This is a genomic window from Paenibacillus tundrae (assembly GCF_030812775.1).
Classification (GTDB): Bacteria; Bacillota; Bacilli; order Paenibacillales; family Paenibacillaceae; genus Paenibacillus; species Paenibacillus tundrae_A.
In genome coordinates this window covers 1-57671 of sequence record NZ_JAUSTI010000026.1, presented here as the reverse complement: position 1 = coordinate 57671, position 57671 = coordinate 1, and the positions used below count along the sequence as shown (strand labels likewise).

Sequence of the window (57671 nt, the reverse complement as noted above, 5' to 3'; positions counted from 1 at the left end):
TTCTTCAGCTGTGAAGTTAGAGAAGATTTCTTGAGCTTCATAGGTACCGTAATAATCACCCACACCAGCATGATCACGACCAACAATAAAATGAGTACAACCGTAATTTTTACGCACCATAGCATGGAAAATTGCTTCACGTGGGCCTGCATATCTCATGGCCGCTGGAAACACACCTAGAAGTGCACGATCGGCCGGATAATAGTTCTCCAGCAACACCAAGTAGCTCTTCATGCGCACATTAGCTGGAACGTCATCAGACTTCGTTTCACCTACCAGCGGATTAAGGAACAAGGCATCTACGATCTCCATCGCGCTTTTCTGAATGTACTCATGTGCACGGTGAACTGGATTACGAGTTTGAAAGCCAACTACTGTTCTCCAGCCTTTCTCCTGAAAAGTTTTTCTGGTCTCAGCTGGATCGAAGTAAAATTGCTCAAACCTCGCTGGTTTAGGACGATTTAACACTTGAATTGGACCTCCCACATACGTTGCAGGTCGCTCCAGCAATTTTTTCACACCAGGATGCTCAGGATCATCTGTTTTGAACACTTGACGTGCTTCTTCGCCCTGATCCACCTTGTAAACACTCTGGACTTCCAGCAAGCCATAAGTGATTCCATCGTCTTGCCCCACCAAAGCCACCTTCTGTCCAATCTGGAGCTCAGCAGCCTGCTGATCGTCTACAGCAAGCGTGATCGGGATACTCCATACCGTACCATCTGCCAACCGCATACGTGATACAACAGAGAGATAATCCTCCTCATTCAAGAAACCCGTCAGTGGAGAAAATGCACCCACACCAATCAGATCCAGGTCAGAGATCGTCCATGTGTTAATACGCAGTGAAGGTAGAGCCTCACTTTCCCGCAGTAGTTGTTCCCGTTCTTCTCCTTGTACGACACGCTGTACTAGCGTACCTCCATGAGGCAGAATTGAAGTCATCTTGTCAGCTCCCTATTCAATATTAATTACAACAATGAAAAAGTATCACAGAAGTCAATTACTGGTTTGGTTACGGAAACCTCAAGGTTTGTTAATATCGAGCCATATGCTTATATAATTGTACCATTTATTGGTTATGCTTGTTTCTTACAATATGAAAATTATTTGTGCAGTCCACACTCAGTCTTGTCATTGCCCGACCAGCGTCCCGCACGCGGATCTTCTCCAGGCATGACTTGACGTGTGCAATACTCGCATCCGATACTCGGATAATTCTGATCATGTAGTGGGTTGTAAACGACGTTGTTTGCACGAATGTAGTCCCAGACATCTTCGGAAGTCCAGTGAGCAATCGGATTGAATTTCATAAGACCGAATTTTGCATCATACTCCACTTTCTTGGAGTTAGCACGAGTTGGTGCTTGATCTCGACGTATGCCTGTAATCCAAGCATCATACTGAGATAGTATACGTGTCAGAGGTTCTACCTTACGGATATTACAACAAGCATTAGGATCCGATTTCCACAACTCTGCTCCATGCACTGCCTCTTGCTCTTCAGGCGTAATTTTAGGTGATACGCGCACAAAATCTAAATTGTACTTTTCTTGCATAAGGTCCCGAGTTTCATACGTTTCTTTAAAATGAAAGTCCGTGTCCAAGTAGAACACATCCGTAGATGGACTAATCTTTTGCAGCATATCTACTAACACAACATCCTCCGCACCAAAGCTGCATGCAAATGTAATGTTGGGAAATGTGTCAACCGCATAACGAATAATATCTTCTGGGCTAGCAGATTCTAATTCCTCAGCTTTTGTCCGGGCAAGCTCCTCTTTTTCAAGCAAGTTCATTTTGTATTTCCCCCAATCAACAATTGTAAATCTAAAACCGACTAATCTAATATGAATTATGTTTAGTATAAATCTTTCTTAGGGGATGTCAATGCCTGCCATATGGTAAAAAAGAGCATACTTTGCTTCACTTTGACGTTATAAATGAGCCATCAATTAGTGATTCAGTTACCCTCTATCCCTGCTAAAAGGAATAGATGTGAATCAATACAGCGCACACTAAGCCAGTACATCACTTATGGTGATCGCCAGCAATCCTTTGCCCCTACTGGGTTTACAGACATTATAAGAGTGAAGATTATGCAGCTCTTTATGCCTATATTGTCTAACTGTAGTGGCAGATAAGTGCGCTTATACCTAGAACTTAGATCAGGGATTACTCAGAGATATGTAAGCGAGTTTTATTGAAACTATAAGAAAGACTGATGGATTGTTAGGCCGCTTCACTAGGTTATTGTGCTTATGAATTGAGATATTAAATACCTCAAGTTTTTCGTATGATCTAATCTGTCCGAAGGAATAGGTTCAGAACCAATAGGTTCAGAAGGAAATGAGACTCTATAATGAGCTATGTAGTTTCTATTCGTGTTCAGGGAAGGAAACAAGATGTGAAAGGTGTAAGAGGATAATTAAAAAACGAGACAGAGCTCAATTGTGAGAACCTGTACATTTGTCCTCAAGCCTCGAGGGAATGAAACAACCTGCATCAGAGAGTATTGGATCCGCATAGGCAGGCAGGGTGGTCATTTTAGATACAAAAAACCCCTGGCCAAGGCCAGAGGCTTGTAATACATATTAACGTTTGGAGAACTGAGGAGCGCGACGAGCGGCTTTGAGACCGTATTTTTTACGTTCTTTCATCCGTGGGTCACGAGTCAGGAATCCTGCTTTTTTCAGGGATGCACGGTACTCAGGATCTGCTTTCAACAGAGCACGAGAGATACCGTGACGGATAGCGCCGGCTTGACCGGAGATTCCGCCACCATGAGCGATAACCAAAACGTCATAGTTGCTGAGCGTTTCTGTCAAAGTCAGTGGTTGTTTTACGATCAGTTTGAGTGTTTCCAAACCGAAGTATTCATTAATATCACGTTTATTGATGACAATGCGTCCTTCACCCGGTACAAGGCGAACACGTGCTACCGAATGTTTACGACGACCTGTCCCATAGTATTGTACTTGTGCCATGAAACTGTCCTCCTTTTAATTAGCCGCGAAGTTCGTAAACTTCTGGTTTTTGTGCTGCATGTGGATGCTCAGTGCCTCTGTACGCTTTAAGTCTCAGCTTCATTTTCTCGCCCATGCGAGTTTTTGGAAGCATACCGCGAACAGCCAGTTCCAACATACGCTCAGGTTTGTTTTTAACCATCTCTTCAGCAGTAGTTACTTTCAAACCACCTGGGTGCATCGAGTGACGGTAGTATTTCTTACCTTGCATTTTTTTACCAGTCAATACGATTTTCTCAGCATTGATGATAACAACGAAATCGCCAGTGTCCACATGTGGAGTGAATTGTGGCTTATGTTTGCCGCGGATCAAAGCAGCTGCTTCGCTCGCCAAACGTCCGAGGGTTTTGCCTTCAGCATCAATGATGTGCCATTGGCGCTCAACTTCGTTAGGCTTCGCCATGTACGTAGTACGCATGAAAAGTTCCTCCTTAAAATGTTCAAAATCATCATTTTCATTTATCTTCGTTCATTAAGTTATAACTTTAGGTGTTGATGGATTAGTTGTTGCGATGTGAACCTCTTAATTGGGGCTGTGGGAAAGCCATTAAGAAAACACAACTTTTATATTACATGATAGGAGATTAAATCGCAAGTGTTAATTAAGCTTTTTACTCACCAAATTTAATCTTTTTTGTATTCAAGATCCCAGAGCATTAAACCACAGCTAACTGCAGTTGGTCCTGCAGCAGATCGATTACATGCAGCAATCATATTCGGTACATCAGAGGCTTTCCGTTTGCCCTCTCCGATCTCCAGCAGTGTACCTACAATGATACGAACCATATGCTGCAAGAAGCCGTTACCACTCACATAAATGTGAATGACACCTTGATCGCGCGGATGATCCCTACACATTGAACGGTCTACTTCCATCCATGCTTCGTATACCGAACGTACATGATTCTCTTTCTGAGACTTGCGTGAAGCAAAGGAAGTGAAATCATACGTACCTATAAAGTGACGCAGTCCCTCCTCCATGGCCGCAGTGTCCAGTTTGGCATGGTGATGATATTGCAGTCGTCTGTTGAAAACATCCGGAAATTGATTCGCATTAACAGTGTACCGATACGTTTTCTTTTTCGCTGCATAGCGAGAATGAAAATCCGCTGGCACTTCCAATGCATCAATAACGACAATATCCGATGGTAATCTGGAGTTGAGTGCAATACACCAACGCTCAATTGGAATCTGGGACGCTGTAGGAAAATTGAAGATTTGTCTGCGGGCGTGAACGCCTGCATCCGTTCGGCCTGAACCCGTAATTTTAACTGTCTCACCGGTTAATGCACGAATAGCATCTTCAAGATGGTCCTGAATGGTATTACCTCCCGGCTGTACTTGAAAGCCGTAATAGGCTGTTCCATCGTAAGTTACCGTCATACATAAGTTGCGCATCATAACCACACCTTTGTTCCATACTATACATATGCCTATCCCGAACAGCAAAAGAAGCCCCTTACGGAGCTTCAATTACAGCACGAATTCCGAATGAAGAGAAAAAAAGGGTTAACCCAGAATCGTTGACTCTGTCCCCTTTCCTCATCTCATCTGTTCTACGCGCGGTCTACCAGTTCCAAGTAAACCATTGGCGCTGCGTCACCACGACGAGGTCCCAGTTTCAGGATACGAGTGTATCCACCTGGACGCTCAGCGTAACGACCGGACAATTCGCTAAACAGTTTTTGGATTGCATCTTGCTCACCATCGATAGTTTCACGGCGAACATAAGCTGCCACTTGGCGACGGGCGTGAAGATCTCCCTTTTTCGCTTTAGTGATCAGTTTTTCAGCAATAGAGCGAACCTCTTTTGCTTTCGCTTCAGTTGTCTGAATGCGTTCATATAAGAACAGGTCGGTTACCAGGTCACGGAACAAAGCTTTACGCGCGCTGGAATTACGGCCCAACTTTTGGTATGCCATTGTTTTCCCTCCTTCACTTCAAGCACTCGGCTGTCTATTCTTCTGTACGGAGTCCCAAACCAAGCTCTTCAAGCTTCTCTTGAACTTCTTCCAAAGACTTACGTCCGAGGTTACGGACTTTCATCATGTCTTCTTCAGTTTTCGTAGTCAGCTCTTGTACGGTATTAATACCAGCACGTTTGAGGCAGTTGTAGGAACGAACAGAGAGATCCAGCTCTTCGATCGTCATTTCGAGTACTTTTTCTTTTTTGTCTTCTTCTTTTTCGACCATGATCTCTGCATCTTTCGCTTCGTCTGTAAGACCCACGAAGAGCATCAAGTGCTCGGTCAAAATTTTAGCGCCGAGGCTTACAGCCTCTTCAGGACGAATACTTCCGTCAGTCCAAACTTCCAACGTGAGCTTGTCATAGTTGGTCACTTGGCCGACACGCGTATTTTCCACAGCGTAGTTTACGCGGCTGATCGGGGTGAAGATGGAATCGACAGGGATGACGCCGATCGGCTGGTCATCGCGTTTATTCCGATCTGCCTGGACGTAGCCGCGACCGCGATTGGCAAAAATACGCATGTGAAGTCTCGAACCTGGTCCGAGCGTAGCAATGTGAAGATCCGGATTAAGGATTTCCACATCGGAGTCAGCACGGATATCTCCTGCCGTAATTGCTCCTTCGCCTTCAGCATCAATCTCGAGAACTTTCTCCTCGTCGGAATGAATCTTAAGCGACAAAGCTTTCAGGTTAAGAATAATCTCCGTTACATCTTCCATTACGCCAGGAACTGTAGCAAATTCATGCAGAACGCCATCGATTTGAACCGAAGACACTGCCGCACCCGGCAGTGAGGAAAGCAAGATTCGGCGAAGCGAGTTTCCAAGCGTCGTACCATATCCACGTTCCAGCGGTTCTACTACGAATTTCCCATAGGTGCCATCATCGTTGACGTCTACCGTCTCAATTTTCGGCTTTTCGATTTCAATCACTGCAATACCCCTCCTTCAAAACGTCGGTCCTCTATGAAACATTTACCTTCTCTTGCGAAAACATGCAGTACTATGCCTAAACAACCATTATTAGCAGATTGTGCCGGAAGTATACCACACGCAGGGGCAAATCTCATTAGACACGACGACGTTTTGGAGGACGGCATCCGTTATGCGGGACTGGAGTTACGTCTTTGATCAGGTTAACTTCAAGACCAGCAGCTTGCAAAGAGCGGATCGCTGCTTCACGGCCTGCGCCTGGTCCTTTAACCATAACCTCAACGGCTTTCATCCCATGTTCCATTGCAGCTTTGGCAGCAGTCTCAGCAGCCATTTGTGCAGCAAACGGAGTCGATTTACGGGAACCTCTGAATCCGAGGCCGCCGGAGCTTGCCCACGAAATTGCGTTTCCGTGAGGATCCGTAATAGTAACGATAGTGTTATTGAAAGTGGAACGGATATGTGCCACGCCAGATTCAATATTTTTACGGTCACGACGTTTAGTACGTACGACTTTTTTCGGTTTAGCCATTTTCTCTTATCCCCCCTTATTATTTCTTCTTGTTCGCTACTGTACGACGAGGACCTTTACGAGTACGAGCATTCGTTTTCGTACGTTGTCCACGAACAGGCAGACCACGACGATGACGAACTCCACGGTAACAACCGATCTCCGTCAAACGTTTAATATTCAAAGAGATTTCACGACGCAGGTCACCTTCAACTTTGACCTCTTTGTCGATACTTTCACGCAATTTGCTGACTTCATCTTCCGTCAAATCACGAACACGAGTGTTCTGATCGATGCCTGTAGAGCTCAGAATTTTCTGGGAAGTCGTTTTACCGATTCCGAAAATATAAGTCAAGGCGATCTCAACGCGCTTATCACGTGGCAAATCCACACCAGCTATACGTGCCATTTTACGCTACACCCCCTTCATTAACCTTGTTTTTGTTTGTGTTTCGGATTTTCACAGATAACCATTACATTCCCTTTGCGGCGAATGACTTTGCATTTTTCGCAAATCGGCTTGACCGAAGGTCTTACCTTCATGTGAATTACCTCCTCAAAGTTCTGCTTAGCAAAACTCTCTTCGTAAGCATTGACCTTGTTCTACTATTGTAAAACCGGCTTCGAAGCTTTCGCAAGTTTTGCCGGGCAAAACCCGCTTCATAAGCTTCACAGTTCATTGCAACTGTCTACTACTATTTACGGTAAGTTATACGACCTTTTGTTAGATCATAAGGCGATAACTGAACAACTACTTTGTCTCCAGTCAGGATACGGATAAAGTGCATCCGCAACTTTCCGGAAACGTGAGCGAGAATTTGATGACCGTTCTCAAGCTCAACCTTGAACGTTGCATTCGGTAGCGGTTCGAGAACCGTACCTTCCACTTCAATGACATCTTCCTTAGCCATTAGTCAGTCTCCTTTCTCTTCAGCTTGAATGTTGGTGGATTCCAGAAACGAATGCACCGCATAGCGGAGCTTTCCGTTTGTCACCCGACCACTCTCGTTTAAACTGTTTACGACCTCGCTGCTAATCATCGGTTGGAGCTCAAGATGAAGAATGTTCTTCTTCTTGGGTTGATCAAACTTACGTTTGTCTCCATCCGCAATATATACGAACCTCGCGTCCGCTATAGCAACAATTACTGCGGCTTGGTCCGCATTGCGGCCTTTACGGATCTTCACAAGTTGACCGAGCTGCGGATTAGACTGATTATTCATGCCTTATCACCTACGCATTCAGTTTTGTGAAAATTTCCATGCCATCTGGTGTAACTGCTACGGTGTGTTCAAAGTGGGCACATAACGATCCATCAACAGTTACGACAGTCCAGTTATCTTCCAACGTTTTTACATACCGTCTACCTACGTTAACCATCGGCTCTATGGCCAGCACCATGCCCGCTTTGAGCCGTGGTCCTCGATCAGGAAGACCATAGTTCGGAATCTGTGGCTCCTCATGCAGATTGGCTCCTATGCCGTGACCGACATATTCACGTACTACCGAAAAACCAGCATCCTCAATATATTTCTGAATCGCATGAGATATTGTAAACAAGCGAACGTCAGGTTTCACTTGCGCCAGACCTGCGTACAATGAAGCCTCCGTAACGTCTAGGAGACGACGGGCTTCTTCAGAAATACGGCCAACTGGATAAGTCCAGGCTGAATCTCCGTGATACCCTTGGTACTGCGCGCCGATGTCAAACGTAACAATATCGCCCTCGTTCAACTTGCGTTTGCCGGGAAATCCATGCACCAACTCTTCATTCACTGAAGCGCACACACTGGCAGGGAAACCGTTATAACCTTTGAAAGACGGCACAGCTCCTTGACTGCGGATAAATTGTTCGGCCATATGGTCAAGTTCTCCAGTCGTAATACCGGGTGAGATATGTTCTGCTAAGAGGCGATGAGTTTCCGCTACGATTCTCCCTGCTTCTCGCATCAAACCCAGTTCCGTTTCTGACTTACCAATGATCATTCAATTAACCTCTCAGTAAGGACACGATTTGTTGAGAAACTTGATCGATATCCTGCTCTCCATCCATTTGACGAAGAAGAGCTTTGTTCTCATAAAACGTGAGGAGTGGTGCTGTTTTGTTGATATACTCGTCCAGACGCGTGCCTACGCTCTCTTCATTATCATCAGAGCGTTGGTACAACTCTCCGCCGCATTTATCACAAATACCTTCCTGCTTAGGCGGATTGAATACGACATGATACGTGGCTCCACAGTTTTTACAAAGCCGACGACCCGTTAAACGAGCCAACAGTTTGTTGCGATCCACTTTCAGGTTAATCACATGATCAAGACCTGAATTCAGTCGATCCAGAATGCCATCGAGCGCTTCTGCTTGAGACAAGGTTCTTGGAAAACCATCCAAGAGAAACCCTTCTCTGCAGTCCTGCTGCTGCAATCGTTCTTCAACGATGCCGATTGTAACATCATCTGGTACAAGCAATCCTTGATCCATATATTCCTTGGCTTTCAAACCAATGGGAGTTCCCTGTTTGATCGCAAGGCGAAATGCATCGCCTGTTGAAATATGGGGAATACCGAACTCTTTCACGATGACTTCTGCTTGCGTTCCTTTTCCTGCCCCCGGAGGGCCCATGAATAGGATGTTCACGTTATGTCACTCCCTCCAAGACTACCCTACATCAACAAACAGCACAATAGGTGCCGGCAAGTAAATCTTCACTCGACCGGTACCTATTGCCTATTTATTGATAAAACCTTTGTAGTGGCGTTTGATCAATTGGCTTTCGATTTGCTTCATCGTATCCAGCGCAACACCGATAACGATCAGGAGGGATGTTCCTCCAATTTGCGCTGATTGAGGCAAACCAGAAAGTGCCCCTAAGAATACAGGCAGAACGGAAATGACTGCCAAGAAGATGGCTCCGGCCATTGTCAAACGAGTCATGACACGGGTCAGATATTTCTCGGTTGCTTTACCCGGGCGGATGCCTGGGATGTAACCGCCGTTCTTTTTCATATTATCAGCCATCTGCTGAGGATTCATCTGTACGAAAGTATAGAAGAATGTGAAACCGAAGATCATCACGACATACAACAACATACCAAGAGGTTTGTGTGTAGTCAGATTCTGACCGATCCACTGTGCCCATACGCGATCTGCCCAGAAGTTGGCGATAATCGTTGGGAACATCAACAGCGATGATGCGAAGATGACAGGGATAACACCTGCTGCATTAATTTTCAGCGGGATGTGTGTATTCTGTCCACCGTACATTTTGTTACCTACGACACGTTTAGCGTACTGTACAGGAATTTTCCGAATCGCCTGCTGAATGTAAATGACACCAATGATGATCAGCACAATTACAATTGCGATGATTACACCCTTGAGAATGTTCATGAACAATTGATCAGGTTGGATAAAGTCGGATTCGATCGTTTGTTTGATAATGTTAGGCACCGTTGATAGGATACCCGCGAAGATCAAAATCGAAATCCCGTTTCCTATGCCCTTCTCGGTGATCTGCTCACCAAGCCACATCAGGAATGAAGTACCGGCCGTAAGTACAATCGCAATCAAGATATAATCTGCAAAAGTTGCATTAGGAATCATGTCAGTATTGTACAAGCGATTGAATCCGATCGACGTACCAAACGCTTGAACCAATGCCAACCCTACCGTTAAGTAACGGGTCAACTGTGCAGATTTCTTCTTACCTTGTTCACCTTGCTTTGCCCACTCCGCTAATTTAGGTATAACGTCCATGGAAAGCAACTGTACTATGATAGACGCAGTGATGTAAGGTACGATTCCGAGTGCAAATATCGAGAACTGGAACAGTGCTCCACCCGAAAACGTATTGAGAAGTCCAAAAACTTCTTTACCCGCAGAATTTGTCGCTTCGAACACATCTTTGTTGACACCGGGAACGGGAACAAAGGAGCCGATGCGGTAAATGATCAGTACAAAAAGGGTAAATAATACCCTTTTGCGCAGATCCTCAACCCGCCAGATATTCTTTAGGGTCTTGAACATTAAATCACCTCGGTTGTACCGCCGGCAGCTTCAATTTTCTCCACCGCAGATTGAGAAAACTTATTAGCTTTAACAGTCAGCTTCACAGTGACTTCACCGTTACCCAGGATTTTGATTCCGGATTTAGCGTTTTTAACTACGCCGTTCGTCATCAAGAATTCTGGAGTTACTTCAGTACCCGCTGCAAAACTGTTCAGGTCTTCAATATTCACAACTGCAAATTCTTTGCGAGTTGGGTTTACGAAACCACGTTTTGGCAATCGACGATACAATGGATTTTGTCCACCTTCGAAGCCTGGACGAACACCACCGCCAGAGCGAGAGTTTTGTCCTTTGTGACCGCGACCTGATGTTTTACCTGTACCACTACTTGGACCGCGACCAACACGCTTACGCTCTTTACGAGATCCAGGAGATGGAGAAAGCTCATGTAACTTCATCGTTCGTTGCACCTCCTTAAAGATTTGTGGGATTAACCCGTTATTAAGCTTCTACTTCTTTTACAGCTACCAAGTGGCTTACTTTGTTAATCATACCACGGATGGCAGGATTATCGTTTTGAACCACTTTGCTGTTGATTTTGCGCAATCCCAATGTTTTCACAGTTGTTCTTTGCGTCTCCGGACGTCCGATCAAGCTACGGACGAGGGTAATTTCTAATTTAGCCATGAGAATTCCCTCCTAACCCAGAAGCTCTTCGACGGATTTTCCGCGCAGTTTAGCCACGTCTTCAGCACGCTTCAAACGGGACAAACCTTCCAAAGTCGCATTGACCATGTTCATGGAATTCGAAGAACCCAGAGATTTTGTCAAAATGTCACCCACACCAGCAAGTTCGAGAACCGCACGTACAGGACCACCAGCGATAACACCAGTACCTTCAGATGCTGGTTTCAACAGCACGCGTCCTGCGCCGAACTTACCTGTTACCAAGTGAGGAATCGATGTTCCTACGAGTGGAACGTGTACAAGGTTTTTCTTAGCGTCTTCAATACCTTTGCGAATTGCATCAGGTACTTCGCCCGCTTTACCGATACCAGCTCCAACCCAGCCGTTGCCGTCGCCGACTACAACTAGTGCGCTAAAGCTGAAACGGCGTCCGCCTTTTACTACTTTAGCTACGCGATTAATATTTACAACTCTTTCAGTCAGTTCCAAAGTATTCGGATCTACACGCAAGTCGTTAACCTCCTTTTGAAAAATATCTTAAAACTCAAGTCCTGCTTCACGAGCCGCTTCAGCCAATGCTGCGATACGACCATGGTACAGATAACCACTACGGTCAAATACGATGTTGGAAACACCTTTGTCTTTCGCACGTTTAGCAACGAGTTCGCCAACTTTACGAGCTGATTCAACAGATGCACCATTTTGAATGCCGCTGCTCAATTCTTTGTCTACGGTAGACGCGGAAGCGATTGTTACACCAGCTACATCATCGATGATTTGAGCATACATATGTTTACCAGAACGGAATACGTTCAAACGTGGACGTGCTGCCGTTCCTTGGATTTTCTTACGAACACGAAGGTGTCTTTTCAGACGAGCCTTATTTTTATCTGGTTTCGTAATCATCTCAGGGATTCACTCCTTTCAGGTTACCTCGCTGGCTTCAAAGCAGAAGCCACGGGGTATATTAGAAACACACGAAGCAAGCAAGCCGAAAGCCGCGCAAAGGCGGTAAGAGAAATCTTATTTCTTCTTACCGGCTTTACCTTCCTTACGGATGATACGCTCGCCTTCATATTTAATACCTTTACCTTTGTATGGCTCAGGTTCACGAACGGAACGGATTTTAGCAGCGTAAGCTCCTACGCGCTCTTTGTCGATTCCGCGAACGATGATTTTCGTATTCGAAGGAACTTCGAATTCGATTCCCGCTTCCGGTGTAATTTCAACCGGGTGAGAGTATCCAACGTTCAGAACGATTTTATCTCCGGATTTGCTTGCACGATATCCGACCCCAACCAGCTCCAGAGATTTTGCGAATCCTTCAGTAACGCCGCTCACCATGTTGTTTACAACGCTACGCGTTGTGCCGTGCAAAGAACGGTGAGTTTTGTTATCGGAAGGACGCACAACTGTAATTTCGTTGTTCTCAACTGTTACCTTCATATCTTTATGAAGTTCACGAGTCAGAGTTCCTTTTGGTCCTTTTACCGTAATAACGGTGTTGTCCAGTGTGATGTCCACACCACTTGGTACTGTAATTGGTTTGCGACCAATACGAGACATATGTTGCACCTCCTATCTTGTGACGTTATATTACCAAACGTAGCAGACTACTTCGCCGCCGGATTTTGATTGACGAGCTTCTTTGTCCGTCATGATACCTTTGGATGTTGAGATGATCGCGATTCCCAGGCCACCAAGTACACGAGGTACTTCGTTGCTTTTCGTGTAAACACGAAGACCAGGTTTACTGATTCTTTTCAGACCAGTGATAACGCGCTCGTTATTTTGACCGTATTTCAGGAAAACACGGATAATCCCTTGTTTGTTATCATCGATAACTTCAGCATCACGGATGAAACCTTCACGCTTCAGAATATCGGCGATTTGTTTTTTCATTGTCGAAGCAGGCATTTCTACTGTTTCGTGGCGAACAGTGTTCGCGTTACGAATACGAGTAAGCATATCTGCAATTGGATCAGACATAGTCATTGTGAGTTAACCTCCTTCCCGTTCAGGACTTTTTACCAGCTTGCTTTTTTCACGCCAGGGATCTGGCCTTTATAAGCTAATTCACGGAAGCAAATTCTGCAAATTTTGAACTTCTGCAGTACCGAATGTGGACGTCCGCAACGCTCACAGCGTGTATAAGCACGTACTTTAAACTTTGGTGTACGTTGTTGTTTAACTTTCATCGAAGTTTTTGCCACTTAGCCTGACACCTCCTAAATAATTTCGGAGAAAAGGGAGTCTTTCCAGACACCCGGAAACGTTATGCCAACATTATTTAACGAAAGGCATTCCCAGTTGCGTGAGCAACTCACGGGACTCTTCGTCTGTTTTCGCCGTTGTTACGATGACAATATCCATACCGCGGACTTTGTCTACTTTATCATATTCGATCTCTGGGAAGATCAATTGCTCTTTAAGACCCAGTGTATAGTTACCACGACCATCAAAAGCTTTGCTTGAAACACCGCGGAAGTCGCGGACACGTGGAAGTGTTACGTTAAGCAATTTATCGAGGAAGTAATACATACGCTCGCCGCGCAATGTCACTTTCACACCGATAGGCATGTTCTCACGCAGTTTGAAACCTGCGATAGATTTTTTAGCACGAGTGATTACAGGTTTTTGACCTGCGATCAGTTGCAAATCGTTTACTGCGGAATCCAACACTTTGGAGTTTTGGACAGCGTCGCCCACACCCATGTTGATAACGATTTTCTCGATTTTCGGCACTTGCATTACCGTTGTATAGTTAAACTTCTGCATCAAAGCAGGAGCGATTTCTTGCAGGTAACGTTCTTTCATTCTTGATGCCATGAATCATAGCCCTCCTTTCTCATTCGGTTCAATTAGTCGATAATTTCTCCGGAACGTTTAGCAACGCGCACTTTCTTTCCGTTATCCAACACTTTGTAACCAACACGGGTTACATTTCCGCTCTTCGGATCGATGTGCATTACGTTTGAAACGTGAATCGGAGCTTCCTTCTCGATAATGCCGCCTTGCGGATTTTGCTGGTTAGGCTTCTGGTGTTTTTTCACCATGTTAACACCTTCCACAAGGACGCGGTTCTCACGAGGATAAGCAGCGATGACACGGCCTTTTTTACCTTTGTCTTTACCGCTGATCACCATAACCGTATCTTCCTTTTTAACGTGAAGTTTGTTGTTATGGGATTCCAGAACTTTTTTCACTCTTGGCATTTCGTACACCTCCTGTTTCTAACATCACGAGATTAAGCTTTAGATAACTTCTGGAGCCAAGGAAACGATTTTCATGAAATCTTTGTCGCGAAGTTCACGAGCAACAGGTCCGAAAATACGTGTTCCACGAGGGCTTCTGTCGTCTTTGACAACAACCGCTGCATTTTCATCAAAACCGATGTAGGAACCGTCTTTACGACGTATAGAACGTTTAGTACGAACGACAACCGCTCTAACTACATCACCTTTTTTGACAACGCCGCCTGGTGTTGCTTGTTTTACAGAACAAACGATCAAGTCACCGATTTGAGCTGTACGACGTCCAGTACCGCCTAGTACGCGGATACACATCAATTCCTTCGCGCCGGAGTTGTCAGCTACAGTCAAACGTGTAAATGGTTGGATCATTTAGAATTCCTCCTTTCAGCTATGCTGTATATGCATTAGATGATAACCGCTTTTTCTACGACTTCAGTAAGTCTCCAGCGTTTATCTTTCGAAAGCGGACGAGTCTCCATGATTTTCACCGTGTCACCGATTTTCGCAGTGTTTTCTTCGTCATGCGCTTTGAACTTTTTAGTAACCTTAATGCGCTTATGGTACAATTTGTGGTTTTTGTAGGTTTCTACAGCAACAACAATCGTTTTATCCATTTTATCACTGACTACTTTACCAGTTTGCACTTTACGTGCGTTACGTTCTTCGCTCATTGTTGGCCTCCTTCCTGATTACGGACGGATTATATATCCGACCCTAATTAACCGATTCCCAATTCTCTTTCACGGATAATGGTTTTAGCACGAGCTATTTCTTTCCGCACATCACGGATTCGAGTCGGGTTATCCAGCTGACCGGTAGCGAGTTGAAAGCGGAGGTTAAAGAGTTCTTCTTTAAATCCGGCAATCTTTTGCTCGATTTCAGCAGAGGTTAGGTTGCGAAATTCACTAGCTTTCATTTGCTTCACCACCCAATTCTTCACGTTTCACGAACTTCGTTTTGATTGGCAGTTTGTGAGCGGCAAGACGCATTGCTTCGCGTGCAATCTCCTCCGGTACACCAGCAAGTTCAAACATGATCTTACCTGGTTTCACTACTGCAACCCATTTTTCTACGTTACCTTTACCGCTACCCATCCGAACCTCGAGAGGCTTTTGAGTGATTGGCTTGTCAGGGAAGATCTTAATCCAGACTTTACCACCACGTTTGATGTAACGAGTCATCGCAATACGAGCCGCTTCGATTTGACGGTTCGTAATCCAAGCCGGTTCCGTAGCTTGCAGACCGTATTCGCCAAAGTTCAGCGTAGTTCCGCCTTTAGCTTGGCCTTTCATATGTCCGCGTTGTTGCTTACGGTGTTTTACACGTTTTGGTACCAACATGATTAGTTGCCTCCTTCCTTAGCAGCTTGTTTCTTAGCCGTAGGAAGAACCTCTCCACGATAGATCCATACTTTTACGCCGATACGTCCGTAAGTAGTATGAGCCTCTGCTGTACCATAGTCAATGTCAGCACGCAGTGTGTGCAGTGGAACAGTTCCTTCGCTGTAGCCTTCAGAACGTGCAATCTCAGCTCCGCCAAGACGTCCGCCTACTTGAGTTTTAATACCTTTTGCGCCAGAACGCATAGTTCTTTGAATAGCTTGTTTCAGAGCACGACGGAAAGAAACACGACGTTCCAATTGTTGTGCAATGCTTTCTGCTACCAGGACTGCATCCAGGTCTTGGTTCTTAATTTCAGAGATGTTAATGTGTACTTTTTTACCGCCAGCAATTTTCGTAATTTGGTTACGAAGATTTTCTACTTCAGATCCACCTTTACCGATTACCATACCTGGTTTCGCAGTGTGAATCGTTACGTTTACGCGGTTAGCCGCTCTCTCGATCTCAACACGAGACATAGCGGAGTCTTTCAATTTATTTTTCAGGAATTCACGAATTTTCACGTCTTCCATCAAAAGATCACCGAAGTCTTTGCCTGCATACCACTTAGATTCCCAGTCACGGATAACTCCGACACGGAGTCCGACTGGATTTACCTTTTGGCCCACACGTTTCCCCTCCTTTTACTTTTCAGATACCACCAAAGTGATGTGGCTAGTACGTTTGTTAATACGACTTGCACGTCCCATTGCACGAGGGCGGAAACGTTTCATTGTCGGTCCTTGGTTCACGTAAGCTTGCGAGATAACCAAGTTATTAACATCCAAAGAATAATTATGTTCCGCGTTCGCAATAGCGGAGTTGAGCAACTTCTCAACGATTGGAGAAGCAGATTTCGGAGTGTGACGGAGAATGGCAACCGCCTCACCTACTTGCTTGCCGCGAATCAAGTCAACAACGAGTTGAACTTTACGAGGAGCAATCCGGATAAACTTAGCATGTGCTTTTGCTTCCATTGTGTAACCTCCTCTCAAACATTAAAGATGTTCATTTATCTTCTTGTTTTCTTATCATCATCAGTATGGCCTTTGTACGTACGGGTTGGAGCGAACTCACCCAGTTTGTGTCCGACCATGTCCTCAGTTACATACACTGGCACGTGCTTACGACCGTCGTAAACGCCAAATGTGTGTCCGATGAATTGTGGGAAAATTGTAGAGCGACGGGACCAGGTTTTGATAACGTTCTTTTTACCTGACGCTTCCATCTCTTCTACCTTCTTGAGCATGTAGCCATCAATGAATGGCCCTTTTTTCAAACTGCGACTCATGTGGAGATCCTCCCTTCAAACGTAGCTATTATGCATCCGCAGATGCCTCACGAAGTCATGCACAGTGTGTATTACTTCGTGCGGCGGCGAATGATGTATTTATCAGAAGCTTTATTTTTCTTACGCGTTTTGAAACCAAGAGTAGGTTTACCCCATGGTGACATTGGCGATTTACGTCCGATTGGAGCACGACCTTCACCACCACCGTGAGGGTGATCGTTAGGGTTCATTACCACACCACGAACTTCAGGACGTTGTCCCAACCAACGGCTACGACCGGCTTTACCGATTTTGATGAGCTCGTGGTCTTGGTTACCAACGGATCCGATTGTCGCACGGCAAACTTTAAGAATACGACGAACTTCTCCGGAAGAGAGACGAACGGAAACGTATTTTTCTTCTTTACCAAGCAACTGAGCTTCTGTACCAGCAGCACGAACCAATTGTCCGCCTTTACCTGGTTTCAACTCGATGTTGTGGATAACGGTACCTACTGGAATGTTTTCGAGTGGCAACGCGTTACCAATTTTGATGTCTGATTCAGGTCCGGAGAACACTTGATCTCCAACTTTCAAACCTTTAGGAGCGATGATGTAACGTTTCTCACCATCAGCATAGTGAATCAGAGCGATGTTAGATGTACGGTTCGGGTCATACTCAATTGTAGCAACGCGGCCCGGTATTCCATCTTTAGTACGTTTGAAGTCAATGATACGGTATTTACGTTTGTGTCCACCACCATGGTGACGAACTGTAATTTTACCTTGGTTGTTGCGGCCTGCTTGTTTGCTAAGCGGGGCAAGCAACGATTTCTCCGGCTTATCTGTGGTGATTTCCTCAAATGTAGAAACGGACATGTTCCGTCTTGCCGGGGATGTTGGTTTATACTTTTTGATTGGCACTGGGTTTCCCTCCTTACTTCAACAATTTCAATTATACAGTTTCAAAGAACTCAAGCGTTTTGCTGTCTTGTGTCAGCGTTACAAACGCTTTTTTCCATTCGCTAGTATATCCGGAATAACGTCCGTACCGTTTCGGTTTAGCTGGAACACGAAGTGTGTTCACGTTTTTCACTTTTACGTTGAAAATAGCTTCTACCGCTTTTTTGATCTCGGTTTTGTTTGCACGGATATCGACTTCAAATACATATTTCAAGTCGTTCATCATGTCAGCAGTACGTTCCGTAATAATCGGACGTTTTACAATATCACGAGGATCCTTCATTACGCGAGCACCTCCTCTACCTTCTGAACTGCTTCTTTCGTAATGATCAGTTTGTCGTGCGCAAGCACGTCAAGAACATTAATGCCGTCAGCAGCTACGAATTTCACGCCTGGAATATTCCGTGCGGAAAGAGCTACATTATCATCATAGCTAGGTGCTACGATCAAAGCTTTGCGTCCTACTTTGAGGTTATTCAAAATAGCTGCAAATTCTTTAGTTTTAGGTGTGCTCAATGCGAGAGCATCCAAAACGATAATGTCATTGTCAAGCACTTTGGATGAAAGAGCTGATTTGATCGCCAAACGGCGAACTTTCTTAGGCAGTTTGTATGCATAGCTCCGTGGTGTCGGACCAAATACGATACCGCCGCCTTTCCATTGTGGAGAACGAATCGAACCTTGACGAGCGCGACCTGTACCTTTTTGTTTCCAAGGCTTACGTCCACCGCCACGTACTTCAGAACGTCCTTTTACTTTGTGGGTACCTTGACGAAGGGAAGCGCGTTGCATAAGAACTGCATCGTACAGAACGTGTTGATTCGGCTCAATTCCGAAAACCGCATCGTTCAATTCAACTTCACCTACTTGGCTACCATCTACATTGTAAACTGATACTTTTGGCATTTTGTGTTCCTCCTTTCTTCAGTGGTTATTTTTTCACCGTTTCTTTAACTTTAATGAGACTGTTTTTCGGTCCAGGAATGGAACCTTTCACGAGCAACACGTTACGCTCAGCGTCCACTTTAACTACTTCAAGACGTTGGATTGTAACTGTATCATGTCCCATGTGTCCTGGCAGGCGTTTGCCTTTAGGAACGCGGTTAGCTTGGATCGAACCCATCGAACCCGGGCCACGGTGATAACGAGAACCGTGTGACATAGGTCCAGTGCTTTGTCCCCAACGTTTGATTACGCCGGCAAAACCTTTACCTTTAGAAACACCCGTTACGTCAACGAATTCGCCTTCAGCGAAAATGTCAGCTTTAAGTTCTTGGCCAACTTCATATTCAGCGATGTTGATACCGCGAACTTCACGAACGTAGCGCTTAGGGGCAGTATTCGCTTTTTTAGCGTGACCTGCTTCTGGCTTGTTAGCATTTTTTTCTTTCTTATCGGAGTAACCGATTTGAATCGCTTCGTAGCCATCGTTCTCAATGTCTTTCTTTTGCAAAACAACACAAGGGCCTGCTTCGATAACCGTTACTGGAATAACGTTACCTTCAGGAGTAAATACTTGAGTCATTCCGAGTTTTTTTCCTAAGATTGCTTTCATGTTGACACCTCTTTTCCTCTATACATGGTCTTTGTTGTAGCTTGTATTACAATTTAATTTCGATATCTACACCGGACGGCAGATCCAAGCGCATCAAGGCATCCACAGTTTGTGGAGTCGGGTTAACGATGTCGATCAAACGCTTATGTGTGCGTTGTTCGAATTGCTCCCGAGAATCCTTGTACTTGTGCACCGCACGAAGAATAGTAATGATTTGTTTTTCAGTAGGAAGCGGAATCGGACCGGATACACCTGCACCCGAACGTTTTGCTGTTTCAACAATTTTCTCCGCGGATTGATCAAGAATTCTGTGGTCGTAAGCTTTCAAACGAATACGAATTTTTTGCTTTGCCATTTTAGTCCCTCCTTCTATCGCCCAATTTTTTATCGGACATACTCCGTGAAAATTTTCTAGCCACCGCCTCATGGCAAAGGGGCCGGGTGTGCCAGTAACCTCTCACATCATCGCAACGTCTCAGAACAACATTCATTATTATATAGAAAAAATGGGCGTATTGCAAGCATATTTAAAAAAAACATTTAAACTAATCTTTTCTGATGAAATGAGTTCGTTTATTGTAGGTGTTTTTCTTCTATATACAAGCTGCCTAACCTATTTTTCTACACTACATATGATGTTCAATTTTAATAGACGCAGGTTCCGAAACGATTACATAATAAAAGAGTTCTCTATCCGATGTCGGATAAAGAACTCTTCCGAAGCTTCGTTACAGTACAATGTTACTCGTTCCAGTACACTGTTGCATATGCTTTATTCAACGTAAAGCTGAATTATTTTTGAATAGATGCTACGGAACCGGCACCTACTGTACGTCCACCTTCACGAATGGAGAACTTAGTTCCTTCTTCAATCGCGATTGGGGAAATCAGGGAAACAGTAACCGTGATGTTGTCACCAGGCATTACCATTTCAGTACCTTCTGGCAAGTTGATGATACCAGTTACGTCAGTTGTACGGAAGTAGAACTGTGGACGGTATCCAGTGAAGAAAGGCTTGTGACGGCCACCCTCTTCTTTAGTCAAAACGTAGATTTGTGCAGTGAATTCTGTGTGTGGCTTAACAGAACCTGGCTTTGCCAATACTTGACCACGCTCGATTTGAGTACGGTCAACACCACGCAACAATGCACCGATGTTGTCACCCGCTTGAGCGGAATCCAACAATTTACGGAACATCTCAACGCCCGTAACAACGGATTTTTTAGTTTCTTCAGTGATACCAACGATCTCGATCTCTTCACCGACTTTAACAGTACCACGCTCTACACGACCAGTAGCAACTGTACCACGGCCAGTGATGGAGAATACGTCCTCGACAGGCATCAAGAAAGGCTTGTCAGTTTGACGCTCAGGAAGTGGGATATAAGTATCGATCTCTTTGAACATGTCAACGATCTTTTGAGCCCACTCACCAGTAGGGTTTTGCAGAGCTTCACGAGCAGATCCACGAGTGATTGGAGTGTCATCACCTGGGAACTCATATTCGTTAAGAAGGTCGCGAACTTCCATCTCAACCAATTCCAACAACTCTTCGTCTTCAACCATGTCACATTTGTTCAAGAATACAACAATGTAAGGTACGCCTACTTGACGGGAGAGCAAGATGTGCTCACGAGTTTGTGGCATTGGGCCGTCAGCTGCGGATACTACCAAGATAGCTCCGTCCATTTGTGCCGCGCCAGTGATCATGTTTTTAACATAGTCGGCGTGACCTGGGCAGTCTACGTGAGCATAGTGACGAGTGTCAGTTTCATACTCAACGTGTGCTGTAGAGATAGTGATACCGCGTTCGCGCTCTTCTGGAGCTTTGTCGATTTGGTCGAATGCTACAGCAGCACCACCGTAAGTTGTTGACAATACAGTTGTGATTGCAGCAGTCAGAGTTGTTTTACCGTGATCGACGTGACCGATAGTACCGATGTTAACGTGGGGTTTATTACGTTCGTATTTAGCCTTTGCCATTTGAACGTGGCCTCCTTAAAATTATAATTTATGTTTTCACTGAATGAAGTGCTCTGAAATGAATTCTTATGCACTTACATCCAGTGTGAGAAAACTACTCGGTGCCTTTTGTTTTGGCAACGATTTCTTCAGCGATGCTCTTAGGAACTTCTTCATAATGGGAGAGTTCCATGGAGAACACGCCGCGTCCTTGAGTACCAGAACGAAGAGTTGTAGAGTAACCAAACATTTCAGACAAAGGTACCTTAGCACGGATGATTTGAGCTCCACTACGGGAATCCATACCTTCGATGCGGCCACGACGGGAGTTCAACATTCCCATTACGTCACCCATGTACTCTTCTGGAACGGTTACTTCTACTTTCATGATTGGCTCAAGCAGAACTGGTTTACACTTGTCTTTCGCTGCTTTCAGCGCCATAGATCCGGCAATTTTAAATGCCATCTCGTTGGAATCGACATCATGGTAAGATCCGTCTACGATAGTAGCCTTAACGTCTACAAGCGGGAAGCCTGCAATAACGCCGTTTTTCATTTGCTCTTCAATCCCTGACAGTGCAGGTTGAATGTATTCTCTAGGCACGGAACCACCGACAATCTTACTTTCGAACTGACTGCCTGTACCCGGCTCGAGAGGTTCGAACTCAACCCATACGTGACCGTATTGACCACGACCACCGGATTGACGTACGAATTTACCTTCAACGCGCGCTGGAGCACGGAATGTTTCACGGTAAGCTACTTGTGGTTTACCCACAGTAGTTTCCACCTTGAACTCACGACGCATACGGTCGATGATGATGTCAAGGTGAAGCTCACCCATACCTGCCAAGATTGTTTGGCCTGTTTCTTCGTCAGTGTGAGCACGAAGAGTTGGATCCTCTTCTGTCAACTTACCGAGAGCAACACCCATTTTATCTTGGTCAGCTTTGGTTTTAGGTTCAACGGCGATTTCGATAACCGGATCAGGGAAGTTCATTGACTCCAAGATTACCGGGTTTTTCTCATCACATAGTGTATCACCTGTACCCGTATCTTTCAAACCTACTGCAGCTGCAATGTCACCGGAGTAAACTTCAGTGATCTCTTGACGGCTGTTCGCATGCATTTGAAGGATACGACCGATACGCTCACGTTTGTTTTTAGTTGCATTCAATACATAAGAACCGGATTGAAGAATACCGGAGTATACGCGGAAGAATGTCAATTTACCAACGTAAGGGTCAGTCATGATTTTGAAGGCCAATGCAGAGAATGGCTCTTCATCGGAAGACTTACGAACTGCCTCAGTTCCATCTTCAAGGAGACCCTTGATTGCTGGAACATCGATAGGAGCTGGCAAGTAATCGATAACAGCATCCAACATCAGTTGAACACCTTTGTTACGGTATGAGGAACCACAGATAACTGGGAAGATTTTAACTTCTACTACACCTTTACGGAGAGCGGCTTTGATCTCATCAACTGTGATCTCTTCGCCTTCCAGGTATTTCATAGTCAATTCTTCGTCAAGTTCTGCAACACGCTCAATCAATTCGTTGCGGAGTTCTTCAACTTGATCTGCAAATTCCGCAGGAATTTCGGTTTCTTCGATATCTTGTCCCAGGTCATCTTTGTACATATGAGCCTTTTGTCCAACGATATCAATGATACCTTTGAAATCATTTTCAGCGCCGATTGGAAGTTGAATCGCAACAGCGTTCGCTTGAAGGCGATCACGCATGTCAGATACAACGTTCAAGAAGTCAGCACCGATGATATCCATTTTGTTTACATATGCGATACGAGGTACGCCGTACTTATCAGCCTGTCTCCATACGGTTTCGGACTGAGGCTCAACGCCTTCTTTCGCACTGAATACACCAACTGCTCCGTCCAATACACGAAGGGAACGTTCAACTTCAACAGTGAAGTCAACGTGTCCCGGGGTATCAATGATATTAACGCGGTGGCCTTTCCAAGCAGCGGTAGTCGCAGCGGAAGTAATCGTAATTCCGCGCTCCTGTTCTTGCTCCATCCAGTCCATTGTCGCAGCGCCTTCGTGAACTTCACCGATTTTGTGCGTACGGCCTGTGTAGAACAAGATCCGCTCAGTTGTCGTGGTTTTACCCGCATCAATATGAGCCATGATCCCGATATTACGTGTATTTTTCAAGGAGAACTCTCTAGCCATGAAATGGGTCTCCCTTCAAAATTGAAGTTATTTTTTATGAACTGAATCCTACCAACGGTAGTGAGCAAACGCTTTGTTCGCTTCAGCCATTTTGTGCGTATCTTCACGTTTTTTAACGGAAGCGCCTGTGTTGTTGGAAGCATCGATGATCTCAGCCGCCAAACGCTCTTCCATCGTTTTCTCACCGCGGTTGCGGGAGTAGTTTACGAGCCAACGTAATCCCAGAGCAGTACGTCTCTCTGGTTTTACCTCGATTGGAACTTGGTAGTTGGCACCGCCGACACGACGAGCTTTAACTTCCAGGACTGGCATGATATTCTTGATAGCTGTCTCAAATACTTCCATTGGGTCATTACCCGTGCGTTCTTGGATCAACTTGAACGCATTATACAGAATGCTTTGAGCAACACCGCGTTTTCCGTCGAGCATGATGCGGTTGATCAAACGAGTAACCAACTTGGAGTTGTATACCGGATCTGGCAACACGTCTCTTTTTGTAACTGGACCTTTGCGTGGCATGGATATCCCCCTTTCTTTCTTGTTCAGCAGATCCTGTACCTTCCAGACCTAAGCCAGAAGGCTTCAGGATAATCTACTTATAATAGTTTAAGCTTTTTTAGCTTTTGGACGCTTAGCACCGTATTTAGAACGAGCTTGCATACGGTTGTTAACGCCTGCAGTATCGAGAGCTCCACGAACGATGTGATAACGAACCCCTGCAAGGTCTTTTACTTTACCTCCGCGGATCAATACCACACTGTGCTCTTGAAGGTTATGTCCGATTCCCGGGATATAAGCAGTTACCTCGAGACGGTTCGTCAAACGAACACGGGCATATTTACGAAGTGCAGAGTTCGGTTTACGTGGAGTCATTGTACCTACACGAGTGCAGACACCACGTTTTTGTGGGGCACTGATGTTAGTGGATTCACGTTTCAAAGCGTTGAATCCTTTTTGCAAAGCTGGTGATTTTGACTTATCAACTTTAGCTTGACGTCCTTTACGAACCAGTTGGTTAATAGTTGGCATGTGATTGCCACCCCCTTCCTCAATTATTCATGTTTCTTTATAAACCTCTTTTCGCTAAGTCCACAGACCCAGGCGGTTCATAAAAAGACAAATGAAAAGTTTTTGCCTTGGAGAATCACTTAAAGTTCTCGGACAAAAACGTTCCTTACCTTATGATTTTACGACTGCAGCCATTGCTGCCCCTACTCCAATCCCGCAAGCTTTGCCGAGATTTTTCATTGTGTCCACTTTCGTGCACTTCACATTATGTTGTTCACACAAAGCAATGATTTTGGAAGTAAGCTGCGGATCACTATCTTCAGCCACATAGACTTCGGAAGCCATACCTGTCTGAACCATCCGCGTGGTCTGTTTGGTACCTATCTTGACATGAGCATCTTGCAAGCCTTTTTCATTAGACATTGTTCATTCCTCCGAATAGGACTAAATACAATCATCTACTCACGCACCTTTGATATATTAGCATCTAGAACAAACATTGTCAATGCTATTACCAAAACATTTTATCAAAAGTTTACGTACACCAGGAACGTCCATCTGTATGAAACAGACGTCCGCTCACTGACGTACAAAACCTTCGATCCTCTTCAAAGGAAGAGCAATCTATTAATCAACCGAAACTGGCTCAAGTTCTTCTACCGAAGATTGACCATCTTCTGGCTCAGCAAATTTGATGCTGCGATAACGGTTCATACCGGTACCCGCAGGAATCAGTTTACCGATGATTACATTCTCTTTCAGACCGAGCAACTGATCGACTTTACCTTTGATCGCTGCATCTGTCAAGACACGTGTAGTTTCTTGGAACGAGGCCGCTGAGAGGAAAGAGTCTGTTTCCAAGGATGCTTTCGTGATACCGAGCAAGATTGGTTTTGCAACCGCTGGCTCTTTATCACTAAGAATCGCAATTTTGTTAGCTCTTTCGTACTCATGCATATCAACGAACGATCCTGGCAACAGCGTTGTATCTCCTGCATCCACGATACGGATCTTACGCAGCATTTGACGGATCATAACTTCCACGTGCTTATCATTAATTTCTACGCCTTGGTTACGATATACGCGCTGTACTTCCTGCAAAATGTAGTTTTGTACACCACGTATGCCTTTAATGCGCAGCATTTCTTTTGGATCGATAGAACCATCTGTCAATTCGTCACCCGCTTCAATTTCCATGCCTTCGCTTACGCGGACACGGGAACCGTAGGTAACAGCATATACTTTAGATTCTGCTTCACCTTGAATTTCAATTTCACGACGATCCTTCGCTTCACGAATCTCTTTAACCACACCATCAATCTCACTGATTGTTGCTTGACCCTTAGGATTACGAGCCTCAAACAACTCTTGGATACGCGGCAAACCTTGCGTGATATCGTCTCCGGCCACACCACCGGTATGGAATGTACGCATTGTAAGCTGTGTTCCTGGTTCACCAATGGATTGTGCTGCGATAATTCCAACTGCTTCACCGATCTCCACATGTTTACCCGTCGCCAAGTTACGACCGTAACACTTCTTGCAGACACCATGACGAGCACGGCAGCTGAGTACAGAGCGGATTTGCAATTTAGTTATGCCTGCTGCAATGATAGCCTCTGCTTTGTCAGAGTCAATCAATTCATTGCGACCTACAATAATTTCTTTCGTTTCCGGATGACGCAATGTCTCGAAGCAGTATCTGCCTTCAATACGGTCATAGAGATCTTCAATAACCTCTTTACCATCCTGGATACGACTTACCGTAAAGCCTTTATCTGTTCCACAATCATCCTCACGAACAATCACATCTTGTGCAACGTCTACGAGACGACGAGTCAGGTAACCTGAGTCCGCTGTACGTAACGCCGTATCGGCCAAACCTTTACGCGCACCGTGAGTTGAGATGAAGTACTCGAGTACCGTCAGACCTTCACGGAAGTTCGATTTGATTGGGAGTTCAATGATTCGACCAGACGGGTTGGCCATCAAACCACGCATACCGCCCAATTGAGTGATTTGCGATTTGTTACCCCGCGCTTTGGAATCAACCATCATCATAATGGAGTTATAACGGTCCATGGATTTCATCAAGATTTCAGTGATGTCATCTTTAGATTTTGACCAAATATCAATGATACGGTCATAGCGCTCTTCATTCGTAATCAAACCACGACGGTATTGATTCGTAACGATTTGTGCTTTTTCTTCAGACTGTCTAAGAATCTCGAATTTCTCATTAGGCACGATAACGTCCGACACGGCAACCGTAATACCGGCACGAGTGGAGTACGTGAATCCAAGTTGTTTGATTTTATCCAGAATAACCGCTGTTTCTGTTGTGTGATAAATCTCAAAGCAACGTGCAATGATGGAACCGAGGTATTCTTTACCAACACCACCTGCTTGAGGAGCATTCATGATCGCTTCTCTCAGGTCGACACCTTTCTCATATACAAATGAGTGATCCGCAGTACCTTGGTACAAGTTAGCACGAGTCGCGTCATTGATATACGGGAAGCTTGCCGGGAAGATTTCGTTAAAGATGATTTTGCCGATCGTTGTCAGCAACATGCCCTCTTGTTGCTCTTCCGTGAAGCTTGTTTTACCAAGCGCCTTAACTGGAATCGCTACGCGAGCATGCAGTCCAGCAGTACCACGTTGGTAAGCTGATACAGCCTCATTAACAGTACGCAGGATCATACCTGTGCCCTTTTCTTCCTTGTTGTCCATAGTGAGGTAGTAAGAACCAAGCACCATATCCTGGGAAGGAGTAACAACAGGTTTACCGTCTTTCGGGTTCAAAATGTTACCCGATGCAAGCATCAGGATACGCGCTTCCGCTTGAGCTTCAGCGGACAATGGAACGTGCACGGCCATTTGGTCACCGTCAAAGTCGGCGTTGTACGCCGTACATACTAGTGGGTGAAGACGAATTGCTTTACCTTCAACGAGAATCGGTTCAAATGCTTGAATACCGAGACGGTGAAGCGTAGGGGCACGGTTAAGTAGAACCGGATGCTCCTTAATTACTTCTTCAAGAACATCCCAAACTTCAGGACTTACACGCTCAACCTTACGTTTAGCGCTCTTGATGTTGTGGGCAAGCCCTTTATTTACAAGCTCTTTCATTACAAAAGGCTTGAACAATTCAAGTGCCATATCTTTTGGCAGACCACACTGATACATTTTCAGGTAAGGTCCAACAACGATAACGGAACGACCAGAATAGTCAACACGTTTACCGAGCAAGTTTTGACGGAAACGGCCTTGTTTACCTTTCAGCATGTGGCTGAGAGATTTCAAAGGACGGTTACCAGGACCTGTTACAGGGCGACCACGACGACCATTATCGATCAATGCGTCAACAGCTTCCTGCAGCATCCGTTTTTCATTTTGCACGATAATATCTGGCGCGCCCAAATCAAGCAGACGTTTCAGACGGTTGTTCCGGTTAATTACACGGCGGTACAAGTCATTCAGGTCAGACGTAGCGAAACGTCCACCATCCAGCTGTACCATAGGACGAAGTTCCGGCGGAATCACAGGAAGTACATCCATGATCATCCACTCCGGCTTATTGCCAGAGTTACGGAAGGCTTCGATAACTTCCAAACGTTTAATTGCACGGTTACGGCGTTGTCCTTGTGCAGTACGGAGCTCTTCTTTCAAGAAATCAAGCTCTTTATCTACATCAAGATCTTGAAGCAATTTTTTAACTGCTTCTGCACCCATACCAGCTTGGAAACCATATCCGTATTTTTCACGGTAGCTGCGGTATTCTTTCTCGGACAACAGCTGTTTTTTCTCCAGTGGAGTTTCTCCTGGATCAGTTACTACATATGATGCAAAATAAATAATCTCCTCGAGAGATCTTGGAGACATATCCAAAGCGAGACCCATACGGCTCGGAATACCTTTGAAGTACCAAATGTGTGATACCGGAGCAGCGAGCTCGATATGACCCATCCGTTCACGACGAACTTTCGCACGTGTTACTTCAACGCCACAACGATCACAGACAACGCCTTTATAACGGACGCGTTTGTATTTACCGCAATGACATTCCCAGTCCTTTGTAGGGCCAAAAATCTTTTCGCAGAACAGCCCTTCTTTTTCCGGTTTCAACGTACGATAGTTGATCGTTTCCGGTTTTTTCACTTCTCCGCGGGACCAAGAACGAATTTTTTCTGGGGAAGCAAGCCCGATCTTCATGTATTCGAAATTGTTGACGTCCAACAAGGAGCAACCCTCCTTAACCAAGTCCTGTATTCTAGGTTACGCCCCCTCCGGCCGAAGCCGGAGCAAGACGCGAGCCTGATGAAAAACGCCGGTCATCATGCGCCCGAAGCGGTTACTCCGCTCCGACCTCTGTACCCTCAAGGTTGAGGCTGAGCTTATCGCTCGCAGCGTCATCTTCATCGTCCATTTCTTTCATTTCAATCTCTTGCTCATCTTCACTCAAAATCTTAACGTCCATACCTAAGCTTTGCAGCTCTTTGATCAATACTTTGAATGACTCAGGAACACCTGGTTCCGGAACATTCTCACCTTTGACGATGGATTCATACGTTTTCACCCGACCAACAACATCATCGGACTTAACAGTCAAGATTTCTTGCAAGGTATAAGCTGCACCATAAGCCTCAAGCGCCCATACTTCCATCTCACCGAAACGTTGTCCACCGAATTGGGCTTTACCACCCAATGGCTGTTGCGTAACGAGAGAGTAAGGTCCTGTGGAACGGGCATGGATTTTATCATCAACCATGTGTGCCAGCTTGATCATATGCATGACACCAACGGTAACTTCACGTTCAAACTCTTCACCTGTACGACCATCATACAGGACAGTTTTACCATTACGTTGCATTCCTGCTTCTTCCATCGTATCGAAGACATCATACTCCTTCGCTCCATCGAATACAGGAGTTGCTACGTGGATCCCGAGCTGCATTGCTGCCATACCCAAGTGAACTTCCAGTACTTGACCGATGTTCATCCGGGAAGGTACGCCCAGTGGGTTAAGAACGATCTGAACAGGTGTACCATCCGGCAAGAAAGGCATATCTTCTTCCGGTAGGATACGAGCCACGACCCCTTTGTTACCGTGACGTCCGGCCATTTTATCACCCTCGGAGATTTTCCGTTTTTGGGCAATATACACACGAACGAGTTGGTTAACACCTGGAGGTAGCTCATCACCGTTCTCACGTGTGAACACTTTAACGTCTACTACGATTCCGTCTGTACCGTGAGGCACACGCAGGGAAGTATCACGTACTTCACGTGCTTTCTCACCGAAGATTGCGTGCAAGAGGCGTTCTTCAGCTGTTAGCTCAGTCACACCTTTTGGTGTTACTTTACCAACTAGAATGTCGCCAGCACTGATCTCAGCACCGATTCGGATGATACCACGCTCATCAAGGTTACGCAGTGCTTCTTCCCCAACGTTCGGGATATCACGTGTAATCTCTTCAGGTCCGAGCTTCGTATCACGCGCTTCTGACTCATATTCCTCGATATGGATGGATGTATACACATCTTCCTTAACGAGTTTTTCACTGAGCAAAATCGCATCCTCGTAGTTGTAACCTTCCCAAGTCATGAAGGCAACGACAACGTTACGTCCTAGAGCCAATTCACCCATTTCCGTTGAAGGACCATCTGCAAGGATGTCGCCAGCTTTGACAACAGCACCTCTTTTGACGATCGGACGTTGGTTAATGCATGTTCCTTGGTTCGAACGCATAAATTTGTGTAATTTATATTTAACAATATCGCCTTTGACTTCTTGGCCATCTACTTCTTCCAAACGACGGAGCCAGATCTCGTTCGCAGAAGAACGTTCGATAATCCCGTCATATTTGGAGACAATACATACACCAGAATCTTTTGCGGCTTTATGTTCCATACCTGTTCCGACAAGCGGAGCTTTAGGAATCAAGAGTGGAACGGCTTGCCGCTGCATGTTCGATCCCATAAGCGCACGGTTGGAGTCATCGTTCTCAAGGAACGGAATGAGCGCTGTAGCGACGGATACAACCTGCTTAGGAGATACGTCCATGTAGTCAACTCGCTCACTCGGCATCGTAAGGATGTTATCCGATTGCTTGTTGTAACGTACAATGATTGCTTCTTCAGCAAATGTTCCATCTTCATTCAGCTTCGCGTTCGCTTGAGCGACAACATAGTTGTCCTCTTCGTCTGCTGTCAGGTAATCAATCTGTTCAGTAACGACACCTGTCTTCGGATCTACCCAACGATATGGAGCTTCAATGAAGCCATATTCGTTTACACGAGCAAACGTAGACAAGGAGTTGATCAAACCAATATTCGGTCCCTCCGGTGTCTCGATCGGACACATCCGGCCATAGTGGGATGGATGCACGTCACGGACTTCCATGCCGGCACGCTCACGCGTCAAACCACCTGGTCCGAGTGCGGACAGACGACGTTTATGCGTCAACTCACCCAGTGGGTTCGTTTGATCCATAAACTGTGACAATTGAGAGCTACCGAAGAACTCTTTAATCGATGCGATAACAGGACGTATGTTAATCAAAGCTTGAGGCGTGATTACGTTAGCATCCTGAATGGACATTCTCTCACGAACAACACGTTCCATACGGGACAAACCGATGCGGAACTGGTTCTGCAAGAGTTCACCTACTGAACGCAGACGACGGTTACCCAGGTGATCGATATCATCTGTGCTACCGATGCCGTGCAGTAGATTAATGAAGTAACTGATTGATGAAATGATATCTGCCGGTGTGATGTTCTTAACTGATTTGTCAATGTTAGCATTGGCAATCAATTTAACCACTTTACCGTCTTCAATCGGCGAGAACACATCAATGGTTTGCATCGGGATATCATTGGCATCCAAAACGCCGTTCGCCACATGATATGTGCGGAAACCAACGCTTTTCTCTAGGTGCGGCATGATCTCGTCGAGCAATCGACGGTCGACCATTTGACCTGCTTCAGCAATGATTTCACCAGTTTCGGTGTCAACCAAAGACTCAGCTAAGCGTTGGTTGAACAAGCGATTTTTGATGTGAAGTTTTTTGTTGATTTTGTAACGACCTACGTTAGCCAGGTCATAACGTTTTGGATCAAAGAAACGCGCTACGAGCAAGCTCTTCGCATTATCAAGCGTAGGTGGCTCACCCGGACGAAGACGCTCATAAATTTCAATCAGCGCTTTCTCCGTGGAATCCGTGTTATCTTTATCCAGTGTGTTGCGGATATATTCGTCATTACCGAGCAGATCCAAAATCTCAGCGTCTGTGCCAAAACCAAGTGCACGCAGGAGAACCGTCACCGGTATTTTACGTGTACGGTCGATCCGGACATAAACTACGTCCTTCGCGTCCATCTCCAGTTCGAGCCAAGCGCCGCGGTTAGGAATAACTGTCGCGGTATACGTCTTTTTGGCATTCTTATCTACTTTAGTGCTGAAGTAAACGCTAGGAGAGCGGACCAACTGGCTGACAATAACCCGTTCCGCACCATTAATAATAAATGTGCCAGTATCGGTCATCAGCGGGAAATCTCCCATGAATACTTCCTGCTCCTTGACTTCGCCGGTTTCCTTATTAATGAGCCGGACTTTGACCCGAAGTGGTGCTGCATAAGTAACGTCACGCTCTTTAGCGTCGTCTACTGTATACTTCGGTTCTCCGAGACTGTAATCGATAAATTCCAAAATCAAATTGCCTGTAAAATCCTGGATCGGCGAGATATCCTGGAACATTTCGCGCAACCCTTCCTCCAAAAACCAATCATAGGATTTTTGTTGGATTTCAATCAGGTTCGGAACTTCGAGTATCTCGTTAATTCGTGCATAACTGCGCCGAGTGCGTCGACCATATTGAACAAGATGTCCTGCCAACTTAAACTCACCCCTCAATGTCTACTCACTTTAAAAATTTCGTTGCGAACCTCTGTTTGTAACCTTATAATGGTACACATACAGAGCAAAGCAATGCATCCACAAATAAAGAAAAGCCCTTACTCGAAATGTCGTTCGAAAAAAGAGCAACTTTGATCGGCGGATGTCTTCCAAAACATTCTTATCCCCAGTTTGCCCAAAATGTACATATTATACGCCAAACGTTGGCATAATAAGCCCGTTCGGCGTAAAAAAAGATTGACATTTTTAGTTAGCTAAAGCCAAGTAGGGCATCTTAATACTGACATTTTACAATAATACCACGACCTGAATTTCAAGTCAATAGTCCTATTGCAAAAAAAACACTCCCCTGCTTACTTTACAAATCGGGAATCAGCCTTCAGCGACTTCTTCCGTTTTCACCGCTTTGAAAATTCGGTAGCCTTTATCCTTTGTGACTTCCTCTACTCTTCCAAACAAAGTCTCTAACTTCGATTTTGCCGAAGGAGCTCCTTGCTTCTTCTGAATGACGATCCACAACGAACCACCAACCTTCAAATGACGATGAGCCTGTTCAAATATAGTATGAACCGTTTCTTTCCCAGCCCGTATAGGGGGATTGGTTAGAATAACGTCAAAGTCTACCTTTTCCACTTCAGCCAGTAGATTACTTTGCATGACGGTAACATTGTTAATTCCATTCGCTTTTGCATTTTCCTTGGAAAGTTCAACAGCTCTCTCGTTGATATCAATCATGGTGACATGCCCATCCGGTACAAGCTTCGCTGCTGTAAGACCCATCGGTCCGTATCCGCAACCCACATCAAGAACGTGAGCTCCTGTCGGAATCTCCATCACATCAATTAATACTCTGCTGCCATAATCAATTCCGTTTTTGGAAAATACACCAGCGTCTGTCACGAACCGCAGACTAAATCCACGAAGCATCGTTTCAGTCGCCTTCCGATCATGCGCTACTTGCGGTTTGTCCGAATAATAATGATTGGACATGCCCTCACTCACTTTCCATTTGCAATTACAGCAACAAACCCCTTGATATAAGTCAAGGGGTTTGTTGTTTTGTTCATTCAGCTTGTAAAAGCTAAATTATTTAACTTCGATTGAAGCGCCTGCTTCTTCCAATTTAGCTTTGATCGTTTCAGCTTCTTCTTTGCTTACTTTTTCTTTCAATGCTTTTGGAGCGTTGTCAACTACTTCTTTAGCTTCTTTCAAGCCAAGACCAGTGATTTCGCGAACTGCTTTGATAACGTTGATTTTGGAAGCGCCAGCGCTTGCCAAGATTACGTCGAACTCGGATTGCTCAGCTTCAGCTGCAGCAGCTCCGCCACCTGCAACAGCTACTGGAGCTGCAGCAGTTACGCCGAATTCTTCTTCGATTGCTTTAACAAGATCGTTCAGTTCCAGTACAGTCATGCCTTTGATTGCTTCCAAGATTTGCTCTTTACTCATGATTGAACCTCCATATATAATTTTATTTTTTTATTTCATACTGCTAAGCAGTATTTAGATCAAGTAGCTTACGCGCCTTGTTCTTCTTTGTCTGCAACAGCTTTAACCGCAAGCGCGAAGTTGCGCACTGGCGCTTGAAGCACGCTGAGGAGCATGGAAAGGAGACCTTCGCGGGATGGAAGTTCTGCCAATGCTTTAACTTCTTCTTCTCCGATTACGCGACCTTCTACAACTGCACCTTTCAATTTCAATGCATCGTTCTTTTTCGCGAAGTCGTTCAGAATTTTGGCTGGAGCTACAGCGTCTTCTCCGCTGAATGCAATTGCAGTAGGTCCTGTCAGAACGTTATCGAGTTCTGTCAATTCTGCTGCAGCAGTCGCACGGCGAAGCAACGTGTTTTTCAGCACTGTGAATTCGATTCCTGCTTCACGAAGTTGCTTACGCAACTCAGTTACTTGGGCAACGTTCAATCCGCGATAGTCAACAACAACTGTAGTTGCGCTCTCGCGCAATTTTGCTGTAACTGTATCAACGGACTCTTGTTTTGCTTGAATCACTTTTGCGTTTGCCAATCTGTACACCTCCTGATCAAATTTATCCCATTAAGAAAAGCCTCCGTAGAATCACGAAGGCTTGATATATACTCATCATCGATTTACATCGTTCTAAGTTCTATAATCACACCTCGGTAGGAAATTAAGCCAAATGGCACCTACTGTCTACGGCAAGCATATTCAAATGTCAACGGTCAGTCACTCGGACTCACAACTTTTATAGAATATCAGAACAGGACGAACCTGTCAAGAAAATTTTATCTAAAAGCTGCTGCGTTCACGCGTGCGCCAGGGCCCATCGTAGAAGAAATGCTGATATTCTTCAGATAAACACCTTTAGCTGCCGCCGGTTTAGCACGGTTCAAAGCATCCATGAGAGCTTTGAAGTTCTCATTAAGTTGCTCGTTAGAGAAAGAAGCCTTACCGATCGGTGCGTGAATTTGACCTGCACGATCCAGACGATATTCGATTTTACCGGCTTTAATTTCTTGAACAGCCTTAGTTACGTCGAAAGTTACCGTTCCGGCTTTAGGGTTAGGCATTAGACCTTTACCGCCGAGCAGTCGGCCCAATTTACCTACTTCACTCATCATATCTGGTGTCGCTACGCAGACGTCGAATTCGAACCAGCCTTGTTGGATTTTGTTGATCATGTCTGCATCACCAACATAGTCCGCGCCAGCCGCTTCCGCTTCTTTCGCTTTGTCACCTTTCGCAAATACCAATACGCGTTGTGTTTTACCTGTGCCGTGTGGCAAGACAACAACACCACGTACAGCCTGGTCTTGCTTACGAGGGTCTACACCCAAACGTACTGCTGCTTCGATAGTTTCATCGAATTTTGCAGTGGCTGCCTTTTTCACAAGCTCTACAGCTTCTGAAGGCTCGTAAGTTGCTTCGCTGTCGATCAGCTTAGCAGCTTCCAGGTATTTTTTACCGTGTTTAGCCATGTTTTATTCCTCCTTTGTGGTGTTAGCGGATATACCTCCCACATCAACCGGTCGCGAATCGACCGGTTTTACGAAGCTATGTTTCAGATGAAAATTAGTCTTCGATGGTGATACCCATGCTGCGGGCAGTACCTTCGACCATACGCATTGCGGACTCAACGTCTGCTGCATTCAGGTCAGGCATTTTTGTTTCCGCGATTTGACGTACCGCATCACGTTTAACGGTAGCGACTTTTTTCTTGTTCGGCTCGCCGGATCCTTTTTCAACTTTAGCTGCCACTTTCAACAGAACTGCTGCTGGTGGAGTTTTAGTGATGAATGTAAAGGAACGGTCTTCGAATACAGAAATCTCAACTGGAATAATCAATCCCGCTTGATCGGCTGTACGAGCGTTGAATTCTTTACAGAATGCCATGATGTTGACACCTGCTTGACCCAATGCTGGACCTACCGGAGGCGCTGGATTCGCTTTACCTGCTGGAATCTGAAGTTTTACCATTTTGATTACCTTTTTTGCCATGATTGACACCTCCTTGCAAAATAGTGGTTAGCGAACCTCTCGGTTCTCCCACAAGAAACTTGAAGAACTATATCTTCTCCACTTGCGTATATTCCAACTCAAGCGGTGTTTCCCGTCCAAACATGTTCACATGCACTTTCAACTTGCTTTTGTCTACCAAAATCTCTTCCACGGAGCCCACAAAATTCGCAAAAGGACCAACTTTAATACGTACGGATTCCTTAATATCGAATTCAATTTTCGGCTTCGGTTCAACCATGCCCATATGCTTCAGAATTTGTTCCACTTCTTCAGGCAACAGTGCAGTTGGTTTGGACCCGGAACCTGTCGAACCGACAAATCCCGTAACACCTGGTGTGTTGCGAACAACATACCAAGAGTCATCCGTTTGGATCATTTCAACCAAGACATAACCGGGGTAAACTTTACGCATAACGGTCTTTTTCTTACCGTCTTTGTTCACCACTTCTTCTTCCATCGGAACAAGAACTCGGAAAATCTTGTCTTCCATGCCCATGGACTCTACGCGTTTTTCCAAATTGGCTTTGACCTTATTCTCATACCCTGAATAGGTATGAACGACGTACCATCTTTTTTCCATATCAAGCCACCTGGGACCCTTCTTAAATAATCGCTTCGATCACAAAGGAGATGCCGATGTCAACGACCCAAAAAAACAGCGTCATAACCACAACAGTACCAAGAACAATCAACGTGTAGTTGGTAAGCTCTTTGCGATTAGGCCAGCGAACTTTTTTAAGTTCAGCCCAGCTTTCTGAGAAAAAGGAAATCAGAGATTTGAAACTTCGTTTCACGCCGACTACACCTCCCAAAAACTATCTGGTTTCGCGATGAGAAGTCTGCTCGTTACAAAACTTGCAAAATTTCTTCATCTCCATGCGGTCGGGGTGATTACGCTTGTTTTTTGTCGTTGTGTAATTTCTTTGTTTGCAGTTAGTACAAGCCAAAGTGATAATTACCCGCATGATGTACACCTCCCGAAGACTTCCGCTCAAGCAGAGTCTCTAAATTGATCCTAAAAAAAAAGCCGCGAATTTAGGCCTACCTAAAACACTTTATCATAAGGGTATAACCATGTCAACGAAAGAATAGCCTTTCATTACTGGGTAAAAGTTCCGCGTCTCTGCATTCGGCTGCTTATCTCTGATTTTCTCTCTTCTCCTACTTGGATCGAACGATTACTAGTATTATCAATCTTTTATTTTATAAACTTAAAGCAGCAAAAAAAGACTCAAACCCCGAGCCTTTTCCGTCAACGCAACAATTGTTCAATTATCTCGTACTTCCAAATACTTTTCAAGTTTTCGCTTCACACGCTGTAGCGCATTATCAATGGACTTCACATGTCTGTCCAGATCGACTGCGATTTCTTGATAAGATCTACCGTCAAGATACAACATCAACACTTTACGTTCCAGATCACTCAAAATCTCTGACATCTTATCTTCCAGGCCTACAAACTCTTCCTGATTAATGATAAGTTCCTCAGGATCGCTGACCTGGGTTCCACAAATCACATCGAGTAAGGTACGATCGGATTCTTCATCATAAATAGGCTTGTCCAGAGACACATATGAATTAAGTGGAATGTGCTTTTGACGTGTCGCTGTCTTAATCGCCGTAATGATCTGCCGTGTAATACACAGCTCAGCGAAAGCTTTGAACGAAGCCAATTTGTCACCCTTAAAATCTCGAATAGATTTATAGAGTCCAATCATTCCTTCTTGAATAATATCTTCCCGGTCTGCCCCAATCAGAAAATAAGATCTTGCCTTGGCGCGTACAAAGTTGCGATATTTGTTAATCAAAAACTCCAGCGCTTCGCTTTCACCTTCACGGACCGCTTCGACAATGTCTTCGTCACTTTGGTAATCATACTTTGATAACATGATATCTTTGAGGTCGACACTCACAGACAATCCCTCCGGCTGCAACGCAAGGTACCCCGTTACTCTACTCTATGAAATATAGGACAAGTATATATGATGCTACCTCACACCGTCAACCACGCTCTGCCTAAAAAAGAACATGAATAACATAATTGTCAAGACTTTCAATATTGTAATATCTGTAAAAACCAAGATTATTCCCTGCGCCAGCGCTCAAATTGTTTCAAAACATCTGGACTGAGTTTCCCCCCAAGTGTATTGCGTGTCGTTTGAGACTGCCTCTCTTCCAAACGTTTTTGCAGCTCTTTTTCGTTCTGCTCTACTTCAATCAGCAGTTCCCTAGCAGACACACGCAAAGCTCCCTGTCCAAAAATGACGTGTTGCTCTACCATATCACTGGTAGCCACATAGATTTGTCGTCTTCGCATACTGAGTTCCCGAACGAGTCTCTCAATGCATTCATCCGCCGTCTCTTTTTCCTTTGTGAAATAGATCTGTATCTTGCTCTGTGTAAAGGATTTGCCGAGTCCGGGCACGAGGTAGGCGTCAAAAACAACAATGACCTTTCGGCCAGAGAAGGCCTGATAGTCAGCAAGACGCGATAGAAGACGATTGCGCGCTTCTTCCAATCCATTTTGCGCTAACTTAGACAGCTCTGGCCAATCACCGATCATGTTGTACCCGTCTACAAGAAGCACATCACGGGAGTCAGCCATAGTTTCTATTCCTGCACTTGGCGTGACCGGAGCACTTCATACATAACTACACCCGCAGCAACGGAAGCATTAAGAGAGTTAATCTGACCTTGCATCGGCAATTTAATCAACACATCACATTTCTCACGGATGAGACGTCCCATACCTTTGTTCTCATTCCCAATCACGAGCGCTACAGGTCCTGTGAAGACCCCATTGCCAAATACATTTTCTTTGGCAGTAACATCCGTGCCGACCACCCACACGCCTTCTTCCTTGAGACGGTCAATTGTTTGACCCAAATTACTTACTCGCGCTACAGGTACATACTCAACAGCTCCTGCTGATGTTTTGGATACCGTAGCTGTAACTGCCGCTGACCGACGTTTAGGCACAATGACACCATGAGCGCCTGTGCAGTCTGCCGTCCGCAAAATGGATCCAAGATTGTGTGGATCTTCGATTTCGTCGAGCAAAATCAGAAATGGGTCTTCCCCCTTCGCTTTAGCTGCGGCAAGAATATCCTCTACCTCAACGTAAGCATAAGGTGCAGCTTGAGCTACAACCCCCTGATGCTGTATACCTGGAACAGTTTGATCCAATTTACGCTTGTCCACATGTTGGATCACAATCCCTAATTTTTTTGCTTCTGCAATAATCGGCTGGGTCAGATGCTTTTGGGCTGTATCCGCAATCCATATTTTATTAATGGTTCGACCTGAGCGCAGTGCCTCCGTTACGGAGTGTTTACCAGCGATCCATTCTTCTTCCATTATTGTTCGATCCTCTCTATAACGCTGCGCGAGCCTTATTCTTTTAGACAAAACTCACGTTGCGGTTTTCGTTGAAATTCAATTATTTTGTCGAAGATTGTGCTTGTTGTTCTGCATGCTCAATCCCACGACCAATCAATGCAATCATACGATCATGTTGACCACTGCTATACAAATAGCCGATCAGACATTCGAGCGCCGTAGCATGTCTATACTCTAGAACATCCGCATTCTTAGGGACGGAACCAGACTTCGCGTTTCGCCCTTGACGAACCATATCACGTTCTTCTTCGGTCAGCACTGGTTCAATTCCTGTAAGAATTCGGCTCTGAGCCTTGGCTGATACAAGCCCTGTTGCACTACGGTGCAGATGATTCGGGCGCATATTGGGTTTGGATAACAAATACTGACGTACCGCCACCTCGTACACAGCGTCCCCAATATAAGCCAGAGCAATTGGAGGAATCAGACGAGCAGGCCGTGAGGGCGGGTAGGGAAACCAGCCCCCCTCAGCGATATACGTTGTTGTTTCTTCAGACTCCATTCGCTTTGTCTCACCTTCTACTGTCGAGGCAGCTTCCGTAAGTTCGGCAATTTCAGATATTTTTTTTGGCTGCTCCTCACTCATTTGCGACGCCATCTCATTCCTTGAGCTGTATCCTCAAGCAAGATTCCCTGTGCAGATAGTTCATCACGGATCTCGTCAGCCCGAGCCCAATTTTTAGACTTACGCGCTTCTACACGTTCTTCGATCAAGCGCTCAATTTCATCATCCAACAGTTCAGGCTCAGCATCAGTATAGATGCGCAATACTGCGTTCAGTTCGCTGAACAGTTCCAGCAGAGCACGAATATCCGCAGCATTTACTACATCCTGTTGTAACAATTGATTCGCTTCACCTGCCCATTCAAATAGAGCTGTGATTGCGTCAGGCGTATTAAAGTCATCTTGCATTTTCTCATGATACTGCTCACGAATCTGTTCCAATCTTGCCGTGAACTCAGCTGAGCTATCCTGATCTACAGTCACTGCCTGCAAACGATGCTTGAGATTAACCACCGCATTGGTGATCCGGTCTACACTGTTCTGCGCTTGCTCCATCGTATCCTCCGTAAAGTTAAGCGGGTTACGATAGTGTGTAGATAACATGAAGTAACGAATGGCTTCACGTTTATATTGCGTACGGAGGTCTTTAACCAACACACCATTTCCTAGTGATTTGGACATCTTTTCATTATCAATACGGATAAATCCGTTATGCATCCAGTAGTTCGCCAGCGGCTTGCCAGTGAGCACCTCGGATTGAGCGCATTCGCACTCGTGATGAGGGAATTGTAGATCCTGCCCGCCTCCATGAATATCCAACGTATCCCCGAGGTATTCCCGCGCCATGGCCGAGCACTCAATATGCCAGCCTGGACGTCCATCTCCCCATGGACTAGACCAGTAGATTTCTCCTGGCTTAGCAGCCTTCCACAGAACGAAGTCTTCCGGATTCTCTTTACGCTCATCCACACCGATCCGAATACCGAACTGAAGCTCCTGCAAATTCTGCTTAGATAATTTACCATACTCCGCAAACTTGCTAGTTCGATAGTATACATCCCCACCGTTTTCGTATGCGATATCTTTTTCCACCAGCTCACGGATGAAATCAATAATGAGCGGCATGTTTTCGGTTACTCTCGGATTGCTGCTAGCCTTAGGAATACCTAGTCCTTCAAGGTCTTCGTAATAGGCTGCAATGAACTTTTCTGCTACATGTGGTACGTCTGTACCAAGTTGCTCTGCTTTGCGGATAAGCTTATCGTCAACATCTGTAAAGTTAACGACATAGTTCACGTCATGTCCGGTCTGTTCCAAATAACCACGAACCGTGTCGAAGAAGATCACTGGACGTGCATTACCAATATGGATGTAATCATATACCGTCGGTCCGCACACATACATCTTCACTTTCCCCGGCTCTTGGGGGACAAATTTTTCTTTTGCACGACTCATTGTATTGTAAATTTGAAGCGTCATGGTCACTTTCCTTTCGTTCTTTTCCGCATGAAATGAATGAGTTCGACTTATCTAGCACTCGTCTTCATCTCATGCTTCCTTTATTTATTGTATCACGCGAAGACTCCATCTCACGGGTATTCTGCATCGTACGTACCTCTTCCCGCAAGCGTTCAATTTCTTGTTGCATACTTCGCAAAGAATCAATGACTGGATCTGGTAACTGTTGATTCAGACGATCGACACGGCGCCCATCCTGTTTGACAATTCTCCCCGGGATACCCACAACCGTACTATTCGCTGGCACCTCTTTCAGTACAACCGAGTTGGCTCCAATGTTGCATTGATCCCCCACACTGAACGAACCAAGCACTTTGGCACCTGACGAGATAACCACATTATTACCAATTGTCGGATGTCTCTTACCTTTTTCTTTTCCCGTCCCCCCAAGAGTAACCCCTTGATAGATAACAACGTCGTCACCAATCTCACACGTTTCACCAATAACTACACCCATTCCATGGTCAATAAACAATCGATTGCCGATTGTAGCACCAGGATGGATTTCGATTCCTGTCATAAAACGGCTAATCTGTGAAATAAACCGGGCGAACGAGAAGAACCTTCGCTTGTATAAAAAATGCGCGATCCGATGCGCCCATATCGCATGCAGCCCCGAGTAAGTAAATACCACCTCAAACCATCCCCGGGCCGCTGGATCGTTTTCAAACACCGCCTGGATATCTGATCTGATCTTCTTAAACATGCTCGTTCCCCTCTTGTTCAGGTTCTCGTCCTCCGGTTTACCGGACGGCGCATTCCTTGATAGTGTACTCCTAGCTTCACACCTATGCACATGTTAGGACTCCGTACTCCAGACATACAAAAAACGCCCCTGTAGCTATGTAAGCTACAGAGGCGTTAATCGCGGTCCCACTCTGCTCAGTTCACCTGTACAACAATGAACCCTCAAACGGTTTAATAACGGGAACCAACCGTCACAACCTATCCTAACGTTTTCCCTTATCCTAATCGACAAGGGCGGGGCTGGATTCGGCTATGCAGCTCACAGGCGCATTTCGGTTGACGGACAGCGGATGGCTCACAGCCACCGCACCAAAGAACTTCATTCTTTAGGCAGGGCCATCCTCTCTGAATCTGTCCGGCTCAACGTACTCCTCCCGGTCTTTGCTGTTCTATATAGATAAATCATATCATTTATTCGTTGTGTTGCTATTATAGCGAAAAGGGTTGAGACTGACAACCGGCTTCCCCTGTAATCGACAGAAAACTATAGATGAATCGTATTCTCGCTGGATTATGCCCCTTTTACTTGGGCATGCAAACGTTCAATCACTGTGTCCCGACCAAGCAACACAATGGTTTGATTCAGATCGCGACCATGTGTCTGCCCTGTTAACGCTACACGAATTGGCATAAAGAGCTGTTTGCCTTTAAATCCAGTTTCTTTCTGTACTTCTTTGATGAGTGCTGCCATTTTGCTTGGCGTGAACTCATCACTTGCTTGAACTTTGTCAGCAAAAGCTTTCAGTACAGTCGGCACCTGTTCTTCAGCGAGCACCGCTGCAGCTTCAGCTTCCAGTTCGAGATCTGAACGGAAGAATACCTCAGACAATTCAACGATATCCGAGGCTGCTGTCATCTGCTCTTGATAGAGATGAACGAGTGTATAAGCCCATTCTTTCTGCTCAGCAGAAAGCTCAGAAGCAATTCGTCCTGCCTTTTGCAGATGAGGAATCGCCATTTCAGCAATCCGATCTGGATCTGCATTTTTGATATAGTGATTGTTCAAGTGTGCCAGTTTATTGGTATCAAATACCGCTGGGCTCTTAGATAAGCGCTTCGTATCAAAAATTTGGATAAGCTGCTCTTGTGAGAAGATCTCCTCTTCTCCTTCTGGCGACCAGCCAAGTAAGGAAATGAAGTTGAACATCGCTTCTGGCAAATAGCCGAGCTGATCATATTGTTCAATAAACTGAATAACGGATTCATCCCGTTTACTCAGCTTTTTATGATTTTCATTTACAATCAACGTCATGTGACCAAATTGCGGTGGCTCCCAGCCTAGCGCTTCATAGATCATCAACTGACGCGGCGTATTGGAGATATGATCTTCCCCACGCAGTACGTGGGAAATTTTCATCATGTGATCATCCACTGCTACCGCATAGTTGTACGTAGGAATGCCATCTTTTTTGACGATAACGAAGTCTCCAGACTCCTTGCTGTTAAACGAAATGGTTCCTTTAACCATATCATCAAACGTGTAGATCCGTTCCTCTGGTACACGGAAACGAATGCTCGCCACGCGGCCTTCTGCTTCAAATGCACTGCGTTGCTCTGGTGTCAGATCCCGGTGTTTGCCCGAATAACGCGGCGTCTCCCCACGAGCGGTCTGCTCTTCACGCTCTTGCTCCAATTCTGCTTCTGTGCAATAGCAATGGTAAGCAAGACCTTTATCCAGCAGCTCTTGCGTATATTGGCGATAGATATCCAGCCGTTCCGTCTGACGGTATGGCCCGTATTCTCCACCCACATCAATGCTCTCATCCCATTCGATGCCGAGCCATTTCAGATACTTCAGTTGACTTTCTTCCCCACCAGCAATGTTACGCTTCACATCCGTATCCTCAATACGAATAATGAATTTGCCGTTATTATGTTTAGCATACAAGTAATTAAACAGCGCCGTACGGGCGTTCCCGATATGTAGGTGTCCCGTTGGACTCGGCGCGTAGCGCACGCGTACTTCCGTGCTCATAACTATCCCCTCCGTCTCTTCGTTGGTTGATGATATCACACGCGAACAAGGCAAACAACCGATTGAGCTGCAATCCCCTCTCCCCGACCAGGGAATCCGAGTTGCTCTGTCGTTGTCGCTTTGACATTCACTTGATCCACTTCCGCTTCCAGTACCTTAGCAATAACCTCGGACATCTGTGGAATGTAAGGTGCCATCTTCGGCTTCTGTGCAATGATGGTTGAATCAATGTTACCGAGGCGGTATCCCCGATCCTTTACAAGCTGCCACACATGTTCCAAGAGTTTCACACTGTCTGCATCCTTAAATTCCGGATCGGTATCCGGGAAATGTTTGCCGATATCACCAAGTGCCAGCGCACCTAGAATCGCATCACTAATGGCATGTAGCAGCACGTCAGCGTCCGAATGGCCTAACAGCCCTTTTTCATGAGGAATAGTCACTCCGCCAATAATGCAAGGTCTTCCCTCTACCAACTGATGCACATCGAACCCTTGTCCTACACGAATCATTGCTATTTCTCTCCCCTCAGCAAAAACGCGGCATACTGTAAATCTTCCGGCGTCGTTAACTTAATGTTCGTATAACTGCCTTCCACAACCTTGACTGTTATGCCCTGGCGTTCTGCCAGCATCGCATCATCTGTTCCTAGAAAACCATCCTTCTCTGCCGACTCATATGCATGCAACAACGCAGAAAGACGAAAAGCCTGCGGGGTTTGAATGCTCCACAGACTGCTGCGGTCTGGCGTCGCCGTAACGACACCTTCCGCATTCACTTGTTTGATCGTATCCTTAACAGGAACCGCCAGAACAGCACCCCCGCCAGACATCACAGTTGTCATGCAAGCGCTGATCTGCTCACGGTTAATAAAAGGACGTACCCCGTCATGAACGAGGACCCAATCCGTTCCAAGGGCCTTGAGGCCTTCATGAACCGAATGCTGTCTCTCTTTCCCGCCGGGGATGACACGAACTCGTGATTCCAGATGGTATTCTTTTACCCAATTCAGGCAGCGTTCAACATCTCCAGCTCCGGTCACCAGCACGATCTCGCGCATCTCGTCCAGAGCCGCAAACACTTCAAGCGTATGTATGAAAACGGGCTTGTCCTGCAACAGCAGGAACTGCTTACTCTCGGTTGTACCCATCCGGGTTCCCCGACCTGCCGCCACAACGACAACGCCCCACCCTTTATCCATGCCGCAATCCCTGCCTTGTCTGTCAGTTTATCGTTCGCTATATCAAACACCACAAGGGATATCCAATATGTGCTACGATACACTACCCATCATACCGTTTTTATTGGGCTTTTTCCAACAGTTTCGGCTTCGCAAAAATCATTCTTCCCGCAGATGTCTGCAGTACACTAGTCACCAGCACTTCCATCATCATGCCGATATACTCGCGTCCACCTTCTACAACGATCATCGTACCGTCATCCAAGTATGCCACGCCCTGTCCATGTTCCTTACCGTCCTTAATGATCTGCACCATAATCTCTTCACCTGGCAACACAACTGGCTTAACCGCATTCGCCAAATCGTTGATGTTCAACACAGATACACCCTGAAGTTCACACACCTTGTTCAGGTTAAAATCATTCGTAACGACCTTGCCCTGAAGTACTTTAGCAAGCTTGACCAGCTTACTGTCCACCTCAGATATCTCTTCAAAGTCACCTTCATAAATAAGCACTTTAACGTCGAGCTCTTTCTGAATTTTGTTCAGAATATCTAGTCCTCGCCGCCCTCTGTTTCGTTTCAACAGATCGGATGAATCGGCGATATGTTGTAATTCTTCCAACACAAATTCAGGGATGACAATCGTGCCTTCGATAAATCCGGTTTTGCAGATATCTGCAATCCGTCCATCAATAATTACGCTCGTATCCAAAATCTTGTGTTCCTCTAACCGTCGTCCTTCATCGGCCTCAGGATGCCCCCATCGTCCTGACATCCAGAAGGCTGCTAGATCGTCTTTTTTGGCTAGTGCAAGCATATAGCCCGAATATGCACTAACAACCGTCAGCGCTACTTGGAGCACCTCTCCGGCTGTCCCTAACCATGTTAAACAAGGATAGAGCAACAACGCCACCAGTAAACCTGTAACCGTACCTACTGCACCTGCTGCTAATTCATTCATAGGCACTTTTGCCAAAGCATTGATTCCATTATGCAGTCGATCGGCGATCAGTGTGCCCCCTAGATTGCATGCAGCCATAAATAATACGGCTCCCAGCGCAGTGGATACCCCAGCTCCCAAGAGCCCTGCGGATTGAATCCATTCTGCCATCCAAGGGATGGATTTCCCTGCCAGATGATATGCTGTATAGCCGAACCATGCTCCGCACAATCCTGTAAAAGTTAAAATGCCTTTTTTCCACATACGTCCCTGCACCTCCTTCATGATATTTCCATCTTCATATCCAGTATGATCCATTTCCTGAAATGCTAATCCCATAAACAAGAACTTTTTGGAAATGATGCAATCCTTAGTTGAAAGAAGATAAAAAATTGGCATATAATGAATTCAATTCATATCCCGAGGTGAGTAGCAAAATGAGTACGCTAAGTTTACAGGCTTTTCAGGATCAAGTTTCTGAGCTGTTATTGCGTCACCGCAGTTTGATTGATGTGCTGTCCAAAACGGGACAAGCCGGGGCTTCGGTCAACCGTGCCGTGTCCAAGGCCATTACCGAATGCGGCTGCATTGAGCTGCACGCTACGAAGCAACAGTACGCCCCTGAGAGCGGTATTGCTCAGACTAAGGGTTTACTGGAGACGCATGTCGAAGGTGAGTTGTGTGAGAATTGTAAAGAGGTGATCAGTTCCGAATTAGGACGCAACCTATTTTATATGTCTGCTCTCTGCAATCTCTTGGACATCAACATGGAAGAGGTCGTGAATCACGAGTCACAGAAATGTTCGACGTTAGGGATGTTCAATTTGTCATAAACGATGCATCATCACTGCACGAGTTTGGTTGTTACCGTATAGATTGGTTTAACGAGAAAAAGCACGTGGCTCCGAAGTCGGAGCACACGTGCTTTTTGCATTATCGAAACTGCTCTATAGCATAAAAATATAAGTGATTGCTTTCATACCCTTTTACCGATCCGAACGGGAAGACTTCTCTTCTCTACGTTTCTTAGCTCGGCTACGAGAGGCTGCTGTCCGTAAATTGTGCTTCATTCCGTATAAAGCATACAGCACAAGTGGAATAAAGATTAACTTCGATAAATTCTCTGGGAACATAACCGCTATAGCTACTGCAAAGGCAACCACCCATGGAGCGATCCAGATCGCTTTACGAGGTAAACCGACCTTTTTAAAGTTGGGGTATTTGAGTGAACTCACCATAAGATAAGACAACAACAATGTGGCGATGATCATACTGATTGGGCCGATATCTTTGTTAAACAAAGATAGTGTCGCCAGCACCCCACCTGCTGCTGGAATCGGCAGACCCGTGAAGTATCCCGGAATCCCCGGGCGTACATTAAATCTAGCCAAGCGAATCGCACCACAGATTGGGAAGCTCGCCGTTGCAATCCAAGCTAATACTGGTGAAGCATCTTGAAATGAAACCATAAACACAATCAGCGCTGGAGCGGCACCAAACGATACCATATCCGACAGTGAGTCCAGCTCCTTGCCAAATTCACTCTGGGCATTCAATGCTCGTGCCACTCGTCCGTCCAGACCATCCAGTAGCATCGCAACAATAACCATAATCGCTGCTAAACTGTAGTTCCCCTCAATTGCAAGTAATATTGCCATCATTCCAAGAAACAGATTACCTAAGGTAAAGAGATTCGGAATGAATCTGGTTAACATCGTTGTTTCACCTCATCATCTTCAAGCCATTATAGGCACAGCTCTTACATCTGTCTGTCGATAAACATTTGCTCCTGTAGTCGCTTCAGACCTTCCTTGATTGTGCGAGCACGCACTTCACCGATCCCATCCACTTCATCCAACTCTTCAATGGTTGCCATAATAACTTGAGGCAACTGTTCAAATTGATCCACCAGGTTATGAATGATGACATTGGGTAGACGGGGTATCTTATTTAATACCCGGAATCCACGTGGCGCAACCGAGTCCTCAGACGTCGCTGCTGATGAAGGGTATCCGAGCAAACGTACAATATGATGTGCATCAAGCAGTTCATCATCCGACAATCTCTTCAAACCCACAATAATTTCGCGAATCTTGTCATCACTATCGTCGCGTGCGTAGTCTTTGTAGAGCAACCATGCCTCTTCTTCCGTTGTACCCACCAACTCTTCCATTTGCATGGAGATCAGTCTTCCTTCGTTGCCTAATTCATGAATATATCGTTTAATTTCCGTTTTGATCCGCATCACCATTTCCGTCCGCTGAATAACATTCACGACTTCGGGAATGGTTACCTGTTCTTCAAATTCTGAAGCGCTGAGGTTGGTTAGAGACTGCGTCAAAACAGCTTTATATTTCTCCAACGTTTGAATAGCCTGATTGGCCTTGGTCAAGATTACACCGATCTCTTTCAGTGAATATCTGAGTGTTCCCTGATACAGGGTAATAATATTCCGACGTTGGGAGATGGACACCACCAATTTGCCTGTTTGCTTCGCTACGCGCTCTGCTGTACGGTGACGAATCCCTGTTTCCGAAGAAGATATGGACGAATCTGGAATCAGTTGAGTATTCGCATATAAAATTCGTTTCAGATCCTCACTGAGAATGATGGCACCATCCATTTTTGCAAGTTCATACAGGTAGTTCGGAGAGAAATCACAATTAATTGAAAATCCCCCATCAACCACTTCCATCACTTCAGGGCTGTATCCTACAACAAGCAGTGCCCCCGTTTTGGCGCGCAGCACGTTCTCCAGACCTTCGCGGAAAGGTGTACCTGGTGCGATCAACCTTAACAACTCATTCATATTATCCAGTTGGCTCGAATCTTTCATCTTGTTATGCCCCCTAATCTAAAGCGACCGCTAGTGCATCTGCCACGGTATTTACACCGATCAGTTGTATCCCGCGAGGATGTTTCCAGCCCTTTAAGCTTTTTTCTGGTAAAATGACTCGTTTGAAGCCAAGCTTCTCGGCTTCCTTCACACGTTGTTCGGCTCGTGATACAGCTCGAACTTCACCCGTCAAACCAATTTCGCCAAATATGACATCGTCTGGTTTGGTTGGTACATCTCTTAGACTAGAAGCGATGCTGATTGCAACTGCCAAATCCACAGCAGGTTCATCTAGGCGTACGCCCCCCGCTACATTAAGATAGGCATCCTGGGTTTGTAGAAACATCCCCATCCGTTTCTCCAATACAGCGATGATCAAGTTTAACCGGTGGTGATCTATGCCTGTCGCCATACGACGCGGAGAAGGGAAATGAGTGGCAGAGATCAATGCCTGTAGCTCCACGAGTAAGGGACGTGTTCCTTCCATACTCGCTACCACCGTAGATCCAGCTACGCCGAGTGGACGTTCCGACAGAAAGAGCTCTGATGGATTACCGACTTCACGAAGTCCATCTTCACCCATTTCAAAAATACCGATCTCATTCGTGGAACCAAAACGATTCTTCACTGCCCGCAATAGACGATACGTATGGTGACGCTCCCCTTCGAAATAGAGCACACAATCCACCATATGTTCTAGCATACGTGGCCCAGCAATAGCACCTTCCTTGGTAACATGCCCTACGAGAACCGTTGCAATGCCTCGGCCTTTGGCGATTCGCATGAACCTTGATGTACATTCCCTTACCTGGGCTACACTTCCCGGCGCACTGGTAACTTCGGGCAAATATACTGTCTGAATCGAGTCGATGACAAGAAAATGCGGCTGGATCTGCTCCACCGCTTCCTCAACACGTTCCATATTGGTTTCACACAGTACATACAGTTCAGGAGAGAGTGCGCCAAGCCGATCTGCTCTTAATTTGGTTTGTTTTACCGATTCCTCGCCCGATACATATAACACTCGTAAACCTGAATGTGTCAACGCATGAGACGTCTGCAACATCAATGTTGATTTTCCGATACCTGGATCTCCGCCCACCAGAACGAGAGAACCTGGAACGATCCCGCCACCCAATACACGGTTCAGTTCTCCGATTCCAGTCTGCACTCGCGGCTCCTGACCGCTATCTATATCTATGATAGGAAGCGGTTTATCTTTACTGTCAAATAGGGGAGAATTCCTCCCTTGTGTTTTGACCACCGTTTCAGTTTCTTCTATCATTGAATTCCATGACTGACAACCTGGACACTTACCATACCATTTGGGGGCTTCATAGCCGCATTCCGTACATTGAAACTTGGTTTTTACTTTGGCCACTTCAGCACTCCTACCATTTATTTTATAACAGCATTTTGCATTATTCGACGAATTTTGCCCCAATTTCCTAACGTGCAGGGTTAATAAAAGTTTACCATTGTTTGAGATTTTTCGTAAAGGATTATCGTAAACTTTACACATGTTCCTGAAACTTCTACTCCTGTTATTGCCACTTCATCAGTGCTAAGAAGCCAGAAGGGTCAGATTGCAAAAAGACCTCTCTGGCATAGGCCAGAAAGGTCTTTAGTCATTCCCACGAATCTCTTAACGAATGATCCCGATTGGGTTACTTCGTTTCGATCTCTTCCGTGGACGGAACAATATCTTTTTTAGTTACAGACAAGGCGCCATTATCCTCATCAATGAGCAAGGAATCACCTTTGATCACATTGCCTGTGAGCAACTCTTCTGACAATTTGTCTTCGATGTGCTTCTGGATTGCCCGACGTAGTGGACGTGCACCATAAGCTGGATCAAAGCCCGCTTTGGCAAGGAATGCCTTCGCATTGTCCGTAAGCTCGAAGTCCACTTCGTATTCACGCAGTCGTTTCCGAAGTTCTTCACTCATGAGTGTAACAATTTCAGCGATGTGTTTTTCTTCGAGAGAATGGAAGACGATAATTTCATCAATCCGGTTAAGGAATTCTGGACGGAAGCTTTTCTTCAGCTCATCCATTACTTTACCCTTCATGTTATCATAATCTGCTCCTGCATCTACCACAGCAGTGAATCCGAGTGTAGAGTTACGTTTAATCGCTTCTGCACCCACATTGGATGTCAGAATGATCAATGTGTTGCGGAAGTCAACTACACGGCCTTTGGAATCTGTCAGACGACCATCTTCAAGCACTTGCAACAGAATGTTGAACACTTCTGGGTGTGCTTTCTCGACTTCATCCAAGAGCACAACGGAGTAAGGTTTGCGACGAACTTTCTCTGTCAACTGACCGCCTTCTTCGTAACCGACATATCCTGGAGGCGCTCCGACCAATCTTGACGTGGAGTGTTTCTCACCATACTCAGACATATCGATACGAATGACTGCATTCTCATCACCAAACATCGCTTCAGCCAGCGCACGAGCCAGCTCGGTTTTACCAACCCCAGTAGGTCCGAGGAAGATAAATGAACCCATTGGACGTTTCGGATCTTTCAGACCAGCACGAGCACGACGTACAGCACGGCTGACAGATTTCACAGCTTCATCTTGACCGATAACACGTTCATGGAGAATTTGCTCCAGATTCATCAAGCGCTGCGTTTCTTCTTCTTTCAGCTTGTTCACCGGAATTCCAGTCCAGTTGGCTACCACTTGTGCGATATCCTCAGGTGTTACCTCAGAATCTGTGCGACCTTGTTTTTCTTTCCATTGGTTCTTCGTTACATCTAGCTCTTCACGGATTTTTTGTTCTGTATCACGCAGAGCTGCCGCCTTCTCAAATTCTTGGCTTTGCACCGCTGCATCTTTTTCCTTGCGGATATCTTCCAGACGGCTTTCCAATTGTTTCAAGTTTGGTGGTACTGTATATGAGTTCAATCTTACTTTAGAACCCGCTTCATCAATCAAGTCGATCGCTTTGTCCGGCAGGAAACGGTCAGTAATATATCGATCAGACAATTTAACCGCCTGTACAATTGCTTCATCTGTAATTTTCACACGGTGGTGGGCTTCATAACGGTCACGCAAGCCGTGCAAAATTTGAATAGCTTCTTCTGGGGATGGTTGATCCACCGTAATAGGTTGGAAACGACGCTCAAGAGCTGCATCTTTTTCAATATATTTACGATATTCATCCAGCGTTGTTGCACCAATGCACTGCAATTCTCCACGAGCCAGAGCTGGCTTCAGAATGTTAGAAGCATCGATTGCACCTTCTGCTCCACCTGCACCGATTAAAGTATGCAACTCATCGATAAACAGGACGATGTTACCTGCTTGGCGAATCTCATCCATAATTTTTTTCAAACGATCTTCGAATTCACCACGGTATTTCGTACCTGCTACAACTGAACCCATATCCAGTGTCATAACACGTTTATCACGCAATGTTTCTGGAATCTCGTTTGCAATGATTTTTTGGGCAAGCCCTTCAGCAATCGCCGTCTTACCTACCCCTGGTTCACCAATCAATACCGGATTGTTCTTCGTACGACGACTCAGCACTTGAATTACGCGCTCAATCTCTTTGCTACGTCCGATTACAGGGTCAAGGTTGTTTTCCCTCGCATAAGCCGTGAGGTCACGAGCCAGGCTGTCGAGTGTTGGCGTGCTAACATTAGCAGGTGTTCCGTTATGACTTGATACTGCTTCGCTACTACCCAGCAATTGAAGTACTTGCTGACGAGCTTTGTTCAAGCTAATACCTAAGTTATTAAGTACACGTGCTGCTACACCTTCACCTTCACGGATCAATCCAAGCAAGATGTGTTCTGTTCCTACATATGTGTGTCCCAATTTGCGGGCTTCATCCATAGATAGCTCAATTACTTTCTTCGCACGAGGCGTATATGCAATGTTAGTAGGTTGCTCCTGACCACGGCCAATCAGCGTTTCTACTTCATCCTGAATTTTTTCCAATCCGAGTCCCAGGCCGATCAGCGCTTTGGCTGCAATACCTTCGCCTTCACGAATGAGGCCGAGCAAAATGTGCTCAGTACCGATGTTATTATGACCGAGACGGACAGCTTCTTCCTGCGCTAATGCGAGTACCTTTTGGGCACGTTCCGTAAATCTTCCAAACATCATATCTCCTGCACCTCCATGGTTTTGGATAAAACGGGTTAGAGCAACTGAACCAAGCTCTCCACCGTATTCTTTATAACACGTTGTCTGCAGCCATGCTGCGAATAAAATCATTAAGCATTTCACATCAATTTTGTAGATTCGTCACAATGACCTGATGTAAATCTGCCTTATTATATAAAAGCTGCAATTGCAGCGTGAAACCTCATTTATAATTCTGGAAAAGCTACCTCACTTTGCGGGGTTGATCGTATCCCGAATGAGCTGAGCACGGTAGATATCTCGTTCATCTGTACGCATATCTTCCCCGAACGTTTTCTGCAAAAAGCCTGGTTGAGTCATGACGTTCAGTTCGTTCATCACCTGTATAGTGAGTCCTTCCAACAGACCTAGGTCTACACCAAGACGAACATCCGAGAGACGCTGTGCAGCTTCCTTTGAGTCCACAATGGCAGCGTGAGACAGTATGCCATAAGAACGCATCACCCTGTCCGTAATACGCAATCTTGAGTCTGTAATCAGTCGCTCTCTAGCCGTACGTTCATGTCCAATCATCTGTAAAACAACACTATGCAGATTTTCGATAACTTCTTGCTCGGTCTGTCCTAGCGTGATCTGGTTAGAGATCTGGAACAGGTTACCCATCGCTTCGCTACCTTCGCCGTAAATCCCTCGGACAGTAAGCCCTACCTGGGAAACCGCCGTTAGAATACGTCCAATCTGTTGTGTCATGACCAGAGCCGGCAAATGCATCATTACGGATGCCCTTACACCTGTACCGACATTGGTAGGACAACTGGTCAGGTATCCTCTACGATCATCAAAAGCATAATCCACATGCGCTTCAAATGCATCATCTATCGCAGAAGCTTTCTCCCAGGCTTCTTTCACCTGGAACCCCGGATAGAGGCATTGGATCCGAAGATGATCCTCCTCATTAATCATGATACTGACGGATTCATCCTCACTAAGGATGACAGCGCCGTTCTTGGATTCATTTGCAAGACTGGGACTAATCAGATGTTTCTCCACCAACACACGTTTATCAAGTTCATCAATATCAATTAGATCCAGCGTGTGAAAATTTCCAAAAGCATGAACATCGTCGTATTGAAGTACTTCGCTCAGCTTATTCAGCACTTCCTCCGATTGCTCATTGGATGCAAGCATCGGAAACGGATAATGCTGTAGGTTGCGTGCGATTCGGACACGGCTGCTAATGACGATCTCTGAATCAGCCGCATCACTGCGCATCCAATCGCTGAGCGCCTTCTCTGTAAAAGGCAGATTAGGCATTACGCATCCCTCCTACTCATGACAAACTTTACTCTTGAGCTATTTCTTTTTCAAGTTCTCTGATCTGGTCACGAATCTGAGCAGCTTCTTCGAATTCTTCTTGCGTGATACTCTCTTGAAGAGTACGCTTCAAATCTGCAATTTGACGTTTGACCTTGATACGACCACCAGCCCTTGCAGGTACTTTACCTACGTGGGATGTGCTGCCATGTACCCTTTTGAACAACGGGTCTAAACGGCTATCAAAATATTTATAACATGAGCTACAGCCGAATCGGCCGATTTTGCTAAATTGGGAATACGTCATGCCACATTCTTCACATCGAAGGGATTGAGCAGGTGGTGTTCCTGTAGATCCACCCTTACCAGATGGGTCGAAATCAAGCAGACCGGACAACAAGTTATGAATGGAAAATCCACCTGCTGTTCCGGGAATCATTTCCCCTTTTTCACGAGCACATGACTCGCAGATATGAAATTCCGTCTTCTCTCCGTTCACGATCTTCGTGAAATGAAGTGTAGCCGGACGATTATTGCATTCTTGGCAAAGCATTGATGTACCTCCTTTGATCCCGATAGTTTTCATTTACCGAGCAAAGATATTAACATCGCCTTCAACATTCTGGCACGAATTTGATCCCGGTAAGGAAGTTTGACCAAAATAATTTCTCTCGATACAGCCGCCCGCATCAACCCCGCCTCTCGTTTGCTCAAGAAACGTGCTTCCTCAAGTTGGTAGATTAAACCTTCAGCAGCAGTCTGCCCGATCTCATCTCCAATACTATGATGCAAATGGTTATGCAGTGCTGAGTGAGCAGGTAGTTCAATCCGTTGAATACGTACATAACCACCGCCACCGCGTTTGCTTTCTACCAGATAACCCTTCTCTAGGGTAAACCGGGTGCTGATGACGTAATTAATCTGAGAAGGCACGCATGAGAATTGGTCTGCCAGATCATTACGCTGAATTTCAACCATTCCTTCGGGACTTTCATGCAGAATACTCTTCAGATATTGTTCGATAATATCAGAGATATTACGCATCCACTCATCCTCCACTGTCTGAAACGTTAAGTCAATAAGGACCCACACGCCCCTACAGAGTGCACCTTCTCATCCCATTTAACCATTCCGTGAAACACCGAATCTGGATACCAAAAGTGTTACCGGGAGAGTATAGGCCGCTCGAAGGTCCTTTAATACTGCTGTTCCGCAAACAAAGAAAAGTGTAGTCGCACTCTACTCAGCGGATGGCATAAGAAAGTCAAACGAAATGATGATCTCAGTTGACTTTGACTTTCTTTGACTTTATATACATTATAGCATATTTTGTGAGTTTGCCAAGTGGGGTCACTATTCATTTTTTACGATTTTACACGAAATATTCTTTGGACACAAAAAAACCTCTCCAAAAGAGCTGGAGAAGTCCATTTGTCTTACCGTTACGCCTTCATGCTATATCGGGTGATTGGTGATTATAGGACCATCAGTGCTGCAATTAAACCAATGCTTATAATTTCTTGATCAATTTAATTCTTTAGAAGAAATCAAGTAAATACGTTTCACGAACAGGAATTGCATTCTCCAAAGCAGTAATTGCCTCAGCAGGCCCATTAATTCTGCCTATCTCTGCCATCTCAGCAGGTCTTCGGTATCCCATCAGCACAGCAGTAAGAGATTGAATATCCATTTGTACGGTCTGATCCTCAGAAGCAGGTTCGGAAGCCTTCCAGATCGAAGCCGTTCCATTCATGGCAACATTTAATTGCCACACACCTTCGTTCCAAGGTGCATGAGCATCCTTAACCTGAAGCGCAATCTGAACTGGAGAATCCTGACTGGCAAACGGATATTGAGAAATAAATTGCTCCACACTCACAATGCGAGCCATAAAATAAGGAATAATCTCTTGCTGAATTCGTGGATTATCCAATTGATAAGCAAGGGTGTCACTTGCTGGCGCTTGTAATGTAACTTCTTCAATCATGGAGTCATGATTGGCTATGAAAGTCCACAGGGCTTGTCTCGCTTCTTCATTCAGATGAATGATCTCATCGATCGCGAACTTACGCTCCTTGACCTCGTATAATATATATCCCTGGGCTTGCCCCGCTTCATCATAATATACGGCCTTCTGACTGGTTCCCTCCGTAAGCACCGAATCTTTCCACCACGCATCGTCACGAACCAGCATTCCGTTATAGCGCTCCGCATAAGCATTATATACGCTTTTTAAAACATCCAGATCTGGATTGCCTCTGCGCAGCACTCCGGGTGTTTGTTTTTTGGCAGGCAAATGCGAGATAGGCACTTTATATTTTTTGTACTCAATGTATGTTTCCCATCCATATTTCCGATAAAAAGCAAACGCGAACGGATGCAGGAACGAAATGCTCTGTTTGTTGCGATTCATTTCTTCCAATATGTGTTTGAGAAGACCGGCTACCCAGCCCTTTCGTCTATACTCTGGCCAAGTGGCTACACCTGCAATACCACCCATGTCGAATGACCGACCATGAATATACGTTTGAAAAGGAATAAGGTGGAGCTTAGCACCTAGGCTGCCATCATCATAAACTCCCCATACATTGTGTTTTTCAAACTGTTTTTGGCGCTTCTCCCTTTGCTCCTCTTTCATTACAAATTGAAATGCATATTCAGAAAGAGCCATGCATTCTTCAAAAGCGTCTGCTGTTAATTTACGAAATTCCATCTCATTCTGCACCCCGTTCTCTAGAAAATGATGAAATCATCCCAGTGTGGTCTGATCTGTGATGTATGTCTTCTCTATGAGTGTGTCAGAGGAACCCTGCAAAGTCAAATAAGAGGTGCCACAGCACCCCTTAAATAAGTATATCCACGGAAAATAAGAAGATCTTCCGAAAAAAATAAAAACCACCACCGAATAACATCGGCAGTGGTTCTTCGCTTGGCGGCGTCCTACTCTCCCAGGACCCTGCGGTCCAAGTACCATCGGCGCTAGAGGGCTTAACGGTCGTGTTCGGGATGGGTACGTGTG

At 45.4% G+C, this 57671-nt stretch carries 70 protein-coding genes, 1 rRNA gene and 1 other annotated feature (1 of these 72 running past the window's edge); of the genes, 1 reads left to right on the top strand and 70 read right to left on the bottom strand.

The features are described from left to right. From sat to J2T19_RS26450, 61 genes are all read right to left on the bottom strand, one after another. Positions 1–945, bottom strand: the 5' portion of a protein-coding gene (gene sat, locus J2T19_RS26750) for a sulfate adenylyltransferase (RefSeq protein WP_307221373.1). It extends 225 nt beyond the left edge of the window; the window shows 945 of its 1170 coding nt (coding positions 1–945); it begins with the start codon at positions 943–945; its stop codon lies beyond the left edge, outside the window. Between the two features lie 161 nt (positions 946–1106). Further along, complete coding sequence (locus tag J2T19_RS26745) at positions 1107–1799, bottom strand: phosphoadenylyl-sulfate reductase (RefSeq protein WP_307221372.1); 693 nt, start codon at positions 1797–1799, stop codon at positions 1107–1109. Positions 1800–2594: 795 nt separating this feature from the next. Continuing rightward, positions 2595–2987 carry a 30S ribosomal protein S9 gene (gene rpsI, locus J2T19_RS26740; RefSeq protein ID WP_056697740.1) on the bottom strand — a complete coding sequence of 131 codons (393 nt, stop codon included), beginning with the start codon at positions 2985–2987 and terminating at the stop codon, positions 2595–2597. A gap of 19 nt (positions 2988–3006) precedes the next feature. After that, entirely contained in the window at positions 3007–3444 is a 438-nt protein-coding gene (gene rplM, locus J2T19_RS26735; protein ID WP_024633564.1) for a 50S ribosomal protein L13, read from the bottom strand. Positions 3445–3650: 206 nt separating this feature from the next. Next, positions 3651–4424, bottom strand: coding sequence for a tRNA pseudouridine(38-40) synthase TruA (gene truA, locus J2T19_RS26730; RefSeq protein WP_145053373.1), 774 nt, complete (start codon positions 4422–4424; stop codon positions 3651–3653). A gap of 158 nt (positions 4425–4582) precedes the next feature. Beyond that, positions 4583–4948 (bottom strand): 50S ribosomal protein L17, encoded by a 366-nt coding sequence (gene rplQ, locus J2T19_RS26725; protein WP_017692102.1) that lies wholly within the window; start codon positions 4946–4948, stop codon positions 4583–4585. Between the two features lie 34 nt (positions 4949–4982). Then, positions 4983–5927 (bottom strand): DNA-directed RNA polymerase subunit alpha, encoded by a 945-nt coding sequence (locus J2T19_RS26720; protein ID WP_024633566.1) that lies wholly within the window; start codon positions 5925–5927, stop codon positions 4983–4985. Positions 5928–6063: 136 nt separating this feature from the next. After that, positions 6064–6459 (bottom strand): 30S ribosomal protein S11, encoded by a 396-nt coding sequence (rpsK, locus tag J2T19_RS26715; protein WP_017692100.1) that lies wholly within the window; start codon positions 6457–6459, stop codon positions 6064–6066. Between the two features lie 19 nt (positions 6460–6478). Beyond that, entirely contained in the window at positions 6479–6847 is a 369-nt protein-coding gene (gene rpsM, locus J2T19_RS26710) for a 30S ribosomal protein S13 (RefSeq protein ID WP_128103670.1), read from the bottom strand. 20 nt (positions 6848–6867) lie between these two features. Beyond that, a complete protein-coding gene (gene rpmJ / locus J2T19_RS26705) occupies positions 6868–6981 on the bottom strand; it encodes a 50S ribosomal protein L36 (RefSeq protein ID WP_003333770.1) in 114 nt (37 codons plus the stop codon). 152 nt (positions 6982–7133) lie between these two features. Then, the gene (infA, locus tag J2T19_RS26700; protein WP_017692098.1) at positions 7134–7349 is read right to left on the bottom strand and encodes a translation initiation factor IF-1; all 216 of its coding nucleotides are present in this window, start codon (positions 7347–7349) and stop codon (positions 7134–7136) included. A 3-nt stretch (positions 7350–7352) separates the two neighbouring features. Further along, positions 7353–7661, bottom strand: coding sequence for a KOW domain-containing RNA-binding protein (locus J2T19_RS26695; protein ID WP_056697726.1), 309 nt, complete (start codon positions 7659–7661; stop codon positions 7353–7355). A gap of 10 nt (positions 7662–7671) precedes the next feature. Next, on the bottom strand, positions 7672–8424 hold the full coding sequence (gene map / locus J2T19_RS26690; protein WP_145053329.1) for a type I methionyl aminopeptidase: 753 nt from the start codon (positions 8422–8424) through the stop codon (positions 7672–7674). 4 nt (positions 8425–8428) lie between these two features. Next, a complete protein-coding gene (locus J2T19_RS26685) occupies positions 8429–9073 on the bottom strand; it encodes an adenylate kinase (protein ID WP_145053330.1) in 645 nt (214 codons plus the stop codon). Positions 9074–9163: 90 nt separating this feature from the next. Continuing rightward, positions 9164–10462: a preprotein translocase subunit SecY gene (secY, locus tag J2T19_RS26680; RefSeq protein WP_145053332.1), complete on the bottom strand. Its 1299-nt coding sequence runs from the start codon at positions 10460–10462 to the stop codon at positions 9164–9166. Next, positions 10462–10902, bottom strand: coding sequence for a 50S ribosomal protein L15 (gene rplO / locus J2T19_RS26675; RefSeq protein ID WP_056697714.1), 441 nt, complete (start codon positions 10900–10902; stop codon positions 10462–10464). Before rplO ends, secY begins: the two co-directional genes overlap by 1 nt. Before the next feature lie 43 nt (positions 10903–10945). Further along, positions 10946–11131: a 50S ribosomal protein L30 gene (gene rpmD / locus J2T19_RS26670; RefSeq protein WP_017692092.1), complete on the bottom strand. Its 186-nt coding sequence runs from the start codon at positions 11129–11131 to the stop codon at positions 10946–10948. Positions 11132–11143: 12 nt separating this feature from the next. After that, positions 11144–11641: a 30S ribosomal protein S5 gene (gene rpsE, locus J2T19_RS26665; RefSeq protein ID WP_017692091.1), complete on the bottom strand. Its 498-nt coding sequence runs from the start codon at positions 11639–11641 to the stop codon at positions 11144–11146. A 27-nt stretch (positions 11642–11668) separates the two neighbouring features. Continuing rightward, on the bottom strand, positions 11669–12037 hold the full coding sequence (gene rplR, locus J2T19_RS26660; RefSeq protein WP_056697711.1) for a 50S ribosomal protein L18: 369 nt from the start codon (positions 12035–12037) through the stop codon (positions 11669–11671). A 117-nt stretch (positions 12038–12154) separates the two neighbouring features. Then, a complete protein-coding gene (gene rplF, locus J2T19_RS26655) occupies positions 12155–12697 on the bottom strand; it encodes a 50S ribosomal protein L6 (RefSeq protein ID WP_017692089.1) in 543 nt (180 codons plus the stop codon). A gap of 30 nt (positions 12698–12727) precedes the next feature. Next, positions 12728–13126: a 30S ribosomal protein S8 gene (gene rpsH / locus J2T19_RS26650; RefSeq protein WP_017692088.1), complete on the bottom strand. Its 399-nt coding sequence runs from the start codon at positions 13124–13126 to the stop codon at positions 12728–12730. A gap of 32 nt (positions 13127–13158) precedes the next feature. Further along, positions 13159–13344, bottom strand: coding sequence for a type Z 30S ribosomal protein S14 (locus J2T19_RS26645; protein WP_013312154.1), 186 nt, complete (start codon positions 13342–13344; stop codon positions 13159–13161). A gap of 73 nt (positions 13345–13417) precedes the next feature. After that, positions 13418–13960: a 50S ribosomal protein L5 gene (gene rplE, locus J2T19_RS26640; RefSeq protein ID WP_128103676.1), complete on the bottom strand. Its 543-nt coding sequence runs from the start codon at positions 13958–13960 to the stop codon at positions 13418–13420. Between the two features lie 32 nt (positions 13961–13992). Next, positions 13993–14346 (bottom strand): 50S ribosomal protein L24, encoded by a 354-nt coding sequence (gene rplX, locus J2T19_RS26635; RefSeq protein ID WP_145053336.1) that lies wholly within the window; start codon positions 14344–14346, stop codon positions 13993–13995. A 39-nt stretch (positions 14347–14385) separates the two neighbouring features. Continuing rightward, positions 14386–14754: a 50S ribosomal protein L14 gene (gene rplN, locus J2T19_RS26630; RefSeq protein ID WP_056697703.1), complete on the bottom strand. Its 369-nt coding sequence runs from the start codon at positions 14752–14754 to the stop codon at positions 14386–14388. Positions 14755–14789: 35 nt separating this feature from the next. Then, positions 14790–15056, bottom strand: coding sequence for a 30S ribosomal protein S17 (rpsQ, locus tag J2T19_RS26625; RefSeq protein ID WP_056697701.1), 267 nt, complete (start codon positions 15054–15056; stop codon positions 14790–14792). A gap of 47 nt (positions 15057–15103) precedes the next feature. Beyond that, positions 15104–15301 (bottom strand): 50S ribosomal protein L29, encoded by a 198-nt coding sequence (gene rpmC, locus J2T19_RS26620; RefSeq protein WP_017692083.1) that lies wholly within the window; start codon positions 15299–15301, stop codon positions 15104–15106. After that, positions 15291–15725 (bottom strand): 50S ribosomal protein L16, encoded by a 435-nt coding sequence (gene rplP / locus J2T19_RS26615; RefSeq protein ID WP_017692082.1) that lies wholly within the window; start codon positions 15723–15725, stop codon positions 15291–15293. The genes rpmC and rplP overlap by 11 nt, the downstream gene beginning before the upstream one ends. Before the next feature lie 2 nt (positions 15726–15727). Further along, a complete protein-coding gene (rpsC, locus tag J2T19_RS26610) occupies positions 15728–16393 on the bottom strand; it encodes a 30S ribosomal protein S3 (RefSeq protein ID WP_056697698.1) in 666 nt (221 codons plus the stop codon). A 15-nt stretch (positions 16394–16408) separates the two neighbouring features. Further along, on the bottom strand, positions 16409–16741 hold the full coding sequence (gene rplV / locus J2T19_RS26605) for a 50S ribosomal protein L22 (RefSeq protein WP_024633583.1): 333 nt from the start codon (positions 16739–16741) through the stop codon (positions 16409–16411). Between the two features lie 35 nt (positions 16742–16776). Beyond that, positions 16777–17055, bottom strand: a complete 279-nt coding sequence (rpsS, locus tag J2T19_RS26600) for a 30S ribosomal protein S19 (RefSeq protein ID WP_056697694.1) — start codon at positions 17053–17055, stop codon at positions 16777–16779. Between the two features lie 71 nt (positions 17056–17126). Continuing rightward, positions 17127–17957 carry a 50S ribosomal protein L2 gene (gene rplB, locus J2T19_RS26595; protein WP_056697692.1) on the bottom strand — a complete coding sequence of 277 codons (831 nt, stop codon included), beginning with the start codon at positions 17955–17957 and terminating at the stop codon, positions 17127–17129. 31 nt (positions 17958–17988) lie between these two features. Beyond that, positions 17989–18279: a 50S ribosomal protein L23 gene (rplW, locus tag J2T19_RS26590; RefSeq protein WP_024633586.1), complete on the bottom strand. Its 291-nt coding sequence runs from the start codon at positions 18277–18279 to the stop codon at positions 17989–17991. Next, positions 18279–18902: a 50S ribosomal protein L4 gene (gene rplD, locus J2T19_RS26585; RefSeq protein WP_056697690.1), complete on the bottom strand. Its 624-nt coding sequence runs from the start codon at positions 18900–18902 to the stop codon at positions 18279–18281. The genes rplW and rplD overlap by 1 nt, the downstream gene beginning before the upstream one ends. A 25-nt stretch (positions 18903–18927) precedes the next feature. Next, complete coding sequence (gene rplC, locus J2T19_RS26580; RefSeq protein ID WP_056697686.1) at positions 18928–19551, bottom strand: 50S ribosomal protein L3; 624 nt, start codon at positions 19549–19551, stop codon at positions 18928–18930. 46 nt (positions 19552–19597) lie between these two features. Then, entirely contained in the window at positions 19598–19906 is a 309-nt protein-coding gene (gene rpsJ / locus J2T19_RS26575) for a 30S ribosomal protein S10 (RefSeq protein ID WP_017692074.1), read from the bottom strand. A gap of 437 nt (positions 19907–20343) precedes the next feature. Next, complete coding sequence (gene tuf, locus J2T19_RS26570) at positions 20344–21534, bottom strand: elongation factor Tu (protein WP_145053340.1); 1191 nt, start codon at positions 21532–21534, stop codon at positions 20344–20346. 94 nt (positions 21535–21628) lie between these two features. After that, positions 21629–23707 carry an elongation factor G gene (fusA, locus tag J2T19_RS26565; RefSeq protein ID WP_307221354.1) on the bottom strand — a complete coding sequence of 693 codons (2079 nt, stop codon included), beginning with the start codon at positions 23705–23707 and terminating at the stop codon, positions 21629–21631. A gap of 48 nt (positions 23708–23755) precedes the next feature. Then, the gene (rpsG, locus tag J2T19_RS26560) at positions 23756–24226 is read right to left on the bottom strand and encodes a 30S ribosomal protein S7 (protein WP_056697679.1); all 471 of its coding nucleotides are present in this window, start codon (positions 24224–24226) and stop codon (positions 23756–23758) included. Between the two features lie 87 nt (positions 24227–24313). Further along, positions 24314–24736 (bottom strand): 30S ribosomal protein S12, encoded by a 423-nt coding sequence (gene rpsL, locus J2T19_RS26555; RefSeq protein WP_056697677.1) that lies wholly within the window; start codon positions 24734–24736, stop codon positions 24314–24316. 150 nt (positions 24737–24886) lie between these two features. Continuing rightward, complete coding sequence (locus J2T19_RS26550) at positions 24887–25138, bottom strand: ribosomal L7Ae/L30e/S12e/Gadd45 family protein (RefSeq protein ID WP_056697674.1); 252 nt, start codon at positions 25136–25138, stop codon at positions 24887–24889. Between the two features lie 204 nt (positions 25139–25342). Next, on the bottom strand, positions 25343–28957 hold the full coding sequence (rpoC, locus tag J2T19_RS26545) for a DNA-directed RNA polymerase subunit beta' (RefSeq protein ID WP_307221348.1): 3615 nt from the start codon (positions 28955–28957) through the stop codon (positions 25343–25345). A 112-nt stretch (positions 28958–29069) separates the two neighbouring features. Further along, complete coding sequence (gene rpoB / locus J2T19_RS26540) at positions 29070–32615, bottom strand: DNA-directed RNA polymerase subunit beta (RefSeq protein WP_307221346.1); 3546 nt, start codon at positions 32613–32615, stop codon at positions 29070–29072. 393 nt (positions 32616–33008) lie between these two features. Beyond that, complete coding sequence (locus J2T19_RS26535; protein WP_307221343.1) at positions 33009–33626, bottom strand: class I SAM-dependent methyltransferase; 618 nt, start codon at positions 33624–33626, stop codon at positions 33009–33011. Between the two features lie 96 nt (positions 33627–33722). Further along, on the bottom strand, positions 33723–34085 hold the full coding sequence (gene rplL, locus J2T19_RS26530) for a 50S ribosomal protein L7/L12 (RefSeq protein WP_145053353.1): 363 nt from the start codon (positions 34083–34085) through the stop codon (positions 33723–33725). A gap of 68 nt (positions 34086–34153) precedes the next feature. Further along, on the bottom strand, positions 34154–34657 hold the full coding sequence (gene rplJ, locus J2T19_RS26525) for a 50S ribosomal protein L10 (RefSeq protein WP_307221341.1): 504 nt from the start codon (positions 34655–34657) through the stop codon (positions 34154–34156). Positions 34658–34681: 24 nt separating this feature from the next. Beyond that, positions 34682–34828: a sequence feature (ribosomal protein L10 leader region), on the bottom strand. Positions 34829–34896: 68 nt separating this feature from the next. Beyond that, on the bottom strand, positions 34897–35589 hold the full coding sequence (gene rplA / locus J2T19_RS26520) for a 50S ribosomal protein L1 (protein WP_056697658.1): 693 nt from the start codon (positions 35587–35589) through the stop codon (positions 34897–34899). Positions 35590–35683: 94 nt separating this feature from the next. Next, complete coding sequence (rplK, locus tag J2T19_RS26515) at positions 35684–36109, bottom strand: 50S ribosomal protein L11 (RefSeq protein WP_017692062.1); 426 nt, start codon at positions 36107–36109, stop codon at positions 35684–35686. A 67-nt stretch (positions 36110–36176) separates the two neighbouring features. Further along, positions 36177–36710, bottom strand: a complete 534-nt coding sequence (gene nusG / locus J2T19_RS26510; protein WP_056697652.1) for a transcription termination/antitermination protein NusG — start codon at positions 36708–36710, stop codon at positions 36177–36179. 22 nt (positions 36711–36732) lie between these two features. Further along, a complete protein-coding gene (gene secE / locus J2T19_RS26505) occupies positions 36733–36924 on the bottom strand; it encodes a preprotein translocase subunit SecE (RefSeq protein WP_056697649.1) in 192 nt (63 codons plus the stop codon). 21 nt (positions 36925–36945) lie between these two features. Next, positions 36946–37095 (bottom strand): 50S ribosomal protein L33, encoded by a 150-nt coding sequence (gene rpmG, locus J2T19_RS26500; RefSeq protein WP_072735843.1) that lies wholly within the window; start codon positions 37093–37095, stop codon positions 36946–36948. Between the two features lie 303 nt (positions 37096–37398). After that, positions 37399–38043, bottom strand: coding sequence for an RNA polymerase sporulation sigma factor SigH (gene sigH, locus J2T19_RS26495; RefSeq protein WP_024633601.1), 645 nt, complete (start codon positions 38041–38043; stop codon positions 37399–37401). Between the two features lie 170 nt (positions 38044–38213). Then, complete coding sequence (locus tag J2T19_RS26490) at positions 38214–38735, bottom strand: NYN domain-containing protein (RefSeq protein WP_128103684.1); 522 nt, start codon at positions 38733–38735, stop codon at positions 38214–38216. A gap of 5 nt (positions 38736–38740) precedes the next feature. Further along, entirely contained in the window at positions 38741–39487 is a 747-nt protein-coding gene (gene rlmB / locus J2T19_RS26485) for a 23S rRNA (guanosine(2251)-2'-O)-methyltransferase RlmB (RefSeq protein ID WP_239294133.1), read from the bottom strand. A gap of 82 nt (positions 39488–39569) precedes the next feature. Continuing rightward, positions 39570–40031: a Mini-ribonuclease 3 gene (locus tag J2T19_RS26480; RefSeq protein ID WP_307221380.1), complete on the bottom strand. Its 462-nt coding sequence runs from the start codon at positions 40029–40031 to the stop codon at positions 39570–39572. 80 nt (positions 40032–40111) lie between these two features. Then, positions 40112–41512 (bottom strand): cysteine--tRNA ligase, encoded by a 1401-nt coding sequence (gene cysS / locus J2T19_RS26475; protein WP_307221332.1) that lies wholly within the window; start codon positions 41510–41512, stop codon positions 40112–40114. Positions 41513–41576: 64 nt separating this feature from the next. Further along, entirely contained in the window at positions 41577–42257 is a 681-nt protein-coding gene (gene cysE, locus J2T19_RS26470) for a serine O-acetyltransferase (protein ID WP_307221330.1), read from the bottom strand. A gap of 552 nt (positions 42258–42809) precedes the next feature. Continuing rightward, positions 42810–44273, bottom strand: coding sequence for a glutamate--tRNA ligase (gltX, locus tag J2T19_RS26465; RefSeq protein ID WP_307221328.1), 1464 nt, complete (start codon positions 44271–44273; stop codon positions 42810–42812). A 35-nt stretch (positions 44274–44308) separates the two neighbouring features. Continuing rightward, entirely contained in the window at positions 44309–44785 is a 477-nt protein-coding gene (ispF, locus tag J2T19_RS26460; RefSeq protein ID WP_307221326.1) for a 2-C-methyl-D-erythritol 2,4-cyclodiphosphate synthase, read from the bottom strand. A gap of 2 nt (positions 44786–44787) precedes the next feature. Next, positions 44788–45474 (bottom strand): 2-C-methyl-D-erythritol 4-phosphate cytidylyltransferase, encoded by a 687-nt coding sequence (gene ispD, locus J2T19_RS26455; protein WP_307221324.1) that lies wholly within the window; start codon positions 45472–45474, stop codon positions 44788–44790. Between the two features lie 100 nt (positions 45475–45574). Beyond that, complete coding sequence (locus J2T19_RS26450) at positions 45575–46660, bottom strand: PIN/TRAM domain-containing protein (protein WP_056697627.1); 1086 nt, start codon at positions 46658–46660, stop codon at positions 45575–45577. A 173-nt stretch (positions 46661–46833) separates the two neighbouring features. Between J2T19_RS26450 and J2T19_RS26445 the strand changes: the two genes are divergently transcribed. Beyond that, the gene (locus J2T19_RS26445) at positions 46834–47229 is read left to right on the top strand and encodes a nucleoside triphosphate pyrophosphohydrolase family protein (RefSeq protein ID WP_056697625.1); all 396 of its coding nucleotides are present in this window, start codon (positions 46834–46836) and stop codon (positions 47227–47229) included. A gap of 153 nt (positions 47230–47382) precedes the next feature. Here the strand turns inward: J2T19_RS26445 and pssA are convergent, their stop codons facing one another. From pssA to rrf, 9 genes are all read right to left on the bottom strand, one after another. After that, positions 47383–48111: a CDP-diacylglycerol--serine O-phosphatidyltransferase gene (gene pssA / locus J2T19_RS26440; protein ID WP_239294138.1), complete on the bottom strand. Its 729-nt coding sequence runs from the start codon at positions 48109–48111 to the stop codon at positions 47383–47385. A gap of 44 nt (positions 48112–48155) precedes the next feature. Then, complete coding sequence (disA, locus tag J2T19_RS26435; RefSeq protein WP_056697620.1) at positions 48156–49232, bottom strand: DNA integrity scanning diadenylate cyclase DisA; 1077 nt, start codon at positions 49230–49232, stop codon at positions 48156–48158. A 13-nt stretch (positions 49233–49245) separates the two neighbouring features. Then, a complete protein-coding gene (radA, locus tag J2T19_RS26430) occupies positions 49246–50613 on the bottom strand; it encodes a DNA repair protein RadA (RefSeq protein WP_056697618.1) in 1368 nt (455 codons plus the stop codon). A gap of 286 nt (positions 50614–50899) precedes the next feature. Next, positions 50900–53359, bottom strand: a complete 2460-nt coding sequence (locus J2T19_RS26425) for an ATP-dependent Clp protease ATP-binding subunit (protein WP_307221378.1) — start codon at positions 53357–53359, stop codon at positions 50900–50902. Between the two features lie 228 nt (positions 53360–53587). Then, positions 53588–54652 carry a protein-arginine kinase McsB gene (mcsB, locus tag J2T19_RS26420; protein ID WP_307221318.1) on the bottom strand — a complete coding sequence of 355 codons (1065 nt, stop codon included), beginning with the start codon at positions 54650–54652 and terminating at the stop codon, positions 53588–53590. Positions 54653–54680: 28 nt separating this feature from the next. Then, positions 54681–55205: a protein-arginine kinase activator protein McsA gene (gene mcsA, locus J2T19_RS26415; RefSeq protein WP_307221315.1), complete on the bottom strand. Its 525-nt coding sequence runs from the start codon at positions 55203–55205 to the stop codon at positions 54681–54683. A 29-nt stretch (positions 55206–55234) separates the two neighbouring features. Continuing rightward, on the bottom strand, positions 55235–55696 hold the full coding sequence (locus J2T19_RS26410; RefSeq protein WP_024633618.1) for a CtsR family transcriptional regulator: 462 nt from the start codon (positions 55694–55696) through the stop codon (positions 55235–55237). Between the two features lie 493 nt (positions 55697–56189). Next, positions 56190–57377 (bottom strand): GNAT family N-acetyltransferase, encoded by a 1188-nt coding sequence (locus J2T19_RS26405; protein WP_307221311.1) that lies wholly within the window; start codon positions 57375–57377, stop codon positions 56190–56192. A 202-nt stretch (positions 57378–57579) separates the two neighbouring features. Beyond that, a 5S ribosomal RNA gene (gene rrf / locus J2T19_RS26400) occupies positions 57580–57671 on the bottom strand; the annotation flags it as partial.

Coding starts and splice junctions, on each gene's coding strand:
- J2T19_RS26745 (WP_307221372.1), bottom strand. CDS start 1,799: ATGAACTTGCTTGAAAAAGAGGAGCTTGCCCGGACAAAAGCTGAGGAA.
- rpsI (WP_056697740.1), bottom strand. CDS start 2,987: ATGGCACAAGTACAATACTATGGGACAGGTCGTCGTAAACATTCGGTA.
- rplM (WP_024633564.1), bottom strand. CDS start 3,444: ATGCGTACTACGTACATGGCGAAGCCTAACGAAGTTGAGCGCCAATGG.
- truA (WP_145053373.1), bottom strand. CDS start 4,424: ATGCGCAACTTATGTATGACGGTAACTTACGATGGAACAGCCTATTAC.
- rplQ (WP_017692102.1), bottom strand. CDS start 4,948: ATGGCATACCAAAAGTTGGGCCGTAATTCCAGCGCGCGTAAAGCTTTG.
- rpsK (WP_017692100.1), bottom strand. CDS start 6,459: ATGGCTAAACCGAAAAAAGTCGTACGTACTAAACGTCGTGACCGTAAA.
- rpsM (WP_128103670.1), bottom strand. CDS start 6,847: ATGGCACGTATAGCTGGTGTGGATTTGCCACGTGATAAGCGCGTTGAG.
- rpmJ (WP_003333770.1), bottom strand. CDS start 6,981: ATGAAGGTAAGACCTTCGGTCAAGCCGATTTGCGAAAAATGCAAAGTC.
- infA (WP_017692098.1), bottom strand. CDS start 7,349: ATGGCTAAGGAAGATGTCATTGAAGTGGAAGGTACGGTTCTCGAACCG.
- J2T19_RS26695 (WP_056697726.1), bottom strand. CDS start 7,661: ATGAATAATCAGTCTAATCCGCAGCTCGGTCAACTTGTGAAGATCCGT.
- map (WP_145053329.1), bottom strand. CDS start 8,424: ATGATCATTGGTAAGTCAGAAACGGAACTGGGTTTGATGCGAGAAGCA.
- secY (WP_145053332.1), bottom strand. CDS start 10,462: ATGTTCAAGACCCTAAAGAATATCTGGCGGGTTGAGGATCTGCGCAAA.
- rplO (WP_056697714.1), bottom strand. CDS start 10,902: ATGAAGTTACATGAGCTTTCTCCATCTCCTGGATCTCGTAAAGAGCGT.
- rpmD (WP_017692092.1), bottom strand. CDS start 11,131: ATGGCTAAATTAGAAATTACCCTCGTCCGTAGCTTGATCGGACGTCCG.
- rplR (WP_056697711.1), bottom strand. CDS start 12,037: ATGATTACGAAACCAGATAAAAATAAGGCTCGTCTGAAAAGACACCTT.
- rplF (WP_017692089.1), bottom strand. CDS start 12,697: ATGTCTCGTATTGGTCGCAAACCAATTACAGTACCAAGTGGTGTGGAC.
- rpsH (WP_017692088.1), bottom strand. CDS start 13,126: ATGACTATGTCTGATCCAATTGCAGATATGCTTACTCGTATTCGTAAC.
- rplE (WP_128103676.1), bottom strand. CDS start 13,960: ATGGCATCAAGAATGAAAGAACGTTACCTGCAAGAAATCGCTCCTGCT.
- rplX (WP_145053336.1), bottom strand. CDS start 14,346: ATGCCAAGAGTGAAAAAAGTTCTGGAATCCCATAACAACAAACTTCAC.
- rplN (WP_056697703.1), bottom strand. CDS start 14,754: ATGATCCAACCATTTACACGTTTGACTGTAGCTGACAACTCCGGCGCG.
- rpsQ (WP_056697701.1), bottom strand. CDS start 15,056: ATGAGCGAAGAACGTAACGCACGTAAAGTGCAAACTGGTAAAGTAGTC.
- rpmC (WP_017692083.1), bottom strand. CDS start 15,301: ATGAAAGCTAGTGAATTTCGCAACCTAACCTCTGCTGAAATCGAGCAA.
- rplP (WP_017692082.1), bottom strand. CDS start 15,725: ATGTTGGTACCAAAACGTGTAAAACACCGTAAGCAACAACGCGGACAT.
- rplV (WP_024633583.1), bottom strand. CDS start 16,741: ATGGAAGCAAAAGCACATGCTAAGTTTATCCGGATTGCTCCTCGTAAA.
- rpsS (WP_056697694.1), bottom strand. CDS start 17,055: ATGAGTCGCAGTTTGAAAAAAGGGCCATTCATTGATGGCTACATGCTC.
- rplW (WP_024633586.1), bottom strand. CDS start 18,279: ATGAAGGATCCTCGTGATATTGTAAAACGTCCGATTATTACGGAACGT.
- rplD (WP_056697690.1), bottom strand. CDS start 18,902: ATGCCAAAAGTATCAGTTTACAATGTAGATGGTAGCCAAGTAGGTGAA.
- rplC (WP_056697686.1), bottom strand. CDS start 19,551: ATGAAAGCAATCTTAGGAAAAAAACTCGGAATGACTCAAGTATTTACT.
- rpsJ (WP_017692074.1), bottom strand. CDS start 19,906: ATGGCAAAGCAAAAAATTCGTATTCGTTTGAAAGCTTACGACCACAGA.
- tuf (WP_145053340.1), bottom strand. CDS start 21,534: ATGGCAAAGGCTAAATACGAACGTAATAAACCCCACGTTAACATCGGT.
- fusA (WP_307221354.1), bottom strand. CDS start 23,707: ATGGCTAGAGAGTTCTCCTTGAAAAATACACGTAATATCGGGATCATG.
- rpsG (WP_056697679.1), bottom strand. CDS start 24,226: ATGCCACGCAAAGGTCCAGTTACAAAAAGAGACGTGTTGCCAGATCCG.
- rpsL (WP_056697677.1), bottom strand. CDS start 24,736: ATGCCAACTATTAACCAACTGGTTCGTAAAGGACGTCAAGCTAAAGTT.
- J2T19_RS26550 (WP_056697674.1), bottom strand. CDS start 25,138: ATGTCTAATGAAAAAGGCTTGCAAGATGCTCATGTCAAGATAGGTACC.
- J2T19_RS26535 (WP_307221343.1), bottom strand. CDS start 33,626: ATGTCCAATCATTATTATTCGGACAAACCGCAAGTAGCGCATGATCGG.
- rplL (WP_145053353.1), bottom strand. CDS start 34,085: ATGAGTAAAGAGCAAATCTTGGAAGCAATCAAAGGCATGACTGTACTG.
- rplA (WP_056697658.1), bottom strand. CDS start 35,589: ATGGCTAAACACGGTAAAAAATACCTGGAAGCTGCTAAGCTGATCGAC.
- rplK (WP_017692062.1), bottom strand. CDS start 36,109: ATGGCAAAAAAGGTAATCAAAATGGTAAAACTTCAGATTCCAGCAGGT.
- nusG (WP_056697652.1), bottom strand. CDS start 36,710: ATGGAAAAAAGATGGTACGTCGTTCATACCTATTCAGGGTATGAGAAT.
- rpmG (WP_072735843.1), bottom strand. CDS start 37,095: ATGCGGGTAATTATCACTTTGGCTTGTACTAACTGCAAACAAAGAAAT.
- J2T19_RS26490 (WP_128103684.1), bottom strand. CDS start 38,735: ATGGCTGACTCCCGTGATGTGCTTCTTGTAGACGGGTACAACATGATC.
- rlmB (WP_239294133.1), bottom strand. CDS start 39,487: ATGGAAGAAGAATGGATCGCTGGTAAACACTCCGTAACGGAGGCACTG.
- J2T19_RS26480 (WP_307221380.1), bottom strand. CDS start 40,031: ATGGAGTCTGAAGAAACAACAACGTATATCGCTGAGGGGGGCTGGTTT.
- cysS (WP_307221332.1), bottom strand. CDS start 41,512: ATGACGCTTCAAATTTACAATACAATGAGTCGTGCAAAAGAAAAATTT.
- cysE (WP_307221330.1), bottom strand. CDS start 42,257: ATGTTTAAGAAGATCAGATCAGATATCCAGGCGGTGTTTGAAAACGAT.
- gltX (WP_307221328.1), bottom strand. CDS start 44,273: ATGAGCACGGAAGTACGCGTGCGCTACGCGCCGAGTCCAACGGGACAC.
- ispF (WP_307221326.1), bottom strand. CDS start 44,785: ATGATTCGTGTAGGACAAGGGTTCGATGTGCATCAGTTGGTAGAGGGA.
- ispD (WP_307221324.1), bottom strand. CDS start 45,474: ATGGATAAAGGGTGGGGCGTTGTCGTTGTGGCGGCAGGTCGGGGAACC.
- J2T19_RS26450 (WP_056697627.1), bottom strand. CDS start 46,660: ATGTGGAAAAAAGGCATTTTAACTTTTACAGGATTGTGCGGAGCATGG.
- J2T19_RS26445 (WP_056697625.1), top strand. CDS start 46,834: ATGAGTACGCTAAGTTTACAGGCTTTTCAGGATCAAGTTTCTGAGCTG.
- pssA (WP_239294138.1), bottom strand. CDS start 48,111: ATGTTAACCAGATTCATTCCGAATCTCTTTACCTTAGGTAATCTGTTT.
- disA (WP_056697620.1), bottom strand. CDS start 49,232: ATGAAAGATTCGAGCCAACTGGATAATATGAATGAGTTGTTAAGGTTG.
- J2T19_RS26425 (WP_307221378.1), bottom strand. CDS start 53,359: ATGATGTTTGGAAGATTTACGGAACGTGCCCAAAAGGTACTCGCATTA.
- mcsB (WP_307221318.1), bottom strand. CDS start 54,652: ATGCCTAATCTGCCTTTTACAGAGAAGGCGCTCAGCGATTGGATGCGC.
- mcsA (WP_307221315.1), bottom strand. CDS start 55,205: ATGCTTTGCCAAGAATGCAATAATCGTCCGGCTACACTTCATTTCACG.
- J2T19_RS26410 (WP_024633618.1), bottom strand. CDS start 55,696: ATGCGTAATATCTCTGATATTATCGAACAATATCTGAAGAGTATTCTG.